The organism is Aquiflexum sp. TKW24L (genome assembly GCF_023502205.1).
In the GTDB taxonomy this organism is placed as follows: Bacteria; Bacteroidota; Bacteroidia; order Cytophagales; family Cyclobacteriaceae; genus Cognataquiflexum.
Genome location: NZ_JAMFLG010000002.1, coordinates 1 through 57,671, shown reverse-complemented (window position 1 = coordinate 57,671; position 57,671 = coordinate 1). Strand labels below are relative to the sequence as shown.

Genomic DNA, 57,671 nt, shown 5'->3' with positions numbered 1-57,671 from the left:
CCATCAGTGCGGTATGTTTGATGTTTTTGCGGTAATAATCAATGGAGGTATTAATCAAGATCCTTCTCAGCCAACCTTTAAATGAGTTTTGTGGATCATAATGATCCAACTTTTCAAAAACTTTCATGAAGCTGTCATTGATGATTTCGCATGCTTCCTCTCTTGAATTGGAATACCTCAGGGCAACACTCATGGCATACCCATAGAATTGCTTGTAAAGCAGCTCAATGGACTTTTTGTCTCCAGTCTTTGCTTTTTGGATGAGGTGTTTTTCCAAAGATTATGCTTTTAATAAGCCTTCCTTTTCAGGACGGCATTTAATGGTTTAATGCGACATCAGTCAAAAAAAGTTATTTCTTTAAATACAATCCCAACTTCACCTTTTTCAATTACGGAAAGGATGAGTAGGTTGTTTTTAAATGCAATGGCAAAGATAAAATTAAAAAATCCGTGCACCTTGCTGTGAAAATATGGATTTAGACTTGCCTTCTTTTTCGTCACTCTAAGTTTTTTTCTTTTTTTTAGAATGAAAGGATGAATTTTTCGTCAAAAGATTTCTTTGCGGCAGATTTTTTATCATTGTCCTAAACCCTTACTTTTATATTTTGTTAAAAACATACTGTAGAACTCTCCGTTTAATGGTTAACCAATTTATAATGAGAAGAATCGTCTATATTTCTATTTTCCTTCTTTTCCTTTCGGCTACGTTCTCTTATGCCCAAAGAGAGGATATGGGAAATTATGAATATGACAGAGAAGTCCTTTTTGGGGTTAACAAAAATACCAATGGCGGATTGATAGGGGGGTTTGTTTTGAAATTGGGATACCGGATTGATGAAAGCCAGTTTCAGTTTTTTGGATTGGACCTTGTCAATGTCAAAAATCCAAAGGAAGTCAGATACAATACAGTTCTGGGCAATTCCTATATTTTCGGAAAATCAAATTACCTGTACTCCATCAGGCCATATTATGGACGGGAGCTGATAGTGTTCAAGAAAGCACCACAGCAAGGTGTTCAGGTATCTCTTTTGGGAGCTATCGGTCCATCGATTGGTATAATTGCCCCCTATTACATTGAATATGCGCCCAATAGATTGGAAACGGTCAGAGAGCAGTATGATCCTGAAAGGCATCAAAGCAGGTACAATATCCTAGGACCGGGAAGAATTTTTGAGGGATTGGGACAATCTGATATTGCTTTTGGAGGGAACGCAAAGGCAGCTGTACTTTTTGAGTTTGGAGTATTCAAATCAAATGTGACTGGTTTGGAACTAGGATACCAATTGGAAGGTTTTACCAAAGAAATTCCGCTGATGCCCACTGTAGAAAACCGACAAGTATTCCAATCAGTGTACTTCACGTTTTTCTATGGTTTTAGAAAATAACCCAAATGTTGGGTCAGCTCTTTCCTAATAATAATTTCGCATTTCTAATCTTTAGATCATGATCGAACTACCTATAATTTCCCAAGAAGCAACAAAAAGAAAAAAACCTGATTGGTTGAGGGTGAAGTTGCCAATCGGGAAGGAATATGCCAAAGTTAGAAAGCTTGTCGATGAGCATAAGCTTCATACGATCTGCGAAAGTGGCAATTGCCCAAACATGGGCGAATGTTGGGGTGCCGGGACGGCGACATTCATGATATTGGGAAATGTCTGCACCCGATCGTGCTCTTTCTGTGCAGTAGCAACAGGGAGACCACCCGAATATGATACCGATGAGCCAAGAAGAGTAGCTGAGGCCATCAAACTGATGGGAGTGAAGCATGCTGTGATCACTTCTGTAAACAGAGACGAGCTAAAGGATAAAGGATCCGAGATTTGGTATCAGACCGTGGTCGAGACAAAAAGACTATCTCCACAAACTACCATTGAAACCCTTATCCCAGATGTTAAGTCAAATTGGGAGGCTTTGTATAGAATGATCAGTGGAGGTCAAGAAGTTGTTTCCCACAATATGGAAACCGTTGAGACTCTTTATAGAAGGGTGAGGCCGCAGGCAAAATATAGCCGATCTTTGGAACAAATTAAATTGACCAAAGAATATGGCAAAAGAACCAAAACCGGAATCATGCTTGGACTTGGTGAGACAAAAGAAGAGGTCTACAAAGCAATGGATGATCTTGCTGCCAATGGATGTGACATTCTGACACTTGGTCAATATCTTCAGCCTACCAAAATGCATATCGAAGTGGCAGAGTTTATCCATCCGGATTTATTTGCCCATTATAAAGAGGAAGGATTGAATAGAGGAATAAAATATGTCGAATCGGGACCTTTGGTGAGATCCTCTTACCATGCCGAGAGACATGTGAATGTCTAAAAATAAAAAAAGAGGATGAGGTTATCACCCATCCTCCTTCTTTTAAGATTGATTTTTTTATCTGAGATATGCAGAAAGCATCCACACAGTTTTTTCTTTGGCTGTGATATAATCGCTCATCAATGAAACTGTTCCTTCATCGCCTTGTTCCGTAGCCGCTTCCAAAGCATCTCTTTCAAGGTTCAAAAGAGTATTTAGGTTGTCTCTGACGATTTCTACCATGGTTTTGGAATCTTGGATTTTTTTAGCCTCCTTGATTTCTGAATTTTCTATGTAATCTTGGTAAGAAGAAAATGGCCTTTCTCCCAAAGTCAGGATTCTTTCTGCTGTTTCGTCCACACCAAGGTTTGCTACATTGTAAAGTTCCTCAAACTTGGCGTGAAGTTCGAAAAAATTAGGTCCCGAGACATTCCAATGGAAGTTTCTCAGGTTCTGATAATATACCTGATAATTGGCCAATAGGATATTCAGTTTCTTGACCAAAACCTTGCTTTCTTTTATTTCTAATCCAATATCGTTTGTGCTCATAATATTTATATTTATGGTTAGTTATACCAGTAGCTGTACAAAAATGAAGCCACAGAAGGTGGATAAGTAATTTTGTCAGATTGATAATATCTATGGCAAAATCGAGTTTTCTATTACAACACCTTTTGACCAATAATAAATACACCCAATGAGGAATACACTGCAGGATATAGGGATTTTAGATTTTTACCAAAATAAAAACCGGATCAAATGGCTCATTTTCATAAGTTCTGTAGTAATCAGTTTTGGTTCTATATACTATACCAATATCTTGGTGGAAGAGCTGAAGGAGAGAGAAAAGCGTCAGATCGAACTTTTAGCAAGGGCACTCGAATATGCTTCAAGTGCATCCATTGATACGGATAACCTCAGTTTCATTACCCAAGAAATCATCCAACAAAATAATTCCATACCTGTAATTGTTGTCAATGCCGATGGTGATCCGATAGACCATAAAAACATCAAGTTCAAAAAAGATGCAAATGAGGAGGATATGGATAAGGTGTTAAGGGCAGAGCTGGTTAAAATGAAGGCAGAGTATGAGCCTATTAGGAGTGAAGATTCCCTTATTTATTACCGTAATTCAGAGCTCTTAACATCTCTTAAATATTACCCTTATGTGCAGCTATCGGTGATTTTGGTTTTTGGGGTATTGGCTTTCGCAGTTTTTAACCAATCTAAGGTCGCTGAACAAAACCGTGTCTGGGCAGGCCTGACCAAAGAAACCGCCCATCAATTAGGAACTCCTATTGCTTCATTGATGGCTTGGATGGATTACCTCAAAAATTCTCCCATTTGGGAAGAAAACAAAGAAGTTATCCATGAAATGGATAAGGATGTGGTCAAATTAAGAATGGTCACAGAGAGATTCAGTTCGATTGGCAGCAAACCATCGATCCAACTGGAAAACGTGTTTTTAGTAGTGGATGAGGCTATAACCTACCTGCGTCCAAGGATTTCTACCAAAGTGGATATTCAAGTCAACGGCTATGCTGATAATATTGAGGCGATGTTGAACAAATCACTTTTTGAATGGGTGATCGAAAATATTGTCAAAAATGCCGTGGATGCCATGAAAGGCCAAGGTAGTATCTCGATAGATATCGTTAAGGAAAGTGAGAAATTTGTCTTTATAGACATTACCGACAATGGCAAAGGCATGGATAAAGGAATGTACAAAAAGGTTTTTAATCCTGGTTTCACGACAAGAAAAAGAGGCTGGGGACTTGGATTAACACTAGCTAAAAGGATAATAGAAGGATATCATAAAGGAAAAGTCTATGTCAAGCATTCCGAAATTGGTGTTGGCACTACTTTTCGAATCATCCTCCATGGAAGCAAAGATGGAATTCAGGGATTCAAACAAGAGGATTTTTTGGGTCAAAAGGTATCCTGATATGCGATTATTCTCCTCCTGGATTTTGATCAATCAACTTTTAAACTTTCCATCCTTCCAACCTTAGAATTAAAAGTCTACCTTTGCAGGCTGAAAAATTACAGAATCAGGACTTTACATGAGTTTGACTAAGGAAATACAAAAGAGAAGAACGTTTGCCATCATTGCCCACCCGGATGCAGGAAAGACCACTTTGACCGAAAAGCTCTTGCTATTTGGCGGCGCAATCCAGACAGCAGGCGCGGTGAAATCCAACAAAATCGACACCGCTACCAAATCCGATTGGATGGAAATAGAGAAACAAAGAGGTATCTCTGTGGCCACTTCGGTGATGGGTTTTGAATATCAAGGTGTCAAAATCAACCTGTTGGATACCCCGGGTCACCAGGATTTTGCGGAAGATACCTATCGGACTTTGACTGCTGTCGATTCGGTCATCATGGTCATAGATTGTGTGAAGGGAGTTGAAATCCAGACCGAAAAACTTATGGAAGTCTGTAGGATGAGAAATACGCCTGTGATCTGTTTTATCAACAAACTCGACCGTGAAGGTAGAGACCCTTACGAGTTGTTGGATGAGGTGGAGGAGAAATTGAACATTCAGGTCAGACCGCTTTCTTGGCCTATCGGAATGGGAAAGGGATTCAAGGGAGTCTATAATCTGTATGACAAAAAGCTGAACCTTTTCACTCCAAGTCAGCGGAAACTGAGCGATGCCAGAGAGACAATCCAAAACCTTGATGATACCAAACTGGATGAATTGATTGGGGGGAATAATGCTAAGCAACTACGGGAAGATGTGGAATTGATTGAAGGAGTTTACCCTGATTTTGATCCCAAAGAATACCTTGAAGGTAAAGTCGCTCCGGTATTTTTCGGCTCAGCCGTAAATAATTTTGGAGTGAATGAGATGCTTGACACCTTTATCCGGATTGCACCTTCTCCCAAAAGCAGATTTACTGAGGAGAGGGAAGTCAAACCGGAGGAATCCAAATTCTCTGGATTTGTGTTTAAAATCCACGCCAACATGGATCCCAACCATAGGAATAGGATTGCATTTTTGAGGATAGTTTCTGGGAAATTTGAAAGAAACAAACCTTACAACCATGTCCGTGGACCTAAGCCGCTGCGGTTTTCTAATGTGACCCAATTTATGGCGCAGGACAGAGAAATCGTAGATGAGGCATTTCCAGGTGACATTGTCGGTTTATTTGATACCGGTAATCTAAAAATCGGAGATACCATGACTGATGGAGAAAACATGACTTTCAAAGGTATCCCAAGCTTTTCTCCCGAAATCTTCAAAGAAGTCATCAACAAAGACGCCATGAAGACCAAGCAATTGGAAAAGGGCTTGAAGCAGCTGATGGAAGAGGGAGTTGCCCAATATTTCACTTACGAAATGGGAAACCGTAAAGTAGTGGGTACCGTGGGTCAGCTTCAGTTTGAGGTGATTCAGTTCAGGCTTAAAAATGAATACAACGCTTCGGTTGAATTTGCGCCAATGAACTTATACAAAGCCTGTTGGATCAGCAGCAAAGACAAAAAGCAATTGGATGAATTTATCAGGTCCAAGAGCAGACACATTGCGTATGACAAAGACGGGAAAGTGGTCTTTATGGCCGAATCAAGGGCGTGGCTTCAGATGGTGCAGGACAACTATCCAGAAATAGAATTCCATTTCACCTCCGAATTCTAAAGAAATATGTTTCCCGCAAAGACGCTAAAACGCCAAGGATTTTAGTCTTTGCGATTTTGCAGCTTTGCGGGATTTTTTAAACTTGTAAAACTTATCAATATGAAGAAGAAACCATTTTCAGTAGTCTATGAAGACAATCACCTCCTGATAGTCAACAAGGCTGCGGGTGTGCTCGTGCAGGGAGACAAGACCAAGGACAAAACGCTGACAGATTACTGCAGGGAATATATAGCCAAGAAATACAACAAGCCCGGAGATGTTTTTTTACATCCTGTTCACCGTCTTGACAGGCCTGTCAGTGGATTGGTGGTTTTTGCCAGGACTTCCAAAGGACTTGAGCGCATGATGGAGCTTTTCCGCAAGCGGGATATCCATAAAGTGTATTGGGCAATAGTCAAAAACAGGCCAAAGGAAGAAACCGGGAAACTGACCCATTATCTGGTGAAGGACGAGGTTAAAAACTTCGTAACCGCTCACGAAAAGGAAGTCGAAGGATCGCAAAAAGCGGAACTCAATTACAAGACTTTGGGAAAATTGAATGACCATTGGTTGTTGGAGGTACGCCCGGTTTCTGGAAGACCGCATCAGATCAGGGTGCAATTAGCCTCAATGAATTGCCCGATCAGGGGGGATTTGAAATATGGTTTTCATAAACCCAATCCAGATGCGAGTATCAACCTCCATGCATTCCACCTGGTATTTGTCCACCCAATCAAAAAGGAAAAGATCTTCCTCAGAGCAGCTTTGCCGGAAGAAGCTTTTTGGGAGCAATATTTGGAATTTGAACCGGTTAGGGGCAAAGACCAGCAACTGGAAAATACTTTTAGTGGGTAATTTTATTTCCGAATTGTTTTTTGCTTGCCACTGTTTTCAGAATAGTTATTAAATTGATGTTTCAAAGCCTGAATTTATGAAAACAATACAAGTCAAAGTAAGTGAAAAGGATTTAGAGAAGTATAATCTGGACAGTGACCCAATCATTGATTTCAAGCTCCTTGTTGAAAAAATAAACCTCGATTTTGCAAGGAAAGCACTAGAAGAATGTCAAAATATTGCAAAAGAGGTAGGATTATCAGAATTGACATTGGAAGAAATTGATGCGGAGATCAAGGCGGTAAGGAATGAAAGTCATTCTTGATACAAATTGGTTATACTTTTTTTTGCTCAAAAAAATTCAAATAATTGAAATGAAAAGTCTTTTCACCCTCTTGATAGTTTCATTTTTGTTGCTCGCTTGTTCTCCCAAGCAGGAGCCAAAGACCATTTACATTGTCCGCCATTCAGAGAAAATCCTACAAGGCGATGACCCCGGGCTGAGCGTGGCCGGAACAGCCAGGTCCAAAAAACTAGGGCAAATCCTTGAACAAAAAGAAATCCAACACATCTTCAGCACCAATACCATCCGGACCAAATCCACAGCACAACCTTTGGCGGATGCGATAAGCATTACTATAGAAATATACGATGCCAAAAACCATGATGCTCTAGTCAAGGAGCTGAGGGAAAGAACAGGTAACATCCTTGTGGTCGGACACAGTAATACTGTCAATCAGTTGGCCAATTATTTTGTAGGCTCAGGTGATAAATACGCCGAACTTCAAGACATCGAGTATGATTTTATATTCGAAGTTTCTCTAAAGGAAGATGGCAGTTCAGTAGAAAGGAAAGTTTTTAAGGATTTTTGATTTTTTTCACCACAGAATAATTTTTTAAATACTATTCAGGCTGACTTAAATCATCTTTTAAACATTTGCCTGAATTTTAATTTCCTTATTTTTTCTATTAACTTGGAAAGAAAAATTTTTCGTTATGAACAGGTCAGCCAACCTCAGTAAAATCAAAGACAATCAGGAAAAAGTTTGGGACATTGCGGTCATTGGAGGAGGTTCTTCCGGTTTTGGAGTCGCTTTGGATGCGCTTTCGAGAGGGCTTTCGGTGGTTTTGTTAGAAAAATCGGATTTCGCCAAAGGCACTTCCAGTCGCAGTACCAAACTACTTCATGGCGGCGTCCGCTACCTTGCCCAAGGAGATGTGTTGTTGGTTTTGGAAGCTTTAAAAGAAAGGGGAAGACTTTTGGAAAATGCCCCACATCTCACCTACAACCAGCCATTTATCATTCCCATTTACACTTGGTTTGACAAGTTGCAATATTCTGTCGGTCTCAAACTATACGACCTGATGGCTGGCAAATGGAGGTTGGGTAAATCCAAATTTATCAGCAAAAAGGAAACTGTCAGCCGCATGCCCCAGATCAAGCAGGAAGGACTGAAAGGCGGGGTGGTCTATCATGACGGTCAGTTTGATGACGCTAGGATGATCATAGCTTTGGCCCAGACCTGCGATGAGCTCGGTGGTTGTGTGTTGAATTATTCCAAAGTAGAATCCCTGACCAAAGATACCCACGGTAAGGTCGACGGCCTGAATTTTATAGACCAATTGAATGGAAGCCATCTACAGATCAAGGCAAGGATGGTGGTCAATGCCACGGGTGTTTTTGCTGACAAGATTTTAAGGATGGATAATCCTGATGCGAGAAAGAGCATTCAGCCAAGTCAAGGCATACATTTGGTTTTTGACCAGTCTTTTTTGGGAGGCAAGGATGCGTTGATGATTCCCAAAACTTCTGACGGCAGGGTGTTGTTTGCCGTGCCTTGGCATGGAAAGCTAGTCGTCGGGACCACAGATACCTTGAAGGACAAACCCCAATTGGAACCGGAAGCTTTGGAAAAGGAAATAGATTTTGTGTTGGAAACTGCCCAAGCATACCTGACCAAAAAACCTACAAAGGCTGATATACTTTCTGTTTTTGCGGGATTGAGGCCATTGGCTGCGCCAAAAGAAGATGGAGCCAAAACCAAGGAGATTTCCCGTACACATAAAGTGATTCTTTCAGATTCTAAGTTGGTCACCCTGACAGGGGGCAAATGGACCACTTTCAGAAAAATGGGTGAGGATACTGTAGAATATTACCCTAGAGTGACTGGTAAATCCATGTCTGAAAGCAAATCTGTCTCACAAAAACTTCATGGATTCACCATCAAGCCGGATGAAGGGCATATGGCCATCTATGGATCTGACGCTTTTCAGATCAGGTTTATGCTCAAAGACCACCCCGAGTGGAGAGAAAAACTACATCCAAAATATCCTTATACCATTGCCGAGGTGATTTGGATCATTAGGAATGAAATGGCCGTCAAACTGGAAGATGTGCTCTCAAGGAGGTTCAGGATTCTTTTGCTTGATGCCAGGACTGCCATGGAGATGGCGCCAAAAGTGGTGGAGATCATGGCCAAAGAACTTGGAATGGATCAAAATTGGATAGAGGATGAATTGAAGGAATTTAAAAAGACTGCCAATAAATACATCATAAAACCCTAAGCAATGACCCAAAATACCCAGTACATCATGTCTTTGGACCAAGGAACGACAAGTTCACGGTCCATCATTTTTAACAAACAGGGCGAAATAGTATGTGTTGCCCAAAGAGCTTTCAAACAACATTTTCCAAAATCAGGGTGGGTAGAACATGACCCTATGGAGATTTGGTCCACCCAATCTTCGGTTTTGGCAGAGTCCATGGCCAAAGGTGGTATCAAAGCCAAAAATATTGCTGCCATCGGAATCACCAACCAAAGGGAAACCACTATTATTTGGGATAGGAAAACAGGAAAACCCATCTACAATGCCATCGTGTGGCAGGATCGCAGGACTTCCACCTATGTTGACCAACTCAAAGCAGAAGGCAAAGAAGAAATGGTCGCCTCCAAAACCGGTTTGGTGTTGGATGCCTATTTTTCAGCCACCAAGATCAAATGGTTGCTTGACAATGTCGAGGGAGCAAGAGAAAAAGCTGATAACGGAGAATTGGCTTTTGGCACAGTAGATACATGGCTAGTTTGGAACCTGACCCAAAAGCAGGTGCACGTCACGGACGTTTCTAATGCCAGCCGTACCATGCTATTCAACATTTTTGAAAAAAAATGGGATACCAAACTCTTGTCACTTTTTGATATTCCAATGTCCTTATTGCCCGAAGTGAAGTCAAGTTCTGAGGTGTATGGACATACTTCCGAATCGTTGTTTCCTGTGCCGATACCCATTTCCGGGATCGCAGGTGACCAACAGGCAGCACTTTTTGGACAGTTGTGTACCCATCCCGGAATGGCAAAAACCACTTACGGGACCGGTTGTTTTCTCATGATGAATACTGGCGAACAACCAGTTAAGTCAAACAACAAATTGCTGACGACTATTGCTTGGGAAATCAATGGAAAAGTCAACTACGCTTTGGAAGGCTCTGTGTTTATTGGCGGCGCAGCTATCCAATGGCTCAGAGATGGAATTGAGCTTTTTGGTCATGCCAAAGAAAGTGAAGTATTGGCCCAAAGCTTAAAAGACAATGACGGGGTTTATTTTGTGCCGGCTATGGCAGGACTTGGAGCACCGCATTGGGACCAAAATGCTAGAGGTGCTTTTTTTGGAATTACCCGTGGGACAACAATCGCCCACATGACTCGGGCAGCTTTGGAAGCCATAGCCTATCAAGTCCGGGATGTATTGGATGCGATGCAGAAAGACAGTGGTGCACCTATCAAAGAACTTCGGGTCGACGGTGGCGCTACTGCAAATAATTTCCTGATGCAGTTCCAGTCGGATATTTTGCAGACCAAAATCAAAAGGCCCAAAATCATCGAAACCACTGCAATTGGAGCGGCGTTTTTGGCTGGCTTGGCGGTAGGTTTTTGGGAATCTGAAGAAGAATTACAGGCCCTATGGGAATCAGACAAGGATTTTGATCCAAAAATGGATGTTGAGAAAGTTGATTACTTTCTTCATTTTTGGCACAAGGCAGTTGAACGTTCTAAAAACTGGGTAGAATAATGAATACACTTGTTGCAGAATTTATAGGAACATCACTTCTGTTGGCCATGGGTTCGGGGGTGGTGGCCAATGTGGTTTTGAACAAAACCAAAGGGCAGAATTCAGGTTGGATGGTGATCACCACCGCTTGGGCATTGGGAGTTTTTATTGGGGTTGTGGTGGCAGGTCCGCACAGCGGTGCGCATCTCAATCCCGCTGTAAGTATCGGTTTGGCTATTGCGGGACTTTTTGACTGGGCGATGGTTCCCGGATATATTTTCGCTCAGATTTTGGGAGCCATGTTTGGGTCAGGGATTGCCTGGCTGATTTACAAAGATCACTTTGATGCTACTCCAGATCCAGGTCTCAAGTTTGCACCATTCGGGACGGCACCTGCCATCCGAAACTTGTCTTCCAACCTGTTTTCAGAAATCATCGGAACATCCGTTTTGATCATCGTGATCCTGTATTCTACCAGTCCTGTGATTACCTATATAGATGGGAAGGAAATTCCAATAGGACTTGGAGCGCTTGGGGCTTTGCCAGTGGCGTTTTTGGTTTGGGTGATAGGATTGGCTTTAGGAGGTACTACAGGCTATGCCATCAATCCTGCAAGGGATTTTGGACCAAGATTGATGCATCAATTGCTTCCGATCAAAGGAAAAGGAACAAGTGATTGGGCCTATTCTTGGGTTCCGGTAGTAGGTCCGATTCTAGGTGCAGGAATTGCTGCTGGAATTTTCCTTTTGTTGGGTGAAGGGAACTTGGTTTAAAATAGAATATATAAGTATTAACCCTCCAAGGATTTTTATGCCTTGGAGGGTTTGATTTTTTCCTATCTCAGTACTTCCCTCGCAATCACAATCTTTTGGATCTCCGAAGTGCCTTCTCCAATGGTACAAAGTTTGGAATCTCTGTAGTATTTCTCCACCGGATAATCTTTGGTAAATCCATAGCCGCCAAAAATCTGAACTGCTTCATTGGAAACAGATACCGCGACCTCAGATGCATATAACTTTGCCTGCGCACCTTCCAAAGTCACTTTTTGGCCTTTGTTTTTCAAGGCTGCTGCTTTGAAAGTCAATAGCTTTGCTGCTTCTATTTGAGTGGCCATGTCTGCCAATTTGAAAGAAATTCCCTGAAAACTGTTGATCGGTTTGTTGAATTGGTGACGTTCCTTGGAATATTGGATGGACGCTTCCAAGGCACCTTCAGCAATACCCAACGAAAGTGCGGCAATAGAGATTCTTCCCCCATCCAGAACTTTCATCGATTGGATAAACCCATCCCCAACTTCTCCCAAAATCTGACTTTCATGTACCCTGCAATCTTCAAAAATCAGTTCCGCAGTTTCAGATGCACGCATGCCGAGTTTATCTTCTTTTCTCCCGCCTTTGAATCCTGGAGTTCCTTTTTCTATCACAAATGCAGTCATCCCATGGGAATCCCCCACTTCTCCTGTCCTTGCGATGACCACAGCTACATCACCGGAAATTCCATGCGTAATGAAATTTTTGGCACCATTGAGAACATAATGCTCGCCATCTTTGATCGCGACAGTTCGCATGTTGCCGGCATCAGAACCGGTATTCGGCTCGGTCAATCCCCAAGCTCCGAGCAATTCGCAGGTGGCTAATTTGGGTATGTATTTTTGCTTTTGGGCTTCATTGCCAAACATCAGGATGTGGTTGGTGCAAAGTGAATTGTGCGCCGCCATCGATAGACCTACTGATGGATCTAATTTGGATAATTCCACAATCGCAGTCACGTATTCGAAGTAGCCAAAACCTGAACCTCCATATTCTGTTGGCACAAGGACCCCCATCAAACCAAGATGTCCAAGTTTTTTGAAAAGTTCAACAGGAAAAATCTGCTTGTCATCCCACTCTTTTCTGAATGGGGTAATCTCCTTTGCTCCAAAGTCCCGAATCATCTTGGCGATCATCGCCTGATTTTCATTGAGCTCAAAATTCATCATAATTCTATTTTATTAATTGGGTTTATCTGTACTAAGATACAAACTCCAAGTTCATGGGGAAGGTTTGTCTTAAATCTGGGATTTCAGTCTTTGCCCCTGCAACATGACAAACGGAGCAACTTCCGATTTTGAGTCAAAGGTTCTGTGGTATTTTTAGGAGTAAATTTAGAAAATCACAAAATTTAATTTTGATTAATATCTTAAAAATATTTATACAACTGGTTGGAAGCTAGGATAGAAACACGTCAACAAACTCAAACCGCTGTCCGTCAAACAATCCTCTGTCGCTGAGTTTGAGGTCCGGGATGACCAATAGTGCCATGAAACTCAATGTCATGAAGGGTGATTTGAGAGCTGAACCCATGTCCTTTGCCATTTTGTCGATGTTGGTGTAGGCTTCCGCCACTTCATAGCCATCGTTCGGTGACATAATTCCTCCAACTGGCAAAGCCAATACCATTTCCTCGGTTCCGTTCACCGCGGAAATGCCGCCTTTTTCTTGGATCAATAAATTAACCGCCCGGCAAATGGACGCATCATCCACGCCGACTGCAATGATATTGTGTGAATCATGGCCTACAGAAGAAGCGATTGCTCCGGATTTCAATCCAAAATTTTTGATAAAAGCAATGGAAGGCGGTGCATCTTGGTAACGGTTGACTACCGTCAATTTTAGAATATCAGATTCGGGGTTTGATTCGGCAAAGCCATTCTTTAGAAGGATTTCTCCTTGGATTTCTGACGTAATAAGTTGTCCGTCCAATGCGCTGATTACCCTGACTTTATTTCCTTTTGCCAATACCTGATAATCCGTAATCGTTTTTATTCCTGTATTGAAGTTGTTGATAATCGGATTTTGGATTCGGTTGATCAATGTTTTTCCCTTTTCCGCTACCAATTGTCCATCGATATAAGTCTCAAGAACTTCGAAATCCATGAGGTCTTTGACGATAATAAAATCTGCGGGATCACCGATTTGCATTTGCCCGACATCCATCCGATAGTGTTCGACAGGCGTGATGCATGCTGCCTTTAAAACATCAAATACGTCCTTTCCTTTTGCCACCGCCCTGATCACAAGTTCATTGATATGGCTGAAAGCCAGGTTATCAGGATGCTTGTCATCCGAGCAAAACATCACCATATCAGGATAGTCATCGATGATATCGATCAATGCATCAAAGTTTTTGGCTGCGCTCCCTTCACGGATGGAGATTTTCATTCCCAACTTCACTTTGTCCAAAGCCTCTTCCAAAGTAAAACATTCGTGGTCGGTGGTAATGCCCGCTGAGGCGTATTGGGCAGCAATTTCCCCTCTCAATCCTGGCGCATGCCCATCGACAGGTTTACCGTATTTCTTAGCAAGGGCAATTTTTTCCATGACGATTGGGTCTCTGTTGACAGTTCCCGGCCAATTCATCATCTCTGCGAGGTAGCTGATTTCTTTTCTTTCCAATAAATCATGGATATCCCGTACACTGATTTCCGCACCGGCAGTTTCAAAAGGAGTAGCGGGAACGCAGGAAGGAGCACCAAAATAAAACTTGAAGGGAACCTGATTTCCATTCTCAATCATGTAATTGATTCCCTCCATGCCGCATACATTAGCGATTTCGTGCGGATCAGAAACGGTCGCAACAGTTCCATGGACTACGGCCAACCTTGCGAACTCGGAAGGAACGAGCATGGAAGATTCAATATGGACATGTGCATCAATGAAACCTGGGAGAAGATATGGAAGGGTTTTGTCTTCGACAGTTTTTCTGATAGACACAATCCTACCTTTTTCTACAGAAACCTCCGCTGAAAAAATCTCACGGTTGGAAATATCAACTAGCTGTCCGAAGACAATAAAATGCGCCATTACAAAAAGATTTTGAAGGATTGAAAATAAATGTTTACAGTAGCATGGTATAGCCTTACCAAGTTATGGATTACATACATATTGGAAAGGAAATAGATTTAAAACTACTATATTTGCGCCTGAAATTAAAAAAAGCCAAGGCTACTTTTCATTTGATGCAAAAAATTGTAATTGCAATTGACGGATATTCTGGGTGTGGCAAAAGTTCTACTGCTAAAGCGGTGGCTCAAAATCTAGGTTATACCTACATCGATTCAGGGGCAATGTACAGGGCAGCCACATTGCATTTTTTGAATAATCATGTCGTACTTTCCAACGTCAAGGAAGTAATTAAAAATCTTGAATCACTCGAAATCACGTTTCACCCAAATCCTGACAGCGGAAGACAAGAAACCTACCTGAATGGGCTCAATGTGGAGGATGAAATCAGGTCCATGAGGGTGTCGGATTATGTGAGTGAAGTAAGTAAGCTCAAAGAAGTGAGACATGAACTCGTCGCCCAGCAGCAAAAGATGGGAAAGAAAAAAGGAGTAGTCATGGATGGAAGGGATATCGGGACAGTGGTATTTCCTTCAGCAGAATTAAAGGTTTTTATGTCAGCGGATTTGAACATCCGTGCAGAGCGAAGACAAAGGGAACTTCTCGAAAGGGGGGAGTTGGTAACATTGGATAAGATTATCCAAAATCTAGCAGAAAGGGATCAGGTAGATACTACAAGGAAAGAGAGTCCCCTTAGAAAGGCAGATGATGCCTTGGAGTTGGATACTAGTTTGTTGGAATTTGATGATCAGGTAAATAAGATTGTATCATTTGCCAAAGAAAAAATCGGCAATTAAAATTTTGACTATGGAAGTTACCATTGACAAAAATTCTGGGTATTGTTTTGGGGTAGAGTTTGCCATCAAAATGGCAGAAGACGAAATGGAATCGTCCGAAAAACTATACTGCCTTGGAGACATTGTCCATAATGACATGGAAGTAAAGCGTCTCAGCGAAAAGGGTCTGGTAGTGATAGATAGGGAGCAGCTTCAGGAATTGACCGATTGTAAAGTCTTGATCAGGGCACATGGTGAACCGCCCGAAACATATAGAACAGCAATTGAGAATAATATAGAATTGATAGATGCCTCTTGTCCGGTGGTTTTAAAGCTTCAGCACAGGGTGAAAACTGCCTTTGATAAAATGGAACGCGAGCAAGGACAGATTGTCATCTATGGAAAAAAAGGTCATGCAGAGGTAATCGGTCTTACGGGGCAGACATTGGAAAAAGCAATTGTGGTCATGGAAGACCAAGATCTGGATAAAATTGATTTTTCCCGTCCGGTTACCTTGTTCAGTCAGACAACCAAAAGCACAAAGGGTTTTTACGAATTGAAAACCAAAATCGAAGACAGAATAAAATCAGAGAAAGGGCAACTTTCTGAGGTTGATTTCAATGCAAATGATTCCATCTGCAGGCAAGTTTCCAATAGGGAACCACAGCTTCAGAGATTTTCCATAGAAAGTGATGTCATCATCTTTGTTTCGGGCAAAAAAAGCTCAAATGGAAAAGCCTTATTTCAGGTCTGTCTTGCTGAAAACAGTAAAAGTTATTTTGTTGAAAACGAAACCGAAATAGATCCAATGTGGTTTAGCGCTGAGGACAAAATCGGCATTTGTGGCGCAACATCGACACCTATGTGGCTGATGGAGCGAGTGATGCATCACATTCAGTCACTTGAAGCAGGGATGGTTTTGGAAAATTGACCTTTGTCCCGTTTAGATAAAACCTTTGATATCTGTGTCGAAACTCACAAATATTACCAGAATTATCTTCTAATAACTGATGTATTTTATTAGATTTGAGGCGTTTTTAAAAAGACCAAACAGTTCATAAATCATATGTCTAAAACAATAAAGCTTAAGAAAGGATTTGATATTAAGCTCGCCGGAAAAGCTGAAAAACAGCTCGGAGATTTCCAACGGGCCCAAACCTTTGCAATCAAACCTGCTGATTTTATTGGAATGCAAAGACCCAAGGTCACTGTAAATGAAGGAGATTCGGTTAAGGCCGGTACGCCTATTTTGTTTGACAAGGCCATGGACAGTGTTCAATTTGTTTCCCCTGTTTCAGGAGAGATAGTTGAAATCAAAAGAGGAGACAAAAGGAAGTTGCTGGAAATTAAAATCCTCGCAGATGAAGTTGTCAGCTATGAATCTTTTGAAAAATTCACAGAATCTTCTTTGAAAACCATCGGCAAAGAGACTGCAATAGCCCAACTTTGCAAAAGTGGTGTTTGGCCACAGTTGATTCAAAGACCCTTTGGAATCATCGCAAACCCGCAAGATTCACCCAAATCGATATTTATTTCCGGTTTTGACACTAATCCTCTTGCACCCGACTATGCTTTTGCATTGAAAGGAGAGGAAAAATATTTTAAGGCGGGAATTCTGGTACTTCAAAAACTGACTTCAGGTAAGGTTCATTTAGGACTAGAGCTTGATGCCGAGATTGCACCCGTTTTTGCCAACGTGCAGGGAGTACAGATCAATAAATTTTCAGGCCCCCACCCGGCAGGCAATGTAGGCATTCATATTCACCATATCGATCCGATCAACAAGGGTGAAATTGTCTGGACTATTAGCCCGTTTGGAGTTATTCAGATGGGTAAGCTTTTCCTTGAGGGAAAATATGATGCTTCCAAAGTGATCGCTGTTACAGGATCTGAGGCTAAAAAGGCTGTTTATGCCAAAACTTATCTTGGAGCCTGTGTGGATACTTTAGTCAAAGGTAATCTTAAGCAGGATCATATCAGAGTTGTCTCCGGAAATGTATTGACAGGTGAAAAGATAAACACAGATGGGTATTTGGGTTATTACGCCAATCAGATTACTTTACTTCCTGAAGGAGACTATTATGAGTTTTTAGGTTGGATGAAGCCAACTTCAGATAAGTTAAGCTACCATAGGGCTCTAGGTTTGCTTTCTTTTCTTACTCCAAACAAAGAATATGTTTTGGATACCAATGTAAGGGGAGAAGAAAGGGCCTTCGTTCAGACTGGGGTTTTTGAAAGTGTAACTCCAATGGATATTCTTCCGGTTTATTTGTTAAAAGCTATTTTAGCAGAAGATTTTGACGAAATGGAAGAGCTTGGAATCTATGAAGTGGTGGAGGAAGATTTGGCTTTGTGTGAATTTGTAGATGTATCCAAACATCCCGTGCAGGAAATTATCAGAAAAGGAATAGATTTAATTCAATACAGTTAAGTAATATGAAGTTTCTAAGAGATCTGTTAGATAAGCAGAAACCGCTTTTTCATAAAGGCGGAAAGTTGGAGAACTTATTTTACCTCTATGAGGCAGGTGAGACATTTTTGTTTTCCCCAAATCATACCAATGGTATAAAGGGTGCTCAAGTAAAAGATGCCATTGACCTTAAGAGGATGATGATCACCGTGGTGATTGCCATGATTCCATGTCTTCTTTTCGGTATTTATAATACCGGTCATCAGCATTTCCTTGCCACAGGTCAAACTGCCGGATTGTGGGATGATTTCGGTCCAAAATCCCTCTTGGGATTGCAGCTTGTGCTGCCGATAGTTATAGTGGCTTATGCTGCTGGCGGTTTGGTTGAAGCTGGTTTTGCAGTTGTCAGAAAACACCCTATCAATGAAGGCTTCCTTGTAACGGGAATGTTGATTCCATTAATTGTGCCCGCGACGCTTCCATTATGGCAGGTTGCATTAGGTACCATTTTCGCAGTTATTATTGCAAAAGAGGTATTTGGCGGAACAGGGATGAATATCTTAAACGTAGCGATGACAGCAAGAGCATTTTTGTATTTTGCTTATCCTGCGCAAATATCAGGTGATCAAGTTTGGACTTACTTGGGCGACAAGGCACCTGTAGATGGCTTCTCAGGCGCTACAGCCTTGGCTGTAGCATACAATGCAGGAGTTGATGAGCAACCGGTCACCCAAGCACTTGCGGAACACAATTCAGTTCTGGGAGATGGGTTATTCAGTTTCTACAACATGTTTATGGGTTGGATTCCGGGTTCTATCGGAGAAACCTCCACCTTGATGGCATTGGTTGGAGCATTGATTTTGGTGGCAACAGGTGTAGCAAGTTGGAAAATCATAGTAAGTGGGTTTGCCGGGGCATATCTTATGGGCTTGGTGATGAATCTCTTTGCTGTCAATGAATACATGGCTATGTCTCCAGAGTATCATTGGGTGGTAGGTGGCCTCGCTTTTGGAATTGTTTTTATGGCTACTGATCCTGTATCAGCAGCCCAAACCGAAACTGGAAAATGGATTTATGGTTTGTTGATTGGTATTTTGACCGTTATCATTAGAGTGACTAATCCGGCTTATCCGGAAGGCATTATGCTAGCCGTTCTTTTCATGAACGTGTTTGCGCCATTGATTGATTATTATGTAGTTAAAGCAAATAAAAACAGGAGGTTACAACGTGCAACAGTCTAACACATATATTATCACATTTTCCATAATACTGACTGTAGTATTGGGTCTGCTGCTTTCGGGCACATCGCAGGTATTGGGTCCATTGCAACGGAAAGCAGAAGATTTGGATAACAAAAAGCAAATTTTAGGAGCTGTATTGGAAAGTGATCAATTGAGAGCTATGAAGCCTGAAGAAGTACTGAGCTTTTATGAAACTAGAATTGCTTCCCGGGTAGTTGATATCGAAGGAAAAGAAGTAACACAAAATCCCGATGGAAGTCCAATCGTTGCCGAAAAAGTAAATGTCGGCAAAAATTACAAAATGGCTCCTGAAAGAAGAATGTATCCAATATTTATTTATCATGCCGAAGGAAATCCCGAATCAGTGGAATCTTATATTCTTCCGGTATATGGGGCTGGCCTATGGGATGAAATCTGGGGATATGTTGCTTTGCAGACTGATCTCACTACCATCGAAGGTGTGACTTTTTCCCATAAAGGTGAAACTCCAGGTCTAGGTGCAAGAATCACTTCTCGTGATGTGCAGGAACGTTATCAAGGGAAAGAAATTTATGATGAATCAGGCAATCTTCAATCTGTTTACATGCAAAAAGGTGAAGGGAAGGATTATTCAGGAGAATCTCATAAAGTTGATGGGCTTTCCGGAGCTACCATTACTGCGAATGGTGTAAATAACATGATGAAAAATTACCTTCAGTACTATAGTTCGTTTTTGAATAGTCAAAAATCAGGACAACAAACTGAAGCTGTTGCCGCAAATTAAATCTTGAACGTTTCAAACTATAAATAAATGAGTACAGAAACCACAGTGACAGAAGTAAAAAAGCCCGCTGAAGCGCTTTTGTCAAAGAGAAGAAAGAAGTTGATTTCAGATCCCTTGGTGGATAGCAATCCTGTTACCATTCAGGTTTTGGGAATTTGTTCCGCTTTAGCTGTCACCACCCAAATGCAGCCAACCTTGATCATGGCTATTTCGGTTATTTTCGTTATTGTCATGTCAAACTTTGTCATTTCCTTGATGAGAAATACTATTCCATCCAGAGTGAGGATCATAGTTCAATTGGCAGTGGTGGCGACCTTGGTGACCTTGGTAAGTGAATTGCTCAGAGCTTTTGCCTACGATATGTACAAGGAGCTATCAGTTTTTGTTGGCTTGATCATCACTAATTGTATTGTAATGGGGAGACTTGAAGCTTTTGCTCTGGGAAATAAACCCTACGATTCTATTCTTGATGGTTTTGGTTCTGCGTTGGGTTATTCTTGGATAATCTTAGCGGTGGCCTTTTTCAGGGAGTTGTTAGGGTCAGGCAGTTTTTTTGGAATTCCTATTTATGATTCAATTTCAGGAATTTTCGGTGATAATTTCAGCTTGGCTACCAATGGCTTGATGGTTTCACCGGTGGGTGCTTTCATCATATTGGGATTGATCATTTGGGTACAGCGTACCAAAACAGGTTATGTTGAACATTAATTAAAGACACGAGACATGGAATTATTTAGCTTGGCCATTCGGTCAATTTTTATTGAGAATATGGTTTTCGCTTACTTTTTGGGAATGTGCTCTTTCTTGGCAGTTTCCAAAAAGGTGAGTACGGCTATCGGGCTTGGTGCCGCAGTTATTTTCGTTTTGACTGTGACCACTCCAGCCAATTGGCTCTTGAATGAATATGTTTTGAAAGAAGGTGCATTGACTTGGGCAGGTGATACCTTTGCCACGATTGACCTTTCCTTTTTGAGATTTATCATGTTCATCGCCATTATTGCTGCCATCGTTCAGCTTGTAGAAATGATAGTTGAAAAATTTGCACCTGCACTTTACGGTGCTTTAGGTATTTTTCTTCCTTTAATTGCTGTTAACTGCGCCATTTTGGGTGGGTCCTTATTCATGGCACAAAGGGATTATACTTTAGCTGAAGCCACCGTTTATGGTTTTGGATCTGGGACGGGATTTTTTTTAGCTATCATTGCTTTGGCAGCTATTAGAGAAAAACTAAAATATTCCAATGTGCCAAATGGTTTGAAAGGACTCGGAATTACCATGCTTTTGACGGGCCTGATGGGGATTGCATTTATGTCATTTATGGGAATAGATCTTTAGTAGATTTTCCTCCTAAATATTGAAACCCCGGAACTCTCATTTCGGGGTTTTTTATTGCCTTTTGCGAACTGGATCTGGATAAAATGTTTTTATCGATTAATTCCTTCCAAAAAGCATTCTTTTCCTTATTTTTATTTCAAATGTTTCGATATGTCTTTCACTTATAAAAGAATGATTACCTACTTTTTTAGAGGATTACTTTTTGTAATTCCAATTACACTTACCATCTACGTCATCTATCTCATTATCCAATTTTTGGATGGGATTTTACCAATTCCTATTCCCGGACTTGGGATATTGATCATGTTGGCTTTCATCACTTTTGTTGGTTTTTTGGCAAGTATATTTATTACCAAACCATTGTTTGACATCTTTGAAAAGTGGATTTTTAAAATTCCTTTGATCAATATTTTATATACAAGTATCAAGGATTTGATGTCGGCTTTTGTCGGGGACAAAAAGAAATTTAATATTCCTGTTATTGTAAAATTGTCGGAAGGGATGTCCCGGCTTGGCTTTATTACACAGGATGATTTGACGATTTTGGAGGAGGATAATTTGGTAGCCATCTATTTTCCCCATAGCTACAATTTTTCTGGGAACCTTTATTTAGTTCCTAGAGACAATGTACGGATTTTGAGAAATGTGAAAAGCGCTGACATTATGAAATTGATTGTGTCTGGAGGGGTTTCTTCCATGCATGAATGATTGTTCCGGGTATTTACCAACCATATAGATTATGGCAGATCAATCAATTTTTCCATAATAGTCAATATTATTTTTGTTATATTTCCTCATAACCATCTTCCAAAATACCATGAAAAAACTACTTGTAATCCTTATCCTGTTTTCCGTTTCCTCCTTTTCTTTTGCTCAAAAAGATGGGTGGATTTCCTTGTTCAATGGCAAAAATATGGACGGATGGAAGATTTCAGAGAATCCATCTTCATTTGCGGTTGTAGATGGAGAGATCAAAATTGATGGACCACGAGCCCATGCATTTTATGTTGGTGAAGTCAATAATGGGGAGTTCACAGATTTTGAATTTTCCGCTGAAGTAAAAACCATGCCTAAAGCTAATTCGGGTATTTTTTTCCATACCAAGTATCAAGAAACAGGATGGCCTGACAAAGGGTATGAAGTGCAGGTAAACCAATCTCACAGTGACTGGAGAAAGACTGGCAGTTTATATTCATTCAATGATGTGAAAGAAGTCCATGTCAAAGATGGAGAATGGTACACCGAACACATCATCGTCAAAGGCGATCATGTTACCGTAAAAATCAATGGCAAAACTGTGATGGAATATGTGGAGTCAGAAGATAAAAACAGGCCTGCCAATGCCGGTGAAAAGAAAATCGATAAGGGAACATTTGCACTTCAGGCGCATGACCCCGAAAGCGTGATTTATTATAGAAACATCAAGGTGAAAATCTTAGATTAAATAACTTTTACTTTACTGGCTGATTGGGAATTAAACTCCCCGATCAGCCATGCTTTTTGTTGGTGTTGTTCCAGAATCGACTCAAAAGCTTTTTGAAATGTAGGGTTGATCGCCACCATCAATCCTCCGTTGGTCTGCGGATCGCAGAATTTGACCAACTCCATGCCGATGATTCCTTCGGATTTGCCACTGTAGGCATTCCAATTCCTGTAGGTATTGTCAGGAAAAATAAATTGGTTGATATATTCAGTCACACCTTCGATCAGCGGAAGGCTAATTCCTTGAATGACAGCCGTCAGACCTGCTCCTTCTGCCATTTCCACTAAATGCCCCAATATTCCAAATCCTGTCACATCGGTCATTGCGTGGACATAATCCAATAGTCCAAAATCTTTTCCAATCGAGTTGATTTGGGTAGCATAGAGGATCATATTGGCATAATCCTCCTCTTTGATTTTGTCCCTTTTCAGTGCAGTAGCCAAAACCCCGATACCCAATGGCTTGGTGATGTAAATCAAATCTCCTTCCTGTGCCCCTTTGTTGGTTTTGATATTTTTTGGGTGAACAACTCCATTCACAGAAAGGCCAAAAATTGGATCTTTAGCCGCAATGCTATGTCCTCCTGCCAAAGGAATTCCTACCAAATGGCACATCTCACGACCTCCTTCCAATACTTCACTTGCTAGAAGTGGATCTATTTTTTCCACCGGCCAACTTAAAATAGCATTGGCAAAAAGTGGTTTTCCTCCCATTGCATACACATCCGATAGGGCATTTGCTGCGGCAATCCTCCCAAAATCGTAAGCGTCATCCACAATCGGCGTGAAGAAATCAACTGTATTGATCATCGCTAAGTCATCGCTGAGTTGATATACTGCAGCATCGTCCTTGGAAGAGTTTCCTACTAATAGCATTGGGTCTTCCAAATCCACAGATTTTCTATTTCCAAGAATACTGTCCAAAACAGCAGGAGCGATTTTGCAGCCACAGCCTGAACCTTCACTGAATTGGGTTAATCTGATAGTTGGGTTTTCCATTTGATTTTATTTTTTAGTGCTAAAAGTTGTTGAAGAGATTTTTCCAAATCCGTATTGCTCAAGTCAAGTTGAAAGTTTTGTTCCCTTTGATGGCTGTCAAGTTCATAGCCGTATGTTTTGTCATAATAGACGAGCATGTTTGCAATCCAAGATTCATGACGATGTTCCATGATATCATTCATTGCCTCTGATGTTCTTTTTCCACCCAATTTTTTTTGAAGTCTTTTAACTGCTTCAAGGAGTTCACTTTGAGGTAAAGCAGCATATTCATTTGTAATATGGTTAATCCTTTCAATATCGGATTTTGTGATTTCTATTAAGGGAGATTGGATGATGTTGGCGTACAATTCATCGGCAATATTTACTTTTCCTATTCTCCGGCTTTCATTTTCTATCCATATTTTCTCAGTGTGCCCAATTTTGAATAGTTGTTCAGCGAGCAAATTTTCAAAATGCTCGATGCTTGGTTGGGGAGGTTGACCGATTCCGCCAAAGGAAGAACCTTTGTGTTGGGCAAGATTTTCAAGGTCAATGACGGATTCACCTCTTTTTGCTAGTTCATGGAGCAAAACGGTTTTACCAACTCCGGTTTTTCCACCCAGAATGATGAAATCCCTTTTTGCCCGGACGGTTTCATAGGTAAGTGTCCGGTATGTTTTGTAGCCACCCTTCAACCGTAAGATTTCGAACCCTGCCACGCTGAGTAGCCAAGACATGATTTCACTACGCATACCTCCACGCCAACAATAAGTCATGATTTTTTTGTCTGGAAAAAGCCGCAAAGCATCTTGAATGATAGCATGGAACCGAGGTCCGACGAGGTCGAACCCCTTCATGATGGCTTCCTGATTCCCTTGTTGCTTGTAGATCGTTCCGACAATTTTCCTTTCCTCGTTATTCAGGATTGGTAGATTGGTGGCACCTGGAATATGTCCCTGCTCAAATTCCCCTTCACTACGCGAATCCAAAATTGGGATGCTTCCCCGTAGTTCCAAAAATTGCTCAAGTTCAATCAGGGTTTCTTTCATGAATTCATTTTACTTAAAAATAAAAATAGCCACAAAGATTTGATCTTTGTGGCTATAATTTTAAATTCTATATGAATTAAAGTTGTGCGTCTAGTTTTTGGGCTAAAACTGCTTTTGGAACTGCACCAACTTGCTTGTCTACTATTTTGCCATCTTTGAAAAAAAGAAGGGTTGGGATACTTCTGATTCCAAACTGAGAGGCGACCATCGGATTGGAATCGACATCTACTTTTCCAATCACTGCTTTACCTGCATAATCACCGGCCAATTCTTCTACGATCGGGCCGATCATTTTACATGGTCCACACCATTCTGCCCAAAAATCCACTAGAACAGGATGTTCTGAATTAATTATTTCTTGGAAGTTTACGTCAGTAATCTCTATTGCTTTTGCCATTGTATAATATTTTTGGATGTTTCTAATTTTTCAAATATACTTCTAAAGCACTTTACTCGTGAATAAGTTCCGACTTGATATAAAATTATTAGACCTGATTTTTAAAGAATTCAGGACGAAATATGGTGAGATTCAAAACGCTTAAAGTTGAAGGAAGGGGTTAAGTTTCCGAGTGACCTTAGTTCTGATCGGTTTCCAAAGTTATAATATCTGATACATCACTTCAGGAATCTGACCTAAAGCCTTGATCATTTCATTGGAAGGATCTACTGAATATCTCTTGGACATGAGGTCCAACGTGATGTTTTCCCTGCTGTCGATGATATTGATATACAGTTTTGCATCTCCTTTATATTTTTGGGTTATGATCTCCAGCTTTTCCATTAATTCAAAATTCAAATCATCCAAGTCAATATTGACCCGTAAACCTTTGACCATTTTTGCACGGACTTCACTCAAGAGCATCATGGAGTTGATTTTGAACTCATATTCATTCTCCTTCCATTTGTTGAGGTGTGTGGAACCTGTCAAATAAATAAACCACCCATTCATGAAATACTCTTTGAACCGGATATAATCTTCTCCAAAAATAAAGAAGGTATGTGCCCCGTGATAATCCTCCATAGTAAGCGTCCCAAATGGTTTCCCAGTTTTGGTAGTCCTATGGGCAAATGAGGTCACGGCACCGGCGGATTTGATATCGCCTTTTTTTCGCAAAGTATCGATATCGTTAAATTCTGTCAAAGGAGTATTGGTAAATGATTCAATCTCTACCCTGAACTGATCCAATGGATGCCCTGAGATATAAAGTCCCACCACTTCCTTCTCAATGTTCAATTGCTGAAGCTGACTGAAAGGCTCCATCGGAGGGATGCTTGGCAATGGAACTTCCATTCCGATACCTCCGCCAAAGAGACTCACCTGTGAACTGTCTGCTTCCTGCTGCACTTTTTGTGCATATTTAGTGGCTTTTTCCAATACTGTCACATCACCATCCAAGGCTTCGAGATACTGTCGTCGGTGGTGTTCTTTGAAGCAATCAAAGCCACCTGCCATTGCCAACGCTTCCAAAGTTTTCTTATTTACTGCTCGGGAATTGACTCTTTTGCAGAACTCAAAGATATTTTTGTAAGGTCCCGATTTTTCTCTTTCTGCAATAATCATATCCACGGCAGCACTTCCTGCACCTTTGATGGCAGCAAGACCAAATCGGATCTGACCTTCCTTATTTACTGTAAACCCATTATTCGATTCATTGATATCCGGTCCCAAAACTGCCATGCCTCCACGTTTACATTCTTCCATAAAGAATGTCACCTGCGTGATATCGTTCATGTTGTTGCTGAGAACCGAGGCCATGTACTCTGCCGGATAATGTGCTTTCAAGTATGCCGTCTGGTAAGCGATCCAGGCATAACAGGTAGAGTGGGATTTGTTAAAGGCGTAGGAGGCAAAGGCTTCCCAATCTTTCCAAATCTTCTCTAGTTTTTTAGGGTCGTGTCCTTTTGTGGAAGCTTGTTCCACAAATTTGGGTTTCATTTTATCCAAGACATCCTTTTGCTTTTTACCCATCGCCTTTCGCAGAACGTCGGCTTCACCTTTAGTAAATCCTGCCAGTTTCTGAGACAGCAGCATGACCTGTTCTTGATAGACCGTAATACCATAAGTTTCCTCCAGATATTCTTTCATGTCATCGAGGTCATAGCTGATGGGTTCTGTGCCATGCTTCCTTCGGATAAAACTCGGGATATATTCCAATGGCCCCGGTCTGTAAAGCGCATTCATCGCAATCAAATCAGCAAAAACTGTCGGTTTCAATTCCCGCATATACTTCTGCATCCCCGCAGATTCATATTGGAAGATCCCGACAGTTTCTCCTCTTTGAAAGAGCTCATAAGTCTTCACGTCGTCAATCGGAAACTCATCAGGATCGAGGTCTATGCCATGTCTTTCCTTGACGATTTTGACAGCGTCTTTGATCAAGGTGAGGGTTTTCAAACCCAAAAAGTCCATTTTCAACAAACCGGCGCTTTCCACGACGGAGTTGTCAAACTGCGTACAGACCATGTCCGAATCTTTGGCCAAAGCCACAGGGACGTAATTGGTAATGTCTCCCGGTGTGATGATCACCCCACATGCGTGGATGCCGAGGTTTCGTACAGATCCTTCCAAAACCGTTGCCTGCTTGATCGTGCGGGACAATTCATCCTGACCCTTATAAATACGGATCAGTTCATCAGCTTTGCCGATATCCTCTCCGTTGTTTTTGAGCTTATCTGCCAGTTTTGCCCTGTCATTGGAAAGGTCAAAAAGTGCCTTTAACTTTATGTCCGGCACTAGCTTAGCCAATTTATCCGCCTCTGCCAAAGGCAGGTTCAAAACCCTTGCGGTGTCCCGAATCGCTGATTTGGCAGCCATGGTACCGTAAGTGATGATCTGCGCGACTTGGTTGGAACCGTATTTGTTGATCACATAATCGATGACTTTCTGACGGCCTTCATCGTCAAAGTCAATGTCAATATCGGGAAGGGACACCCTGTCCGGATTGAGGAATCTCTCGAAGAGTAGGTCATAAGCGATAGGATCCACATTGGTAATACCCGTACAGTATGCTACTGCCGAACCCGCTGCCGAACCCCGACCAGGCCCCACTGATACACCCATCTTTCTCGCTGCCCCTGTAAAATCCTGTACGATCAAGAAGTAACCCGGGTAACCTGTTTTTTCAATTGTCGCCAATTCAAATTCCAGTCTTTCTCTGATTTCGTCAGTGAGAAGGGGATAACGTTTCTTTGCGCCTTCGTAGGTCAGGAATTTCAAATAAGTGTTTTCTCCTCTTTTGCCGCCATCTTCTTCATCCAAGGAATTTTTGAATTCCTCAGGAATCTGGAAATTGGGAAGCAAGACATCCCGTTGGAGTTTGTAGGTTTCTATTTTTTCGACAATCTCATTGGTGCAGGCAATGGCTTCAGGAAGGTCTGCAAAGAGCTTTTTCATCTCTTCGGGACTTTTCAAATAGAATTCGTCATTGGGAAATCCATATCGGAATTCACGACCACGCTTGCCGATATATTTCTTCGGCTTCTCTACCAATTCCCCATCCTTGACACAAAGCAAAATATCATGCGCTTTGGCGTCATTTTTATGGTTGTAATAAGTATTGTTGGCGGCAAAGTATTTAACCCCATACTTGTGGGCAAAATGTAACAAAACCTCATTCACTTTTTCTTCTTCGGGAATCCCGTGACGGTTGAGCTCTACATAAAAGTCTTCTCCAAATTGCTCCTTCCACCAGACAAATGCCTCTTCTGCTTGCGTGTCACCCACATTCAAAATCAGGTAAGGAACCTCTCCCCAAAGTCCGCCTGTGGTAGCAATGAGGTCTGATTTGTATTCCACCATAACATCCCTGTCGATCCTTGGGAGATAATAATACCCTTGGATATTGGCATAGGAGGAGAGTTTGGCGAGGTTATGGTATCCTTTTTTATTTTTTGCCAATAAGACAGTCTGGAAACCGTCGTCCTTTTGACTTTTGTTATTTCTGTCTTTGGTCAGGTTAAATTCACAACCGATGACGGGTTTGATATCTTTTGCGAGGGCTTCTTTGACAAAATTGAAAGCCGCCATCATATTGCCATGGTCAGTCATGGCAATGGCGGGCATCTTCATTTCTTTAGCCAAGGCAATCATAGCCGGAATCTCTGAAGTCGCCTGAAGAACTGAATATTGGGTATGGACATGGAGGTGTGAAAAAGGCATGTCTGTCATGACCGAGATATCAGCCGTTCCGGCAGCTTTCAGGACATCTTTTGCCGCAGTTTTTTGAGTGTCTTTTGCATTGGCAAAGTTGGCAACATCCAAAATAGGTGCCTCATATATTACCTCGGAAACTTGGATACCATTGGCAGGAGCAATTACTTTTTGGGTAATCAGCCCAAAAAAACATTTGGCAGTAGCCGCCACGTCATAAGCTGCATCGTGGGCATCCTGAAACCCATTGCCAAAAAGTTTGTGGTGTAATTCGGTCAGCGTCGGCCATTTATATTTTCCGCCTTTTCCACCCGGTAGCGCACAAAAATCAGTGGAAAGGTCCTTGGTATCCATTTCTTTCATAGACTGCAGCTTCATGGGGATTTGCTTTCGCAAAAACTCAGAACCCACCACATTGATGTCAAAACCGATGTTATGGCCTACGAGAAACGTAGCCTTTTCTACATCCTCATGAAAAATTGAGAGAACTTTATCCAAAGCATGACCTTCTCTAGTCGCACGCGCTGTGGAGATGCCGTGCACTTTTTCGGCATTGTAAGGTATGGTGAAGCCTTCCGGTTTGACGATGTAATTATGATTGGAAAGGAGCTTGCCTGTGGCGTCGTGAAGTTGCCATGCCACCTGAACCAGCCGTGGCCAATTGTCATCATTAGACATAGGGGCATTATAACTTCTTGGTAATCCGGTGGTTTCGGTATCGAAAATAATATACATAAGTGCTACTCAAAATTGGATGGTCTAAAATAAGACATATCCTCGGGAGCTGCTATTTGAGTGGCGGAAATTGTCGGGATTTAATTTTAGATTTTCACATTAACCAATTTGAAATGGATAAGCTTTTTTGCTAAACTTAACCCATGAAAAAATACAAGGCAAAAAAGGGAATAGGCATAAAAATGCTTTTGGCTTTTTCAATACTTTTTCCTGCTGTTGTTTATATTTCTGATAGGCAATCGCTTTTCAATTTTTTCGGGCTTTTTTTGCTTCTTTTGATTCCGCTTTTAATGCTGGGTTGGGTTTACTTAAGCACCGCTTATTGGATTGATAATCAAAAACTTTATTATAAATCAGCATTCTTAAAAGGTGATTTAGACATCCTTCAAATTACCGGAATTACTAAAAATAAAACCATGTGGACAGGGGTCAAACCTGCGATGGCAGGCAAAGGACTTATCATAAAAATGAAATATGATGAAATTTATGTAGCACCTGAAGACAATGAGGAAATGATCAAAGATTTATCGAGGATAAATCCAAGGATTGAAATTATAGGATGATTTTACCGAGATGAAGACCAAAAATAGACCATAATTCATTTTTAGAAAATGAGTTTCCTTTTTAAAGTTAATTTCTAAGCATTTTTCACCTTTTGGAAATGATTTTCCTTTTTAGACAAAGTTAGATCCTAGATTCTATCACCATTTTTTTTCTACTGAACCCACTTTTTTTATTTCAAACCCTCAATGCAAAATCCTATGAAGATAATAGCGGGATAATTGGATAATCCTAAAAATCATATTTATCGATGATTCAGATTCCTTTTCCTTTTGCGCCTGTATTTATTAATATTATGTATTTGCACTCGTTTTTCTTGTGTTGCGCCTATTTATTTTTTACTTTGCTCCTATTATAAATTCAATATGGCAAAAAGCGCTCATTTTTCATTTTCCGCAGCTATTTTTCAAGGAAAGCAATTACCTGAACATGGGACTGTAGTAGGTTATGCGTCGATCATTCAAGGCTTGATGCTTGAAATACCTGTTCCGAGCACAATTTCTATTATCAGCAATCAGAATAGAAAGTATCAGCAGGAGGGGTGGTTGGTCTTTCCCAAGATATATCAGCCTAATGATTCCTTTGCAGTATCTGAATTAGAGGCATTGTTTATGCAATTGGTCTTTGCGTTAAAATATGAGGGTGTCAATTTATTGGTTTTTAAAAAATTGACTGAATATTATTCTATAGATCAGCTCCATGAACTTTCCAATTTAGAACCGACTGGTCAGTATAGCAGACGGATTTGGTTTTTGATTGAGTGGTTGGGAGGGTTCCAATTGTCACGTAAGAAAGATCTTGAAAAAAAAGGATATATAAAGTTGGTGAATGATACTATCCAATACACAATTGAAGGTATAAAATCCCCGCGCCACCGTGTCATCAACAACCTCCCCGGGACAGTGGAGTTTTGCCCGTTAATTTCAAAAACTGAAAAATTAGAGCAATACGTCCATGCCAATTTAGCAGACAAACAAACAAAGTACTTGAAGGACTTCAGCAAGGATATACTTCAAAGAGCATCTTCATTTTTATTATTGAAAGATTCGAAGGCTTCCTTTTCTATTGAGGGAGAAAGTCCAAAAAGCAAAAGAGCGGTTCGCTGGGGACAAGCAATAGGACAAGCGGGGTTGCGAGATCTGTCAAAGGAAGAATTGCTAAGGTTACAACAGTTGGTCATTGAAAATCCGCGATTTCTGGAATTGGGATTTCGGACCAAAGGTGGTTTTGTTGGAGAACATGACCGAAGCACTGGGGAACCTATTCCTGATCATATTTCAGCAAAATGGGAAGACCTTGATAGGTTGATAAGTGGATTTCTGGAAACAGAAAAGCTTTTATGGAAAAGCGAAATGAATCCGGTTTTGGTTGCCACTGCCATAGCTTTTGGGTTTGTTTTTATACATCCGTTTGAAGATGGAAATGGGCGGATCCACAGGTACCTCATCCACCACATTCTCAGTAAAATGAATTTTTCTCAACAGGGAATCATTTTTCCTGTTTCTGCTGCAATTTTGGATAAAATCCATGAATACAGAAAAGTTCTGGAATCCTACTCTTTGCCCATACTGGATTTTATCCAATGGGAGGAGACTAAAGACCATAATGTAAAGGTTCTCAACCAAACTGCAGATTATTACAGTTACTTTGATGCCACAAAACATGCCGAGTTCCTTTTTGAATGTGTGGAAGATACGATCTTGGAAATCATTCCAAGAGAAGTCGAATATTTAACGAAATACGATGCATTTAAGCGATCTATGGAGGATGAATACGAGATGCCGGATAAACTGATATCCTTGTTGGTAAATTTTTTGGAACAGAACAATGGTATTTTGTCAAAAAGAGCAAGAGAAAATGAATTTGCCAATCTGAATGATAAAGAAGTTCAAGAAATAGAAAATGAATTTAGGAGGGTTTTTAGCGATGTATAATAAACCCAATACCCGAACAATTGTACCTTCAACAATACAATTTCTATTGAGAATTGTATCTTGAAAAATACACTTTAAGACCAGCCATGAAAAGTATTCTCATTATATCCTTGTTATTCCTCAGTTTTGGGACTTTTGCCCAAACTGTAAACCTTCAGGTCGAAGCCAATGAATTCATTTTTGGAGACGACAGGCCATTTGCGCAGTGCCATGCTTCCTCGATCGAGAAATTGGGAAATGGGCAATATATGATGGTGTGGTTTGCAGGGTCTCATGAGAAAAACGACGATGTCGGGATTTGGATGTCCAAAGGCCAACCGGGAACCTGGAAAGCGCCACAGATGTTGGTCAAAGTCAGAAATGATCCTCATTGGAATCCTGTGCTGTTCAATGCCCCGGATGGAAAATTATACCTCTATTTCAAAGTAGGAAAGGATATCGACGATTGGGAGACTTGGGTGCAGTATTCGGAAGATGGTGGAGAAACTTGGTCAGAGGCGAAAGAACTGATAGAAGGAGATCGTGGGGGCAGGGGTCCTGTCCGTAACCATATCTTGGTTTTATCTGACAGCACTTGGTTGGCTCCTGCTTCTTTGGAAAAAAATAAAGTTTGGAATGCCTTTGTGGACAGGTCCGAAGATGGGGGGAAAACTTGGCTCAATACAGAAACATTGATCTTGGATAGGAATTTGGTGCAAGGAGAAGGTGTCATCCAACCGGCTCTTTGGGAGTCCAAACCAAATCTGGTACACATGCTACTTCGTACATCTTCAGGAAAAATCGGAAGGAGCGATTCCAAAGACAATGGATTTACTTGGTCGGCTGTGGAATTGACAGACTTGCCCAATAATAACAGCGGCATAGACCTAGTCAAAATCAAGGATGAAACCATCGCTTTGGTCTTTAATCCGGTCGGCGAAAATTGGGGTAAACGCTATCCGATGCAGTTGGGGATTTCGTTTGACAATGGGCTGACCTGGCCAATCAAGGAAGTAATCGAAGCAGGGGAGGGGAAAAATGAGTTTTCTTATCCCTCGATCATTTATGATGAAGGTTATTTGGTATTTTGCTACACTTGGAATAGGGAAAAGATCAAATTTGTGAAGGTTGAGGTTGGATTCTGATAGGTTAGATGATCCATTTCCTTGGTTCAATTCAGAGGTAAGATTAATTCAGAGGATAGCCAACTGGCTTAGAAGCTTTTTCATTTATACCCTTTTTAATAAGTTCTTCCCCATCAATTCATTTTTTGCTTTTGGTGGCAGGAAAGTACAATCCACACAAATCTCTACTTGGGCCCTATTGCATCCCAAAGTATAATCATCTGAAGAACTAACATTTGTGTAGATAATGATTCATATCCAAGAAAACAAAAGTTAAAGCCAGGTTAAGCAAAAAACAATAATTATTAAAGAATCACTTAAGATGTTATAATAAATAAAAATTGAAAATGTTAAAATTTGTGAAGTTAATATTACAAAAACATGAATAATCAAATTTCCAGTTATCTAAAAATAAGTTTATTGTTTTAAGGTCTCGATTCATAGAAAAATGATGGGGAAATATTCACGATAGTCAGATTACTTAATTTCTTGGAAACTAAAAACAAATAAAATATGAAAAGTCTCGTAACATTAATTATTCTAATGGCTACTGTAGGAAGTGCCTTTGCTCAAAGTTCTTTTAAACCTGGTGTTGGTTTAAATTCCCAAGTATTTCAGGAACACTGGATGATGTCAATGGTAAGATGGGCTGGCAAGCAGGTGCTTCCGTTGAGTTAGGTAACAAATTTTATGTTGAACCCGGGATATTCTATACGACTCGAAATGCTGAATCAACCACCATCAACAATGGTGTATCCTCATTATCTGATGCGCAATTTCGTGGTTTTAGAATCCCTGTGGCAGTAGGCTATAATATTCTGGGCAATACAAATTCCTCTTTTGCTTTCCGTGTTTTTGGAGGAGGATCGGCCTTTATTTTATCGAGTGTGTCTGATGGATATGCCATAAGTGATTTTAACAACCCTGAATGGGGAGTATTTGCAGGGGTAGGTGCCGATATTTCCATTATCTTCATTGATTTGAGTTACCAATGGTCCGTAACCGACGTTCAAAAGAATATTTCTGATGTTGATTTTGGAAGAACAAACGGAGTGTTTTTGACGGCAGGGTTTAGATTTTAATAGAATTTTTATCGATATCTGAATTATAGGGTTTACTGGAGTTTCTTCGGTAAACCTTTTTCGATTTAGTAAACATCTACATAAAAAATGAATTTTATGGACTCTGCCCCTCCTCGAAAAAAATCTCCCCTGGTAGGTAGGTCAAGGCGAAGTTGTTTCTCACCCCTTACCTTGGAATCCCAAATACTTCGTACTTAGTGTCATCGTACTTCGTACTTCTCCCTCCCAACTTCCAACCTTCCCACTTCCATCCTTCCAAACTTCCTTCCCACCTCCCACCGCCACTATCTTTTCCCTTCCCAAGGCACGTAAACCACTTTCTTGGTTTCAAAAAATTCCTCTTTGAAATAGTCATCCAAGTGGTAAGACACATAGCTGACTTCTCTTTCTTCCATTTCCTCATCGACTTCACCGCCTTTCAAGAGCAGCAGGCCGTTCTGGAGTTCGTTGAAGTCTTCTTTCTTGAATTTATTTTTGACCCAAGGAAGGATATTGGCAAATCGGGTAACCGCTCGGCTTAGGATAAAGTCGTATTTCCGTACCAAATCCTCTGCACGAACTTGTTGGGCTTCAACATTGGATAGCTTCAGTTGCTTGGCAACGTCCTTGACAACATTGATCTTTTTACCGATTGAATCTACCAAATGAAAGTGTGTTTCCGGAAACAAAATTGCCAAAGGTATCCCCGGAAATCCCCCTCCGGTACCGATATCCAATATTTTTGTTCCAGGTTCAAATTGGATCACTTTTGCAATTCCCAATGAATGGAGGACATGCTTTTCATAGAAATGTTCCATATCCTTTCTGCTGATGACATTGATTTTTTCATTCCAATCAGCGTACAAAGGGCCTAGTTTGGCGAGTTTCTCTATTTGGGATTCGGTAAGGTCAGGAAAATATTTGAGGATAAGGTCCATAAAATCATTCGGGGTTAAGGTTCAAAATTAAGGTATTCGATCAGGTAAATTATCCTTGATGCGGAATAAAAAATAGAAAAGGGGCAAATGATCGTTCACTTGCCCCTTTTTTAGAAAACGGATGTCCTATTTTATTGAATTGTCGGCAACAGGAGCGAATGCTGTAGATTTGGTTTTTATATTTTCAATCAAATGGTTTCCTACATTTTTTCCTTTTATAGAGCCATTAACAATCGCCGGCATATAATGGATACCACCATATAGTCTGCTGATGGCAGCTTCGTCCGCAGCCATTCTAAACGAGTCAAACTCTCTGATAGGAAGACCGTAGGCCACTTCAGTAGAATCTACAAAATGGAAAGGTTCACCAAATAAACTGGTCAGAGCCTCAGCGGCTGCATTGGAGGCCACACTGTGTCCACTGGTATATTCTGGAAATGGAGGGGTCTGCAAAAGCGGTAACCAATCTTCATCAATGTACCTGTTGATATAAGTTTCAGGTCTGATGAGCGGACTTTTGTATTTTTCGTCCCAACAAGCTATAAATGCATCAAAAATCGCAATACTTGTGAAAACTAATGTTTCGGAGGTTCCTTTCCAGTCTTGTCCGACTGTTTTGGAAGAAATAGCTGCTATTCCCATCCAATGTCCACCGGGAGTGATTTTTTTCTCAGCAAACATCACGTGACCTTTCACATTGACTTTGTAAGGATTGCAATCCCAAAACATCGCAATGTCTTTTTGGTCTTCATCTAAGGCATTGACTATTTTGAATACCTCCTCGGCTTCTTTGTAAAACTGACTTGAAGGATCGGTGCTAAAAGGTGTACCTCCTTCGGTTAAAAATTGGGATGCCGAATCGAGCACAAAGGGCCTGATTTTGTTCCAATGAGGTTCGATCCCTTCCATGTATGCAGGTGGCGTAGGCTGCCATGTCGACGGGTCATTGCTGACTGTATATTTTTCAAAAGAGCGGCTTTCATGGTAATTGTCTTTCTTGTAATAGGCGATCACATGTGCTCCTACATCATCACCTAGTTTGACTGACCTTTCAAATACTTCTTCCGGAATTCCTTTCTCTCTGAGTTCTGCATAAGCTTTATCCCTGTGCTCGGTCATCAGATTTTCTGAGAAAATCAATGCAGTTGCCACTTTGTAATAAGCCGCCAATGAAGCCAATGGATAGTAGATTTGACCTGTTGTGTCAAACTGGGCTTTTTCAAAACCTTTGATCTGACCCATTAAAGATTGGTAGTTGGCATCTGATAGCACCGAGACCTCATAGGCTGCAAGTGATGAATAAGCATAAATCCTACTTGCTACAGGGGGTGAAAAAATATCATTGATGATTACATTGGTGAGTTTGTCTTGGGCAGCAATCTGGTAAGAACCATCGGTGATGGCATTCTGATAATCTTTATTTTCCTGACATCCAAAACCCATAAATGCGGTGATGGCAATAATCAGTAATTTATTGAATAAACTTTTCATGTGTTGTATTGGCTATTTCCCGGTAATGTATGGTTCACATATGGGTTTACGGAACTTTTTTGTTGTGGGTTTGGAGCCTCAAAGCTAAATATAAATCCTTTAAATCCATCGATTTTTAAAACCAAATCAACTGATTTTAAGCATGTTTTAAGGATTGATCTTCAAAAAGACAGGAGTATTGTTGTTCCTCACAGCCACCAAAATATCCTCTTTGCCGACTTTAATTTTGGACATGTTTCTGAATTCCCCCCAAAATTCCATAGCTGCCAATCCAACCGGTATACTCCTCCAAGCCCCATTTTCAAACTGCATCAAAACCATAGGTTGGGCGTCGGCTTTGCCATAATCGCTTCGAAACCCATGGAAGTTTCCGATTCCAAGTAGGTATTGTTTGCCTTTCTGTGTCTGAAAAGTGGCAAAACCGTGTAAGGGGCTAAACTGCGCTTCCACAGGAAATGGACTGAATTGGAATCCATTTTCTCCCTTGTTCCAAAGAATTCCCGAGCCGAGTTCTGTAATCTGGTATTTCGAAGCTTTACCTAATTGTGTTTCAGTAAAAATATCTTCTGGAGATTGGATTTTGGCAAAATCAACATATTTACTATGCTTGCCTTTGATCGAGGGAATCTGTTTGATCAGGTCATCACGAGTTGCAAAAGGGACCAAATGTCCTTCCATGTAGTGAAATATCAAAGGGTCTTTCTGCCCGTTTTCATCAAAATCTCCATGGTAAAGCCAAACCGGTTTTTCAGGATTTGCTTTCAGCTTAGAATTCAATCCCAAGTTTCCCAAAATGATATCTTCCTTCCCGTTTCGGTCAATATCCATCACTTCCAATCCAAAATACCAACCTGAGATTTGTAGGGATTCCTCTTTGGATAAAGAAAATTTGCCTGATTTATCCTGACTGTATACCTGCACAGCCATCCATTCCCCAACTAAAATAAGTTCTTTGATCCCATCATTGTTGAGGTCTGCCCATTTGGCTTTTTTGACCATTCCAGGTTGGAAATCGGCTCCAAAATAAGCGGTTGTTGCTTCTGTGAATCTTCCTTTTCCGTCGTTGAGTAAGAAATAGCTTTTTGGGATTTCACCATAATTTCCGGTGACGACGGATGCTCCTACAAAGATATCAGGAGCGCCATCTCCATTGATATCATGGATGGCAAGTGTGGAGGTATTCTCAGAGATGGGAGGGAGGGAATTCATGGAAAAGAAGAAATTCCCTTTGCCATCATTTAGGAAAAGCCTGTCAAAATTGAAAAATTCCTTTCTTGTAGATTCATTTCCACCGCTGCCGATATAAAGGTCAAGCGTACCATCTTGGTTGAAATCTTCCAAAACAGCCACGACATCTTCTGCCATTTTCAGTTGCTCAAAGACGGGATGATTACCTTTTATAAATTTGCCATCTGCTTGTTGAAGATAGAAGACCCCGGCCTGACCTTTGGCACCACCGAAGAATATATCTTCCAATCCATCGCCGTTAATATCCCCGACAGCCAAGGCAGGACCTTCAGTAGAATACTTTCTTGGGATTAAATATTCTCTTCTGAAATCATCAAAATCAATATTTTCTTCATGGGTCCAATCAATACCAAAATCCCTGATTTCCAAAATTGAAGTGGAGACAGGAATCGAAATTGAAGATTTCCTCCCTTTTCCTTTTTCCAATAGATGTCTTTTATTGATCGGAATATTTCTGAAAACTTCGGTATCTGTGGCATTCCAGACAACTTTAACAGAATCGACAACTGAAATTGCGCCCAAACCAAAAGTCAAAGTTGTTGACGTTCCCGATTGGAATCCCCGAGATGTACTCAAAGTTTGATGCATGATTTTATCGCCACTGTGGACGATAACCTGTGCCCCGATTCCAAAGAAATTCAGGGTTTCACCTTTTAGGTCAAATTGGATAAAATGGTTTTTGAGTTTGGTGGCAGTTTGGTTTTGGTATAGAAATGCTTCCTGATCAATATTGTTGATTACCAAATCCAAGTCACCGTCATTGTCGAGATCAGCATAAGCGGATCCGTTAGAATAGGAGAGTTGGTCTAAACCCCATTCTTTGGCTGTGTTGGTAAATTTCAGACCTCCTTCATTCCTGAAAGAAAAATTGGAAAGCTTGACCGTGGGCAACATGTCAATCTGTTTCTTTTGGATTTCCTTTTCAGACAAACCCGGACTCGGTTCCTGACTGTATTGAACAAAATCAAGGTCATTTGGACGCTTTACTATGCCATTGGTGATGTGTATGTCTTTTTGCCCGTCATTGTCCATGTCAAAAATCAAAGGCGACCAACTCCAATCTGTGGCGAAGGTATTGGTCAAGAGACCGATCTCGCTAAATCTTCCATCGCCCCGATTCAGTTGAAGGTGATTCCTTACATATTGATCCTTGTAGCCAAGCCGCTTTTTGACATCAAATACTTCCTGTTTGTCTTCACCGATGGACTTCATCCAGATTTGGGGATCGGAAGGAAGCATGTCGGTCGTGAAAATATCGGTTAAACCATCGTTATTGATGTCGCCCAAATCATTGCCCATGCTATACCGGCTGGTATTGGAGATGTATTCTTGTAATGATTCTTTGAAAGTTCCGTCTGCCTGATTGATATAGAGGTAATCATCTTCTGTAAAATCATTGGAAACATACAAGTCCATCCAACCATCCCCGTTGATGTCAGCGATGCCGACTCCCAAGCCGAAACCCAAACTGCTTGAAAGGATTCCTGCTTCTTCGGTAACTTCAACCATCCTGTTTTCCCCTTCTGCCAAAAGATTTTTGAAAAGCTTGTCTCCGCCTTTTTCATCTTGATTGGTGAATTTGGTGTCTGCATTGGCAAAGACCTCGGGCTTTTTGATGGAATGGTTGAGCAAATAGAGGTCTAAATCTCCATCTTGGTCATAATCAAAAAACAGGGAATGGGTAGAAAAACCCACAAAATCAACTCCGTATGCTGCGCCTTTTTCGGAGAAAGTCAAATCACCGTTGTTGATGTAGAGTTTGTTTTTTCCGGTCAAGCCTTTGTAATCCCCCACTTGGGTGACGTAAATATCTAGGAATCCGTCCCCATTAACATCTGCCATCGTGACTCCGGTCGACCATCCGCCATCTCCTGTTACTGCGGCGCTAGTGGTGATATCTTCAAATTTGAAATTCCCTTTGTTCAGGTACAATTTGTTTTCACCTTGGTTGGAAGTAAAGTAGATATCCACTAACCCATCATTGTTGATGTCTCCAGTGGCCACACCTCCGCCATTATAGAAGTATAGGTATTCAAGAATATTCATCTCTTCAGAAGATACGAGGTCATTTCTGAATTCGATACCTGTTTCCTTTGGGTCTAAAAGTTTGAAAAGTGTTTCCTCTTTGGGTTTGGAACAAGATAAAAATCCAAATACAATGAAGAAAAACATTCCTATTTTTAAAAAGGGAGATGAGTTCAAATCAAGATTTCCGAACTTTAAATCTTTGCGCCTTTGCGTCTTTGCGGGACCAACTTTCATTTCTTTATCTCCCAAAACTCTACCGGTTCATTGTTTTTGACCACCATCAAGACCTTTTTCCCTTTTAGCTCCAAGATTTTCATATCCCTGATTTCCCCATCGAGTTTCAACCCATGATCGCTGTTTTGCCAATAGTCAAATGTGCCGTTACCTTTTCCTATCAGCACTTCTCCATAACTTCCGTCATATTGCCCGACTTCAGGTTTGGCGCCACGGAGATTTCCTCCCATGATTAAATCCTGATTGCCGTCCCCATTAATATCTGCGACCAAGATCGAGTACATCCATGAACGCTGAGCGAATCTCGGTAAAGGTTTCATCTCAAATTTGCCATTGCCCTGATTGAGCATCACTGCTGATGCTAGGAAATTTACTTCCTTCATGACTGAACTTGCCAATTGCTCGGGGGTAAATATATCTTCCAAGGTTTGGTTATTGAAGGAGCTATATTTGAGGTATTTCTTTTTGATGCCTGGTAATTGTCCTTCCAATTGGTGCTTTAAAGTGAATGGTATGTGCTTTTCTCCCTGCTTTTTGACATAAACATGTTCCACTGATCCATTTTGATCAAAGTCATTGACATACATTCTGATCGGGCTTTCTTCTGAGGCTTTGAATCTGGTATTTAATCCATGATTGGCCAAAGCAAAATCCGGTTTGCCGTCATTGTTGAAATCACCAACCACAATCGACTGGTACCAACCTTTATACTTATCCATTTCCGGCATTTCGATTTTCTCCAATTTGTTGCCAGTATTCCTGAAAAATGTAGGTGCCATCCATTCTCCTACAAGTACCAAGTCTTGCTTTCCATCTCCATCATAGTCGATTACAGCCGCATCGGTTACCATTCCAATCTCTTTCAGTTGGGGAGCATATTGGGCAGTTCCATCAGTGAAGTTTCCTTTTCCGTCATTGATCAAAATGGAAGAATTGGGATTGACTCCATAGACAAACGGTACCAATCTCGAGCCTGCAAAGAGGTCCAAGGCGCCGTCGCCATTGATGTCCAATGCTCTGATCACAGCCGTACTATTGGTCAGAAACTGGAGTCCGCTGTTTTCTGATTTGGTAAAATTCCCCTTTCCATCATTCAGGTACAATCTATCCGCCAGATCCGGCGAACCGAATCCTGATTCATTGCCGCCTGATGCCACCACCAAATCAAGGTTTCCATCTCCATTGGCATCGAAGAATATCCCGTTTCTATCTTCAGAAAATTTATCAGCCTCAAATACCTTTTGGTCTGTTGGCCTGAAATTTCCATTTGCATTTTGGATAAAAAGCTTTCCTGCATAGCCTTTAGCACCACCAATAAATAAATCTTCCAAACCATCCCCATTGACATCTCCCCAAATCGCTTTTGGACCTTCGGTAGAGAGCATATGGTAAGTCAGTCTGTCCCTGTCAAAATCAACCATGAGATTTTCCTGATGCTTGAAATCCAAAATGGTATTCGGATCGATTTTGGAGAAAATTTGGCCGGTAGGTTTTTCGAAGAAGTTAAAGCCTTCTTCTGCATCTTTTGCATCTTCCCATTTCAATACCAAAACTGTATCGGTGACCACATCTTGGAGCAAAGTAATTTTGCCATCCGGCCACCTGACCTGAACCTGATCGAGTTTGTCTATTCCACCCAATCCAAAATTAAGCCTTGGATCTACCGAAGATTGAAACCCTCGGTTTGGCATCTGCTCTTGATAAAAAATCTGTTCTCCCGCCACCAACCTCACTTGGGTGCCGATGGCTGCGGTATTTTTGCCTTTTCCAATGAGCTGGATTTTAAGGAAATGATTTTCAGGTGCAAGTTCCTTAGATCTGTTTTTATAAATCAGGACTTCATTGTTGACATTGTTGATGACTAGATCTAATGTTCCATCATTGTTGAGATCGCCATAAGCTGAACCATTGGAATGGATGGGATCGCCCATACCCCATTCGTGGATGACATTTTCAAAAACCAGGTCACCTTTGTTTTTGAAAGCATAATTGGAGACAGGATTGATGGGCATCGGATCAACCAAGGCTTTGTAATCCACTCCCGCTTTGCTGATGATTTTCCTCTTGGTTTCATCATTGTCGATAAAATTGAGGTAATCCAAGTCTGTCAGGTCTTTATAGATACCGTTAGCTACGAAGATATCCTTCAAGCCGTCATTATCCATGTCAAACATCAATGCCGCCCAACTCCAATCTGTCGCTTCCACATTGGCCAACCTTCCCATATCTGTAAAGGACCCATCACCATTGTTGATGTGGAACATATTTCTCGTGTATTGGTAATGGTAATCATGCTGGACGTTGAACTGAAACTTGTCGTAGCTTTCAAAAGTTGTGATCTGTTTGAGACGTTCTGAGGGCTCGGGGAGCATTTCAGTGACGAAGATATCCAAATGGCCGTCATTGTTGATATCCGCGATATCCGCACCCATGGAAGCTGCTGAGATGGCGCGCATGTAAGTCGTCAGGCTTTCAGTAAAAGTCCCATCCTGATTGTTGATATAGAGATAGTCCCTTTCAAAGAAATCATTGGAAATGAAAATGTCCATCCAACCGTCCTGATTGACATCTCCGATGGTGATTCCCAATCCAAAACCGATTGTGCTTCCATATATTCCTGCTTCTTCTGATACGTCTGTGAATTTTTCCCCGTCGTTTCTGAATAGTTTGTCGCCGCCGACAGGATCTCTTTTAGGCCTTTCATTTTGCATCTTGTTGAAGCTGCCGATAGATTGATAGCTGTTGTTGAGCAGATAGACGTCAAGGTCTCCATCATTGTCATAGTCAAAAAACACGGCGTGGGTGGAATATCCCTGATCGGCTAAGCCATATGCTTCGGCTTTTTCAGTAAAAGTGCCATCTCCATTGTTGATAAAAAGCTCATTCTGCTTGTAATCTCCTGCGATATCTCCGGAGTTGCAGACGTAAATATCCAAAAACCCATCTCCGTTGACATCTGCCATCGCCACACCTGTACTCCAAGCCCGTGTGCCTGCGACTCCGGCAGTTGCTGTCACATCTTTGAACTTGAAATCACCCTCATTCAGGTAGAGTTTATTTTCTCCCAAGTTGGAAGTCAGGTACAAATCAATGAGTCCATCGTTGTTGATATCGCCCAAGGCCACGCCACCGCCATTGTAGAAATTACGGTAGGTGAATATGTTGAACTTCTCATCAAAAGGAAGGTCATTTCTGAAGGTCACGCCTGAAGCGGAAGAATCTATTTTTTCAAACAGGGTTTCCTTTTTTTCAAGTTCGGGTGATTTGCAGGAAGCAATGGCCACAGCAATCAAAAAGGGAACAAAGAGGGGTTTTTTAAGATGCATCTTCTACTTTTTTTATCATTTCGGTGATATCCTTGACACGCAGATCGAGGATTTCAACTCGGACAGTATTGATATTTTTTTTAAAAACTCTTATCAAACGGTTTCCATCTATTTTGACCATTGCGCTGATGGATTTGTCTTTGTTGGCTACTTCAAAGAAGCCTTCACCATACCAAGATTCCATCAGGTCAACGACATCTATGGTCAGATTTTCATTTGAAAGTTCCTCATTTCCCGGAAACCATTGCGTATAGCCAAACTCCATCGGCATGAAAAACAGTTTATCATTTTCAAAATCAGGGTAAAAGTTCATCTGTACACTTTTGCCTGAGGCCAATTTTGGAATGTACTGAATCTGAAGGTAATGGTCGCCATTGACCAAAACTCCATTTTTATTGTGTTCCCAACAGGTGCCAAAAAACTCCTTTCTTCCCATCCCAAACTTGATATCCAGAAAAAGGTCTTCCACAACCTTTCCGGAGGCAAGTTCCCTTTCTTTTACCAAATCATATTCTGATTTAGTTTGGCATGAAACCACCAAACCCAAAGCGAATAGCAACATGAATACTCTAATCATTTCTTTCAATTTTTTTTTATGCTTCAATCCCTGTAAATATTTCTCCTCCGTCGAAATGACAAGGAGAAGTTATCTTGTAATTTTGAAAGTCTTCCAAGACAACCTCTTCATCCTTCCCAACTTCCTACTTCCCACTTCCCACCAAATCCCAAACCACCGGCACATCATTATTTCTACTCACAACAATCCGAATTCCTTTGGAAGTTTTGATGCTTTTGATATCCCTGATTTCTCCTCTGACGAAGAATCCCGATTGGTTGGCAGGAATCACACGAAGGTCTTTTTCTGTGGTCCCGGTTAGATGCCATCCGAAACTGCCCATGTTGATTCCCAACTCAGGTTTGATCCGGCTTTGGTTTCCCCCGAAGAGTAGATTGATTTTTCCCAACTCATCCTTGAAAGAATGAATGGCATAGACAGGGCTACTTTGCACGGGAAAGGGCAGTTTGGCTTTTGCAAATGTACCATTTCCCTGATTGATAAACAGGCACGTTTCCAAGGTATGTACATCCATGACCATATTTCGGGACAAAATTTCCTGCGGAAATAGATCTTCCAGTCTTTTGTTTTTATAAGAATCATAAGTCAATAATTGCTTCCGTAAAGCCGGTAATTGCTTGATCAGCGTGGATTTCAAAACCAAGGGATAAGTGATGTCTCCTTCATATTGTGTCAGGATTTGTTCGATGCTTCCGTTTTGGTCAAAGTCGTTGACGTGCATTTGAAGTGGTTTTTCAGCGGTGGCTTGAAGTCTTGTATTCAATCCCGAGTTTCCTGCCAGAATATCCGGAAATCCATCTCCATTCACATCTACTACGTGGAGGGTATTCCACAGCCCTCCGGTGTTGTCAAATCCAAAGGCAGCGGAAACATCGGCATATTTTCCATTGGTTTTTTTAAAGACTTTAAGAGGCATCCATTCACCGGCAATCAAAATTTCGGATATCCCGTCTCCATCCAAATCGCCTATCCAGGCATCTCTTGTCATTCCAATATTCTTGAATTCAGGAGCCAACTCCATTGTTTTATCCACAAACACTGCATTGCCCTGATTTTCCAACAAGGTCACATCACCCGGTACACCATAGGCAAAAGGTACTGTCCTTGCTCCAATCAAAAGGTCCATTTTCCCATCTCCATTATGGTCAAAAGCCTTGGCGAAAGAAGTGCTTTGAAAAACCATTGGAAGTCTTTCCCCCATCTTGGCGAAATTACCACGTCCGTCATTGAGGTAAAGCCTATCGAGGTAATTCATATTATAGGCACTGAATTCCAAGCTTCCACTTACCACATAGAGGTCCAAGTCTCCATCTCCATCAGCATCAAAAAACAATCCGTCAACATCTTCAGCGATTGAATCGGCCTCAAATGTTTGGTGGATTTGAAAGTCTCCCGAAGCCCTTTGGATAAATATAGCGGAGGCCTGTCCTTTTGCACCGGGAAGAAAAAGGTCATCGAGCCCATCTTCATTGATGTCTCCGACAGTCATTTTTGGGCCTTCATTAGAGATCATGTGAAACCGCAGCCTATCCCTGTCAAAATCTATGTAATCACTTTCCTGATGTTTCCAGGGAAGTTTGACAGAGGAAGGTTGGAGAGTTCTTGTGAATTCCGGTTGGATAGATTTCCGATCTTCAGTGGCCGAGGATGGATCCAAGGAAAGCAACTGATCTGGTAAAACATCGGTTAATTTTGTTGTTTTCCCATTTGGCCAAAGGACGATTACAGAATCTAATTTTGTCACTTGTCCAAGACCAAAATGTAGTCTATGGTCCACTGAAGACATGTATCCTTTGACAGGATTGTGCTCTGCAAAAAACATTTGATTTCCTGCATAAACTGTCACTTGGGTTCCAAATTGGCCTTTTAGGTCCAATTGGAGGTAATGGTTTTTGTTGATCTCACGGCTGTTGTTTTTAAAGACTGACACCTCGCCGTTTAGGTTATTGACCACAAGATCTAAATCGCCATCATTGTCCAAGTCAGCATAGGCCGCACCTGTCGAAAAAGTCAATTGCTCCATCCCTGATTCTGCAGCTATATTTTTAAACTTAAAATCACCCTCATTATGAAACAGAAAATTCATCTGAGGGTTGGAAGGAAACTCGTCAATCATCTTTGTCAAGAGGATACTATCACGCTTGAATTGGGAGATCAGGTCTTGGTTGTTGACATAATAATCCACATAATCAAAATCAGTCAGGTCTTTGACAATGCCATTCGCTACAAAAATATCTTTGAGTCCGTCATTGTCTGTGTCAAAAATCAAAGCTCCCCAACTCCAATCTGTCGCATGCACGCCGGATTGTCTTGCAACTTCAGAAAAATGGATCTGTTTGCTGTTGGGTAGGTAACCCAAATTTCTTTGCAGTGTGTTCCTGGTAAATTGATGGAAATAACCACCTGCGACATTGGCTTGGTACTTGTCCCATTCTTCAAAAGGGGTTTTCGTCTTTACCCTTGCCATGGTAGCAGGAAGCATCTCGGTGACAAATACATCCTGCCAACCGTCATTGTCGAGGTCTGCGATGTCCGCACCCATGGATCCCATGCTGATTTCGGTCATCATGCTTTCAAGGTATTCGGTAAATGTACCGTCACCGTTGTTGATATAGAGGTAATCTTTTTCAAAAAAATCATTGGAGACATACAAGTCCGGCCAACCATCCTTATTGAGGTCAGCCACTGTCACACCCAACCCATAGCCGATGGCTGAACCATAAATTCCTGCCGATTCGCTGACATCGGTATATTTTCCATTGTCATTTCGGTAAAGCTTATTTCCTCCAAAAGGATCCCTAATGTCCCTTTGTCCGATTCGGAGATCGTTTATACCGATTGACCTGGCGGAATTGTTGAGCAGGTACATATCTAGATCACCGTCTTTGTCATAATCAAAAAACACAGCGTGCTGTGAAAGTCCTTCATCGGCGATGCCGTATTCTTTTGCTTTTTCGGTAAAAGTCAAGTCACCATTATTAATGAAAAGCTCATTGTATCGCTGAGATCCGCCCAAGGGCCCGGATTTGCAGACGTAAATATCCAGCCAACCGTCACCATTGATATCCGCCATGCTTACACCTGTGGACCAGATTCCCGGAACAGCCAATCCTGCTTTGTCCGTAATATCTTCAAACTGAAAATTTCCTTTGTTGAGGTAAAGTTTGTTAGGATGTTGGTTGCCTGACAAAAAAATATCGACCAAACCGTCGTTGTTGATATCGCCTAATGCTACACCCGCGCCATTGTAAAAATTCCTGAAAAGGTATGGGTTGAATTTTTCATTGTAGTCCAGGTTATTGTTGAAGTCGATTCCTGTCCTATCTTCTCCCATCAACTCAAAAAGTTTCAATGTCTCTTCCTCTTTTTTGGAACAGGAAAACAACAAAAGCAGCGTGGGAATGAAAAGGAAGAAGCGGCTGATTACCAATGACATTAGGAAAGGATTAATTTGGGATACTGGTTTTTTCACAAATTCGAAGGTATCCATTAAATCAAAAAGAAGTGCACGGACGTGCACTTCTTTTATCATTCTGATATCAAAATATCGGGATTAATATCCTGGGTTTTGTTTCAAGTTAGGATTAGACTGAAGCTGGTTTTGAGGAATCGGAAAAATTGCTCTGAATGCCTGAGAAGTTGGCTTCTCCCACCATGCAGCAGTATATCTTCCAAATCTGATCAAATCTGATCTTCTTTGACCTTCGGCAAAGAACTCTCTTCCTCTTTCTGCCAATAGGATATCAGCATTTAAAGTTGTCAAAGCAGGAGCAGAAGATCTTGACCTGATCTGATTGACTAAAGCAATGGCATCACCAGTTCTTCCAAGTTTCCAAGCACATTCTGCTTTCATTAGGATGACATCGCCATACCTGAAGATGGGGAAATCATTGCTCAAGTTAGGGGCAGATCCTAAAGGAATTTCGAATTTGTTGATTCTTGTTCCCGCCTGTCTGAATGCATTTGGTGCCAATTGATTGATATTTGGAGTGAAATTTAAAACAGGACCATCAGGATCATTTGCCTCCGCAGCAGCATCGGTAAGAATAACTCCTGTAGAAGATCTTTGTATACCCTCTCTCAATGAACCAATCCTTTGGTCACCAGCTTCGAAACTGTTGTAAAATTCCTCCAATGCGGTATAACCATTCCAAGGCTGATCTACTAAGTTAAATGTAGCTTGACTTGAATAGTGGAAAGTCATTTGGTGAATATTGAACCCACCGGCATTGTTTGCATCGTAAGGAAGGGTAAACATGTTCTCAGATGAATTTGCATTCGTCGCTGAGAAATTTTGAAAGAAGTTTGGTGTCAAACTGTACTGACCTGAATTGATAATTACATTCAAAGCAGCTTCAGCGTCAGCCCATCTTCCTTTAGAAGGATCCAAGACACCTGGAGTAGCGCTCAAATACACTTCTGCATTAAGGTATAACTTGGCCAAAATCATGTGTGCAGTCCAATAATTCAAATTGGTCTTCACATTGGTCCTAGGAAGTAATTCCACATTGTCTTTGATACTGCTTTCGATGAAAGCGAAAACTTCAGCCCTTGTTTTCTGAGCAGGGTTTCCACCTCTATCTGTTTCCACAATAATGGGTACATTTCCGAAGTTGTCGATCAACCATAGGTAAGCCAATGCTCTTAGAATCCTCAATTCAGCTCCTAAAGCCTCTACATCAGGATATTGCTGCAACAATAAGTTGGACTCACCCACGATTCTAAAGCAGTATTGCCAAGCACCGTTGTAGGCACCATCACCCACAGCCCAAGTATGTCTGTGGTTCCTAAGCCAGATGCCTCCATCTTCCCAGTCAGCTCCTTTTTGAGGAATGGCCAATTGGTCAGAAGAAACTTCATTGATACTCCACATACCTCCGTGACCTCCCCAGTTGCCAACTACTGCAGCATAGGCAGATTGCTTTAGTACTTCAATCAACTCAGGACGGGTGCTGTTTGCCAAATCGTCTTGAGTTATCCCTGTCAGAACTTCTTGTTCCAACTCCCAGCACGATCCCATGGTAATTGCCATAAGACCTCCAACAAATAATGATTTTATTGATCGTAACATATTTATTTTGAGTTTATGTTATTTTAAAGTAAACGTTAAGCCTGCAGTCCAAGTTCTAGGGACGAAATAGGTATTTCTTCTTTCGATGCCTGGCGCCAAAGGATTTCCACCATCTGTCCATCTTACCTCAGGATCCACACCAGAAAACTGTGTGATCGTGAAAAGGTTTTGTACACCTGCATACAATCTAAAATTACTGATTGAAGCAGATCTAACAGGAAGGTTATAACCCAATTGTAAGTTGTCTAACCGGATGAAATCTCCTCTTTCCAGATAAAGGTCAGAGAATGTTGGTGTGGAGGTCACAAGTGGGTTGGTTGGGGTATTTTTGGTAATGACTGAGTTCCAAGTGTTAGAAGAAGCATCTGCATTTTCATAGAACCCTCTGAATGAGTTATAGATCAAGTGACCTACACTTCCTCTTAACAAGAAATTCAAATCCCAATTTTTGTACATGAATGAGTTTGAGAAACCAAAGTCAGCAGTCGGAAGACCGTTTCCTAAGTTTTCAAATTCTTCAGGTCTCTCTGTGCTTAGGATATACTCTCCGTTTGCTGTCAAGCCCAAGAATTTGGGACCGTAGAAGTTACCTATTTCTTCACCTACCCTGTTCCAAACGATTTCGTTGTTGTTTTGTCCCGGAGAACCAGGTGTTGCCTGACGGATTTCAGGTAAGCTGATGGATCCTACACCAATCCTATCAATAGTAGTTCTTTTGTAGATTGTGAAGTTTGCAGAAGGATTCCAAGTCACTACACCCAATTTCACATTGTTGACATTCAAAAGGAATTCAAAACCTGCACTCGACAAATCAGCAATGTTTGCCCAAATAGAGTTAGCGGTGTAGAAGTTTCCCGGATCGAATTCATTTGGTGCACCCACAGGAACTTGCGTATTGAACAACAAGTCAGAAATATTCCTAGTCCAATAATCCATGGTACCGGTGATTTTTCCATTCAACAAAGCATAGTCCAAACCAAAGTTGAGTTCTTGCATCGTTTCCCACTTCAACTGAGGATTAGGATTTTGCAATTGATTCACCCCAACAAAAACCGAGTTGATAGGTTCTGCCAAGTTCAATGGAATCCTGTTTCCATTTCCAAAAATACCCAAAGCCAAAGTTGGGGAAGGAGGCAATTGACCCGTTACTCCAAAAGAAGCCCTAGGCTTGAACTGACTAAACGGACCCATATCCAAAACCTGGGTCAAGTCTGCACCTGCGGTTACAGCAGGGAATACCCCTGTTTGGTTGTCTTTACCGAATCCTGAGAAAGTTTCAGCTCTCACAGAAGCGGAGAAGAAGTAAGTGTTGTTATAATTGAAGTTTGCTCTACCAAACAATGAGTTCAATACTGATCTCACAGCATAAGAACCCATGTCTGTTCCCGGTCCGAATCTCAAACCGCCCGCGCCAAGGTTATTTGCACCTTGATCAAAAAGGTATCTTGCTGAAGAGGCATTAAATCCGTTAGCATTGAAAATCTGTGTTTCGGCACCTCCTAACAAAGTGAAATCCATTTTGTCAAAAATCTCATCTTGAAATCTGATGGTACCGTTCCATATACTAGTTGTGTTATTGAACAGATTTTGTCCCGCAGAACCGCTACGTCCAAATCCTGAATTGAAATCCTGGTAAGAGAAAAACTGGGTAGAATTCACCGTCAATCTGTCTTCAGAGAATTGAGTAGCAATAACAAACTTATCACTCAGGTCATATTCCAATCTGTAAGAGTAGATAGCACTCTTGATGTCATTTGTGAATTGTTGCTGATTGATGAGTGCAACGGGATTGAAATAATCAAACAACGGTCTTTGGAAATAACCACCAAAATCCCTGTTTGCATTTGCTAACCTGGTTTCCTTTGCAGCTGCGGTTTCTTCTGCAGGATTGAAATCTCTTTCAAAGATTGGAGCAGTTGGGTTGTAAATTGTAGCATATCTTACTGCTTCACCATTTACGTCTTTGGTGCTTGTTTGGGTATATGCTAAACTCATGTTCATTCTCAACCTGTTTTGCAAAAGACCATGGTTCAAGTTGAAACGTGTGTTCAATGTTTCTCTATTGGTGCCTTTTACAATACCGTCGTTATTACGGTAGTTGACAGAAGCAAGATAATTGGTGTTGTCAAATCCGCCTGTTACAGAAGCATTGACAGTTCCGTTCAATGCAGTCTGGGTCACTTGGTCTCTCCAATCGGTCCTTGAACCATAATCTAATCCGCCTCTAGCCACAAATTCTTCCGGAGAAAGGATAGGGATTAGGTTGGTGGGAACTTCAACAGCTCCGAAAGTATTGATGGTGACATTGGCACCTCCTTTTTTGGAAGAACCTTTTTTGGTAGTGATCAAAATCACACCTGCAGATCCTCTTGTACCATAGATAGCGGAAGCAGATGCATCTTTCAATACGTCAAATGATTCGATGTCATTGGGATCGACAGCATCTATAGAAGCGCCAATTACTCCATCCAATACAATAAGGGGAGACTGATTCGCACCAAATGAGGAAATACCTCTCAACCTCAAAGTTGGCTGTGAGTTGGGGTTACCACCTGCCCTTGTTACGGATAGACCGGCTACTTTACCTTGTAGCAATTGGGTTGGGCTAGGGAAGTTACCACGGTTAAATTGCTCGGATCCGACGCTTGTCACAGCAGAAGTGATTTCCTTCTTGTCCTGTGTACCGTAACCGATGACGACAGCTTCCTGTAAGCTTTGGATATCCTCAGCCAATTCGATGTTGATTACACTTTGGTTTCCGATTACGATCTCTTGGGCATCAAAGCCTACGAAGGAGAAAATCAATGCGGCGTCTCCCGGCTGTATTTCTAATTTAAATTTTCCGTCCAAGTCAGTAGTGGTACCACGAGTGGTGCCTTTGACTAGAACAGTTACTCCCGGAAGGGGATCTCTAAGAGTGGCATCCAGGACCGTTCCTGTTACCTCCCTGCCCTGGGCAAATGCCGAGGCAATACCGATCAACATCAGTACTGAAACCAGGGCGAACGCCTTTAGTTTTTGTAAATAATTTCTCATAGGGTTTGTTGTTTTGAAAAAAACGGAATTGTTTTTAAAGTTGATTTCTGTTCCAAATTGAAGGTTTAAATTATATTTTGCAATTTTTAACATTTGAGAAAGAAGGCTTTTGAACTAGTTCCTGTTAATAGAATAATGATATTTTTTACTAATTGTTAATGAAATCAATAAAAATAGATTGAATCCGCAACCGAAAACGTTTGAATTTTTCGAATACTTAAAATTTTTCAATTTTATTAAAAATGTGAAAATTGATCCAAAAATTATTTTTTTAGGTTGTTAAATCGCAAAACATACCAAATTACCATGCAGTAAGCTTTTTTTTGCCTTTTTGTTTAAAGTGAGATAAAACTTCAATAATCGTGAATTCAGACTCTCATATTTGTCTGTCCTTCGGAAGACAAATATGCTTAAAAAGGAACTGTTTTTCGGGCGTTATTCTGACATGAAGCATACTTTTCGCTTGTCCAACTATTTAGAAATTTCTCTCTTTTAGACTTGACTAAACAAATTACTAGGATTGCGAATACCCGCATTTCTGAAATCTGTTCAATTGGACTTCAAGGTTATAATTGATATTTTTTCTCTAACAGATGCAAATATTTATCTTAAACTGTATCTTAGTATTATGAAACTTTTTGATAAAAAGAAAAGAGACCATGAACGGAAAAAATGGGCAATTGTCTTCCTGATTTGTATTGGGACAGGGATTTTTTACTCCCATCAATCTGCAAAAAACACCATGGCTTACCAATTTTTCAATCCTTTTTATGCTTGGAGTAATGCTGATGAAAACCCCATCCGCAATATTGTCACCAAATTTATCCCCCAATCAATACCCGATAGACTTAAAGAGTGGAGATAAGTTGCAACATACCTTTGGTTAGAATTAAGTAATATTCAGAGGTTGATAGGCTATTTATTTAGAAATATTTCCCCAATCAATTCTTTCAAAATCAGGTTTAAAAGATTAAAATCGAAGCATGATGTATTTACAGGACATTTATATTTATCCAATTAAGTCACTTGGGGGGATTAGGTTACAGGAATCCATTCTGGAGGAAAGAGGCTTGCAATATGACAGGAGATGGATGTTGGTGGACAAGGAGGGGATGTTTTTGACACAAAGAACATTTCCCGAAATGGCTTTGCTTCAGGTTGAGGTGGGTGAATCAGGTCTTTTGGTTTTTCACAAAAATGATAGAAATATCTTCATCCATATTCCTTTTCAAGCCCAATCCGATAATTTTTTATGGGTAAGGATTTGGGATGATGCCGTCATTGGGCAGATAGTGGATCAGAAAGTCAGCATATGGTTTTCAGAAATCCTAGGAAGGGCTTGTGACTTGGTTGTCATGCCGGAATCTACAGCCAGAAAATTGCCGTCAAAATATGCGGTCAATAATGAATCTGTAAGTTTTGCGGATGCCATGCCTTACTTGCTTATCGGTCAGGCTTCTTTGGATGGCCTCAATTCTAAATTGGAGCATCCTGTGACTATGAATAGATTCAGGCCAAACCTGGTATTTGCAGGAGGTAGTCCATTTGAGGATGATGGATGGGACAAAGTTCAGGTCGGTGATGCGGTATTCAAAATCACCAAACCCTGTGCCCGCTGTTTGATGACCACCGTTAATCAGGAAACTGCCGAAAAAGGCAAAGAACCCTTGAAAACTTTGGCTACTTTCAGGACTTTTGACCACAAGGTGATGTTTGGCCAAAATATGCTTTTGCTTCAAGGAGAAAAAATCAGTGCGGGGGATGAAGTCGTTCCTTTCTTCAAATAGGAATTGAAATCAAAGGAAAAAATATACCTCACGCGGAGACGCAGAGGAAAAGGAGAGAAATTAAGGGTATCGGCGGTGACCGACCACGTAGCGGTCAAATATCGGCAGCCCCGAGTGAGGAACATAACTCGGGGTAAAAAACGAGAACAGCGATTCCGGTTTTTGGCCGAGGATGTTTAAATAGAGAATTAAGGTTTCCGCCAAAAACATAGAAGTTCAAAATCCTTAACGCCCCTTTGCGAAACCATTGAGTCCTTTTCAGTAAAAGCAAGATTATTATAAATCAATTTCTTTCGCCCTTTCAGGGCTTTTATGAAACCATTCCTCATGATAACGATGGGCTTCACCCATCGCTTGGGTATTCCGCACTTTCAGTGCTTATTTTTCAAATTCGGCAGCCTCCACAAGTCGTATCTCCACTTTGCGACCCTTGAGAAACCTTTGTGTCCATTGCGGTAAATAAAATCTCCTTATAATTAGGAATAATTTTTAACCGTTTGAATAAACACCTTTACCATTTCAGGATCGATATCGGGATAGACACCATGCCCGAGGTTTGCGATGTGCCTAATTCCCTTGAATTGACCCATCATCTCTCTCGTAGCGGCCTCGACTTCCTTGGCGCTGCCATATAAAGCAGCAGGATCCAAATTTCCCTGCAAGGTTTTATTGGGCCCGATCATTTCCCTTGATTCAGCTATTCCCATATTCCAATCCAAACCGATTGTGTTGCAATTCAACAAAGACATTTCTTTTCTCGCAAAAAAAGCACCCTTCGCAAAAACCGTGGTCGGTACATTTTGGATGGCATTGCAGATTTGGGAGATATAAGGAAGGGAGAATTCAAGGTAATGGTTTGGTGGTAAGATTCCTGCCCAACTATCAAACAATTGTACCAGATTGGCTCCGGCTGCGATTTGCGCTTTCAGGTAATTGATCGTGCTGTCAGTAATCATCTGGAGCAGCTTATGCGAAAACTCCGGTTGGGTATAGAGCATGGCCCTAGACTTCGAGAAAGTCTTGCTGCCTGACCCTTCGACCATATAGGCAAAAATGGTCCACGGTGCTCCTGCAAATCCAATTAATGGAACCCTACCATTAAGGGCTTTTTTGGTGATTTTAATGGCTTCAATTACATAGCTGAGGTCATCAACTCCATTTGCAATTCTCAATTTTTTCAAATCAGAGACATCCTTTACTGTTTCAGGGAACCAGGGTCCTCGTTTTTCCTGCATTTCATAAGGCAATCCCATTGCTTCAGGAATCACCAAAATGTCCGAAAAAATAATTGCTGCATCGACATCCAAGATATCCACGGGCTGTATTGTCACCTCAGCAGCCAATTCTGGAGTTTGTGCCAGTTCAATAAATCCACTCACACTATTCCGGACCGCACGGTATTCCGGGAGAATCCTTCCAGCCTGACGCATCAGCCATACAGGTGTTCTTTCTACTTTTTCGCCTTTTGCGGCACGGATCAATAAATCATTCTTCAATTGCATGCTGCAAATATAGAATCCGAATTTGAATTAGGAGGTAAGGAATTGAAAACTTCGGTAGTCTTTTGCTCAGGAACTTTTATTCAATATGTTTTTGAAATAAAAGTTTCAAATTGCTAGAGGTATTTGTTTCTGATTCCCTAATTACGTTCTGTTGGGAGTGTTGGATTTTTGAGTAAAAAAAAGCCTCCATGGCGGAGGCTTTTAAATTTTATTTTTTCGGTTCAAGATTTACAAAATCCTCCTCGCTGAGACCAAGCATTTTGACCACGGCCTCATAATCAGTGTAATCGATCCTTGAACTCAAATCTGCAGGCACGATTACAACTCGGAACCTTTGGTTTCTAGTAAAACTTGGGGAAAGAATTCCTGGATCAAAAGAGGATTCTAGAAAAACACTGAAATCAATTCTACTGAAATCGTAATTATACACAAGGACACCTTCTTCAAGGAATACAGTCTGCGGCATTGCCCTCCAAATGGCATTGCCATTAAAGATTTCCCATCTAATAAAAATTAACAAAACATCCCCTTCAACAAGCGCAGGATTTAATGGAAATTCTACTAAATATTGGTTTTGGGGAGTAAAATTCACATCTATTTGAAAAGCTTCGGCAACAATATTTATCCCCGGTTGACCTTGTTGTCCCTGTGGTCCGGGAATTCCTGGAGGTCCTACAGGTCCCATACAGGCGGAAATGGTAGCCAAAGCTCCCAATAGCAATAAAGAAAGTAATTTTCTCATAAGGATTCTGATTTAAATTTTTGGATTAAAAACTAAGACGGAGACTATTTTATTTGGTTGTTTAGAATTTCACTGCCAAGAAAAGTTTTTGGTCAATCTGACTTTTTGCTTGTTATTCCGATGACTTTGACCTCATCAAGTCCGATAATCTGATCTATGAATATGTCAGGTTCGGGCAAGCCATTTTGTTGCGCAAAATCGATGATTTTGTTTTTGATTTTTAAAGGACTCGGCATCACAAAACGGTGGGCTTTGATACTAGCGACAATTGCTTTTTCTCCTGAGTAGGAGACCTGATCAAAATCGATTTTTTTATCCATCCATTGGGATTCCAGACCAACAAAAACCTCCATTGTATCCAATTTACCGGCAGGTTCTGCAAAATAAATGGTATGCAACGTTGACCCCGGAGTGGCATTTTTGATTTTCTCCATTTCTTGAAAGGCCTTCCCAAGCTTTTCATCCTGAGGGATTCCTTTAAAATGTCTGCCCAATAAATCAATTTTATCAGTGTCAATAACTTCCAACTGCACTTCGTTAAAACCTCCCATCCCATTGAATAAAATCAAACCTGCTGCTGCCAACAATATGATGGAAATGAGAATAATCTTTTTTTTCATATGTGGGTGTATCCTTTTGCAAAATTACCTGATTTCCAAAAACCTCTTCATGTCAATAAGAAAGTAATCAAAACAAATACCTTACCCCAATGGCTCCCTGCAATCTGAAGTGGCCGAATCGGTCTAATAATTCCATGAAGAAACCTATTTCTCCAAAAACACTGATCGGAGCTTCATCAAAATAATACTCAGCACCAGTGAAGACTTCAGGGCCGAAATCCATGTTTCTTCTCGTTTCACGAAGGGCTATAGGAGAAATGGAAGTATCGGTATAAGCGTAATCGACCAATATGGACCGGAGTTGAACACCTGCTCCTACATAACCTAACAGGTAACCTGCTCCTATATTAAAATCTGAAGTGAAATCTTCATGATAAGCTCCCCTGAAATTGATTGACCAAGAGTTGGAGGTGCTGTGTCCCAAATAAAAAGCATTTGGGCTTGGCCTGTTGTTGTCAAAATCCCGCTGATAGTATTGGCCGCTGTTGGGACCGCCTCTTCCTATCATGCCTTCCAGAGAAATATTATCATCTATAAAGGTTTTGTATGTGATTGAAAAGGGTTCCCCTAGCCTTAATCCTATGCCTCCTTCTTGGGCAAATGCAAACAATGGAAATATGGCAAATGCCAAAACAAGTAACTTTTTCACTGTATTTTATTTTTGGTTTAGTTTTTTTATTTAGATATGAGATGTGAGACATGAGATTTGAGACCCAAGACATAAGATTCAAGACTTAAGACATTCCCAATTTTCCCCACTACCCCAAAGCATCCGTCATCGGTCATTATTTCACTTCCAAACCTCTA

At 41.1% G+C, this 57,671-nt stretch carries 45 protein-coding genes (1 of these 45 running past the window's edge); 25 read left to right on the top strand and 20 right to left on the bottom strand.

All coding sequences use genetic code 11. From position 1 onward, the window contains the following. A protein-coding gene (locus M3O96_RS01625; RefSeq protein WP_249718130.1) for an RNA polymerase sigma factor crosses the window boundary here: on the bottom strand, positions 1 to 277 show its 5' portion. Its footprint begins 272 nt before the window's first position; the window shows 277 of its 549 coding nt (coding positions 1–277); it begins with the start codon at positions 275 to 277; its stop codon lies beyond the left edge, outside the window. Between the two features lie 379 nt (positions 278 to 656). Here M3O96_RS01625 and M3O96_RS01620 point away from each other — a divergent pair, with 379 nt between their 5' ends. After that, positions 657 to 1,385: a hypothetical protein gene (locus tag M3O96_RS01620; protein ID WP_249718128.1), complete on the top strand. Its 729-nt coding sequence runs from the start codon at positions 657 to 659 to the stop codon at positions 1,383 to 1,385. A gap of 58 nt (positions 1,386 to 1,443) precedes the next feature. Then, positions 1,444 to 2,322: a lipoyl synthase gene (gene lipA, locus M3O96_RS01615; RefSeq protein WP_249718124.1), complete on the top strand. Its 879-nt coding sequence runs from the start codon at positions 1,444 to 1,446 to the stop codon at positions 2,320 to 2,322. Positions 2,323 to 2,379: 57 nt separating this feature from the next. Here the strand turns inward: lipA and M3O96_RS01610 are convergent, their stop codons facing one another. Beyond that, positions 2,380 to 2,850, bottom strand: a complete 471-nt coding sequence (locus M3O96_RS01610; protein ID WP_249718122.1) for a Dps family protein — start codon at positions 2,848 to 2,850, stop codon at positions 2,380 to 2,382. Positions 2,851 to 2,998: 148 nt separating this feature from the next. On the opposite strand from M3O96_RS01610, the gene M3O96_RS01605 reads away from it, so the two are divergent. From M3O96_RS01605 to M3O96_RS01570, 8 genes are all read left to right on the top strand, one after another. After that, positions 2,999 to 4,246, top strand: coding sequence for a sensor histidine kinase (locus M3O96_RS01605; protein WP_249718121.1), 1,248 nt, complete (start codon positions 2,999 to 3,001; stop codon positions 4,244 to 4,246). A 118-nt stretch (positions 4,247 to 4,364) separates the two neighbouring features. After that, complete coding sequence (locus M3O96_RS01600; RefSeq protein WP_249718119.1) at positions 4,365 to 5,945, top strand: peptide chain release factor 3; 1,581 nt, start codon at positions 4,365 to 4,367, stop codon at positions 5,943 to 5,945. A 99-nt stretch (positions 5,946 to 6,044) separates the two neighbouring features. Beyond that, positions 6,045 to 6,779, top strand: coding sequence for an RluA family pseudouridine synthase (locus M3O96_RS01595; RefSeq protein WP_241141871.1), 735 nt, complete (start codon positions 6,045 to 6,047; stop codon positions 6,777 to 6,779). Between the two features lie 76 nt (positions 6,780 to 6,855). Further along, a complete protein-coding gene (locus M3O96_RS01590) occupies positions 6,856 to 7,083 on the top strand; it encodes a hypothetical protein (RefSeq protein WP_249718117.1) in 228 nt (75 codons plus the stop codon). 49 nt (positions 7,084 to 7,132) lie between these two features. Continuing rightward, positions 7,133 to 7,630, top strand: a complete 498-nt coding sequence (locus M3O96_RS01585; protein WP_249718115.1) for a SixA phosphatase family protein — start codon at positions 7,133 to 7,135, stop codon at positions 7,628 to 7,630. 124 nt (positions 7,631 to 7,754) lie between these two features. Continuing rightward, positions 7,755 to 9,323 carry a glycerol-3-phosphate dehydrogenase/oxidase gene (locus M3O96_RS01580; RefSeq protein ID WP_249718114.1) on the top strand — a complete coding sequence of 523 codons (1,569 nt, stop codon included), beginning with the start codon at positions 7,755 to 7,757 and terminating at the stop codon, positions 9,321 to 9,323. A gap of 3 nt (positions 9,324 to 9,326) precedes the next feature. Continuing rightward, on the top strand, positions 9,327 to 10,826 hold the full coding sequence (glpK, locus tag M3O96_RS01575) for a glycerol kinase GlpK (protein WP_249718112.1): 1,500 nt from the start codon (positions 9,327 to 9,329) through the stop codon (positions 10,824 to 10,826). Then, the gene (locus M3O96_RS01570) at positions 10,826 to 11,578 is read left to right on the top strand and encodes an MIP/aquaporin family protein (RefSeq protein WP_249718110.1); all 753 of its coding nucleotides are present in this window, start codon (positions 10,826 to 10,828) and stop codon (positions 11,576 to 11,578) included. The genes glpK and M3O96_RS01570 overlap by 1 nt, the downstream gene beginning before the upstream one ends. A 62-nt stretch (positions 11,579 to 11,640) precedes the next feature. Here the strand turns inward: M3O96_RS01570 and M3O96_RS01565 are convergent, their stop codons facing one another. Continuing rightward, complete coding sequence (locus M3O96_RS01565) at positions 11,641 to 12,780, bottom strand: acyl-CoA dehydrogenase family protein (RefSeq protein WP_249718594.1); 1,140 nt, start codon at positions 12,778 to 12,780, stop codon at positions 11,641 to 11,643. Between the two features lie 232 nt (positions 12,781 to 13,012). After that, positions 13,013 to 14,647: an adenine deaminase gene (gene ade, locus M3O96_RS01560; protein ID WP_249718109.1), complete on the bottom strand. Its 1,635-nt coding sequence runs from the start codon at positions 14,645 to 14,647 to the stop codon at positions 13,013 to 13,015. Between the two features lie 155 nt (positions 14,648 to 14,802). On the opposite strand from ade, the gene cmk reads away from it, so the two are divergent. The 9 genes from cmk to M3O96_RS01515 all read left to right on the top strand — a co-directional run bounded on the left by cmk (position 14,803) and on the right by M3O96_RS01515 (position 22,655). Further along, on the top strand, positions 14,803 to 15,483 hold the full coding sequence (gene cmk / locus M3O96_RS01555; RefSeq protein ID WP_249718591.1) for a (d)CMP kinase: 681 nt from the start codon (positions 14,803 to 14,805) through the stop codon (positions 15,481 to 15,483). Between the two features lie 10 nt (positions 15,484 to 15,493). Beyond that, positions 15,494 to 16,393 (top strand): 4-hydroxy-3-methylbut-2-enyl diphosphate reductase, encoded by a 900-nt coding sequence (locus M3O96_RS01550; protein ID WP_249718106.1) that lies wholly within the window; start codon positions 15,494 to 15,496, stop codon positions 16,391 to 16,393. Between the two features lie 135 nt (positions 16,394 to 16,528). Then, complete coding sequence (locus M3O96_RS01545; RefSeq protein WP_249718104.1) at positions 16,529 to 17,893, top strand: Na(+)-translocating NADH-quinone reductase subunit A; 1,365 nt, start codon at positions 16,529 to 16,531, stop codon at positions 17,891 to 17,893. 5 nt (positions 17,894 to 17,898) lie between these two features. Next, positions 17,899 to 19,113: an NADH:ubiquinone reductase (Na(+)-transporting) subunit B gene (locus tag M3O96_RS01540; RefSeq protein WP_249718102.1), complete on the top strand. Its 1,215-nt coding sequence runs from the start codon at positions 17,899 to 17,901 to the stop codon at positions 19,111 to 19,113. After that, on the top strand, positions 19,100 to 19,876 hold the full coding sequence (gene nqrC, locus M3O96_RS01535) for an NADH:ubiquinone reductase (Na(+)-transporting) subunit C (protein ID WP_249718101.1): 777 nt from the start codon (positions 19,100 to 19,102) through the stop codon (positions 19,874 to 19,876). The genes M3O96_RS01540 and nqrC overlap by 14 nt, the downstream gene beginning before the upstream one ends. A gap of 27 nt (positions 19,877 to 19,903) precedes the next feature. Further along, positions 19,904 to 20,584 carry an NADH:ubiquinone reductase (Na(+)-transporting) subunit D gene (locus M3O96_RS01530; RefSeq protein ID WP_249718099.1) on the top strand — a complete coding sequence of 227 codons (681 nt, stop codon included), beginning with the start codon at positions 19,904 to 19,906 and terminating at the stop codon, positions 20,582 to 20,584. Positions 20,585 to 20,599: 15 nt separating this feature from the next. Beyond that, the gene (gene nqrE, locus M3O96_RS01525; RefSeq protein WP_249718096.1) at positions 20,600 to 21,211 is read left to right on the top strand and encodes an NADH:ubiquinone reductase (Na(+)-transporting) subunit E; all 612 of its coding nucleotides are present in this window, start codon (positions 20,600 to 20,602) and stop codon (positions 21,209 to 21,211) included. A 150-nt stretch (positions 21,212 to 21,361) separates the two neighbouring features. Beyond that, positions 21,362 to 21,919, top strand: coding sequence for a DUF502 domain-containing protein (locus M3O96_RS01520; RefSeq protein WP_249718094.1), 558 nt, complete (start codon positions 21,362 to 21,364; stop codon positions 21,917 to 21,919). Between the two features lie 109 nt (positions 21,920 to 22,028). Then, a complete protein-coding gene (locus M3O96_RS01515) occupies positions 22,029 to 22,655 on the top strand; it encodes a 3-keto-disaccharide hydrolase (RefSeq protein ID WP_249718091.1) in 627 nt (208 codons plus the stop codon). Here the strand turns inward: M3O96_RS01515 and selD are convergent. The 4 genes from selD to dnaE form a co-directional block, all read right to left on the bottom strand. Then, a complete protein-coding gene (gene selD / locus M3O96_RS01510; RefSeq protein ID WP_249718089.1) occupies positions 22,652 to 23,692 on the bottom strand; it encodes a selenide, water dikinase SelD in 1,041 nt (346 codons plus the stop codon). The genes M3O96_RS01515 and selD overlap by 4 nt on opposite strands. After that, positions 23,668 to 24,720, bottom strand: coding sequence for a tRNA 2-selenouridine(34) synthase MnmH (gene mnmH / locus M3O96_RS01505; RefSeq protein ID WP_249718087.1), 1,053 nt, complete (start codon positions 24,718 to 24,720; stop codon positions 23,668 to 23,670). Before mnmH ends, selD begins: the two co-directional genes overlap by 25 nt. Before the next feature lie 76 nt (positions 24,721 to 24,796). Beyond that, positions 24,797 to 25,117 carry a thioredoxin gene (gene trxA, locus M3O96_RS01500; protein WP_249718085.1) on the bottom strand — a complete coding sequence of 107 codons (321 nt, stop codon included), beginning with the start codon at positions 25,115 to 25,117 and terminating at the stop codon, positions 24,797 to 24,799. 201 nt (positions 25,118 to 25,318) lie between these two features. Continuing rightward, positions 25,319 to 29,605 carry a DNA polymerase III subunit alpha gene (gene dnaE / locus M3O96_RS01495; protein ID WP_249718083.1) on the bottom strand — a complete coding sequence of 1,429 codons (4,287 nt, stop codon included), beginning with the start codon at positions 29,603 to 29,605 and terminating at the stop codon, positions 25,319 to 25,321. A gap of 143 nt (positions 29,606 to 29,748) precedes the next feature. Here dnaE and M3O96_RS01490 point away from each other — a divergent pair, with 143 nt between their 5' ends. The 4 genes from M3O96_RS01490 (at position 29,749) to M3O96_RS01475 (ending at position 34,285) form a co-directional block, all read left to right on the top strand. Next, positions 29,749 to 30,168 carry a PH domain-containing protein gene (locus tag M3O96_RS01490; protein ID WP_249718081.1) on the top strand — a complete coding sequence of 140 codons (420 nt, stop codon included), beginning with the start codon at positions 29,749 to 29,751 and terminating at the stop codon, positions 30,166 to 30,168. Between the two features lie 363 nt (positions 30,169 to 30,531). Continuing rightward, positions 30,532 to 32,100 carry a Fic family protein gene (locus M3O96_RS01485; protein ID WP_249718079.1) on the top strand — a complete coding sequence of 523 codons (1,569 nt, stop codon included), beginning with the start codon at positions 30,532 to 30,534 and terminating at the stop codon, positions 32,098 to 32,100. Between the two features lie 86 nt (positions 32,101 to 32,186). Further along, complete coding sequence (locus M3O96_RS01480; protein WP_249718077.1) at positions 32,187 to 33,224, top strand: sialidase family protein; 1,038 nt, start codon at positions 32,187 to 32,189, stop codon at positions 33,222 to 33,224. A 623-nt stretch (positions 33,225 to 33,847) separates the two neighbouring features. Then, positions 33,848 to 34,285, top strand: a complete 438-nt coding sequence (locus M3O96_RS01475; RefSeq protein ID WP_249718075.1) for an outer membrane beta-barrel protein — start codon at positions 33,848 to 33,850, stop codon at positions 34,283 to 34,285. 284 nt (positions 34,286 to 34,569) lie between these two features. Here the strand turns inward: M3O96_RS01475 and rsmG are convergent, their stop codons facing one another. The 8 genes from rsmG to M3O96_RS01435 all read right to left on the bottom strand — a co-directional run bounded on the left by rsmG (position 34,570) and on the right by M3O96_RS01435 (position 52,213). Then, the gene (gene rsmG / locus M3O96_RS01470) at positions 34,570 to 35,202 is read right to left on the bottom strand and encodes a 16S rRNA (guanine(527)-N(7))-methyltransferase RsmG (protein ID WP_249718074.1); all 633 of its coding nucleotides are present in this window, start codon (positions 35,200 to 35,202) and stop codon (positions 34,570 to 34,572) included. A gap of 126 nt (positions 35,203 to 35,328) precedes the next feature. Then, entirely contained in the window at positions 35,329 to 36,693 is a 1,365-nt protein-coding gene (locus M3O96_RS01465) for a vanadium-dependent haloperoxidase (RefSeq protein ID WP_249718072.1), read from the bottom strand. 147 nt (positions 36,694 to 36,840) lie between these two features. Then, entirely contained in the window at positions 36,841 to 40,113 is a 3,273-nt protein-coding gene (locus tag M3O96_RS01460) for a VCBS repeat-containing protein (RefSeq protein ID WP_249718070.1), read from the bottom strand. 86 nt (positions 40,114 to 40,199) lie between these two features. Beyond that, the gene (locus M3O96_RS01455; RefSeq protein ID WP_249718068.1) at positions 40,200 to 43,529 is read right to left on the bottom strand and encodes a VCBS repeat-containing protein; all 3,330 of its coding nucleotides are present in this window, start codon (positions 43,527 to 43,529) and stop codon (positions 40,200 to 40,202) included. Next, positions 43,519 to 44,106, bottom strand: coding sequence for a hypothetical protein (locus M3O96_RS01450; RefSeq protein ID WP_249718066.1), 588 nt, complete (start codon positions 44,104 to 44,106; stop codon positions 43,519 to 43,521). The genes M3O96_RS01455 and M3O96_RS01450 overlap by 11 nt, the downstream gene beginning before the upstream one ends. Positions 44,107 to 44,230: 124 nt before the next feature. Next, on the bottom strand, positions 44,231 to 47,542 hold the full coding sequence (locus M3O96_RS01445; protein WP_249718065.1) for a VCBS repeat-containing protein: 3,312 nt from the start codon (positions 47,540 to 47,542) through the stop codon (positions 44,231 to 44,233). Positions 47,543 to 47,659: 117 nt separating this feature from the next. Further along, positions 47,660 to 49,177 (bottom strand): RagB/SusD family nutrient uptake outer membrane protein, encoded by a 1,518-nt coding sequence (locus tag M3O96_RS01440; protein ID WP_249718063.1) that lies wholly within the window; start codon positions 49,175 to 49,177, stop codon positions 47,660 to 47,662. 18 nt (positions 49,178 to 49,195) lie between these two features. Beyond that, positions 49,196 to 52,213 (bottom strand): SusC/RagA family TonB-linked outer membrane protein, encoded by a 3,018-nt coding sequence (locus M3O96_RS01435; RefSeq protein ID WP_249718061.1) that lies wholly within the window; start codon positions 52,211 to 52,213, stop codon positions 49,196 to 49,198. A gap of 628 nt (positions 52,214 to 52,841) precedes the next feature. Here M3O96_RS01435 and M3O96_RS01430 point away from each other — a divergent pair. Together M3O96_RS01430 and M3O96_RS01425 are read left to right on the top strand one after the other, a co-directional pair. After that, positions 52,842 to 53,078, top strand: coding sequence for a hypothetical protein (locus M3O96_RS01430; RefSeq protein WP_249718060.1), 237 nt, complete (start codon positions 52,842 to 52,844; stop codon positions 53,076 to 53,078). 121 nt (positions 53,079 to 53,199) lie between these two features. Next, entirely contained in the window at positions 53,200 to 54,000 is an 801-nt protein-coding gene (locus M3O96_RS01425; RefSeq protein ID WP_249718590.1) for an MOSC domain-containing protein, read from the top strand. Positions 54,001 to 54,476: 476 nt separating this feature from the next. Here the strand turns inward: M3O96_RS01425 and hemE are convergent, their stop codons facing one another. The 4 genes from hemE to M3O96_RS01405 form a co-directional block, all read right to left on the bottom strand. After that, entirely contained in the window at positions 54,477 to 55,502 is a 1,026-nt protein-coding gene (gene hemE / locus M3O96_RS01420) for a uroporphyrinogen decarboxylase (RefSeq protein ID WP_249718058.1), read from the bottom strand. 208 nt (positions 55,503 to 55,710) lie between these two features. Continuing rightward, the gene (locus tag M3O96_RS01415) at positions 55,711 to 56,244 is read right to left on the bottom strand and encodes a hypothetical protein (RefSeq protein ID WP_249718057.1); all 534 of its coding nucleotides are present in this window, start codon (positions 56,242 to 56,244) and stop codon (positions 55,711 to 55,713) included. A 92-nt stretch (positions 56,245 to 56,336) separates the two neighbouring features. Then, a complete protein-coding gene (locus M3O96_RS01410) occupies positions 56,337 to 56,864 on the bottom strand; it encodes a hypothetical protein (protein ID WP_249718055.1) in 528 nt (175 codons plus the stop codon). A 67-nt stretch (positions 56,865 to 56,931) separates the two neighbouring features. After that, positions 56,932 to 57,513: a hypothetical protein gene (locus tag M3O96_RS01405; protein WP_249718054.1), complete on the bottom strand. Its 582-nt coding sequence runs from the start codon at positions 57,511 to 57,513 to the stop codon at positions 56,932 to 56,934. Positions 57,514 to 57,671: the final 158 nt, after the last annotated feature.

Bases quoted from the DNA above. Each gene is read 5' to 3' on its own strand.
- dnaE (WP_249718083.1), bottom strand. From the start codon at position 29,605: ATGTATATTATTTTCGATACCGAAACCACCGGATTACCAAGAAGTTAT.
- M3O96_RS01450 (WP_249718066.1), bottom strand. From the start codon at position 44,106: ATGATTAGAGTATTCATGTTGCTATTCGCTTTGGGTTTGGTGGTTTCA.
- M3O96_RS01435 (WP_249718061.1), bottom strand. From the start codon at position 52,213: ATGAGAAATTATTTACAAAAACTAAAGGCGTTCGCCCTGGTTTCAGTA.
- hemE (WP_249718058.1), bottom strand. From the start codon at position 55,502: ATGCAATTGAAGAATGATTTATTGATCCGTGCCGCAAAAGGCGAAAAA.
- cmk (WP_249718591.1), top strand. From the start codon at position 14,803: ATGCAAAAAATTGTAATTGCAATTGACGGATATTCTGGGTGTGGCAAA.
- M3O96_RS01415 (WP_249718057.1), bottom strand. From the start codon at position 56,244: ATGAGAAAATTACTTTCTTTATTGCTATTGGGAGCTTTGGCTACCATT.
- M3O96_RS01520 (WP_249718094.1), top strand. From the start codon at position 21,362: ATGTCTTTCACTTATAAAAGAATGATTACCTACTTTTTTAGAGGATTA.
- M3O96_RS01540 (WP_249718102.1), top strand. From the start codon at position 17,899: ATGAAGTTTCTAAGAGATCTGTTAGATAAGCAGAAACCGCTTTTTCAT.
- selD (WP_249718089.1), bottom strand. From the start codon at position 23,692: ATGGAAAACCCAACTATCAGATTAACCCAATTCAGTGAAGGTTCAGGC.
- M3O96_RS01485 (WP_249718079.1), top strand. From the start codon at position 30,532: ATGGCAAAAAGCGCTCATTTTTCATTTTCCGCAGCTATTTTTCAAGGA.
- M3O96_RS01490 (WP_249718081.1), top strand. From the start codon at position 29,749: ATGAAAAAATACAAGGCAAAAAAGGGAATAGGCATAAAAATGCTTTTG.
- M3O96_RS01595 (WP_241141871.1), top strand. From the start codon at position 6,045: ATGAAGAAGAAACCATTTTCAGTAGTCTATGAAGACAATCACCTCCTG.
- glpK (WP_249718112.1), top strand. From the start codon at position 9,327: ATGACCCAAAATACCCAGTACATCATGTCTTTGGACCAAGGAACGACA.
- M3O96_RS01530 (WP_249718099.1), top strand. From the start codon at position 19,904: ATGAGTACAGAAACCACAGTGACAGAAGTAAAAAAGCCCGCTGAAGCG.
- M3O96_RS01550 (WP_249718106.1), top strand. From the start codon at position 15,494: ATGGAAGTTACCATTGACAAAAATTCTGGGTATTGTTTTGGGGTAGAG.
- M3O96_RS01410 (WP_249718055.1), bottom strand. From the start codon at position 56,864: ATGAAAAAAAAGATTATTCTCATTTCCATCATATTGTTGGCAGCAGCA.
- M3O96_RS01590 (WP_249718117.1), top strand. From the start codon at position 6,856: ATGAAAACAATACAAGTCAAAGTAAGTGAAAAGGATTTAGAGAAGTAT.
- M3O96_RS01455 (WP_249718068.1), bottom strand. From the start codon at position 43,529: ATGCATCTTAAAAAACCCCTCTTTGTTCCCTTTTTGATTGCTGTGGCC.
- M3O96_RS01425 (WP_249718590.1), top strand. From the start codon at position 53,200: ATGTATTTACAGGACATTTATATTTATCCAATTAAGTCACTTGGGGGG.
- M3O96_RS01445 (WP_249718065.1), bottom strand. From the start codon at position 47,542: ATGTCATTGGTAATCAGCCGCTTCTTCCTTTTCATTCCCACGCTGCTT.
- M3O96_RS01460 (WP_249718070.1), bottom strand. From the start codon at position 40,113: ATGTTTTTCTTCATTGTATTTGGATTTTTATCTTGTTCCAAACCCAAA.
- M3O96_RS01580 (WP_249718114.1), top strand. From the start codon at position 7,755: ATGAACAGGTCAGCCAACCTCAGTAAAATCAAAGACAATCAGGAAAAA.
- M3O96_RS01585 (WP_249718115.1), top strand. From the start codon at position 7,133: ATGAAAAGTCTTTTCACCCTCTTGATAGTTTCATTTTTGTTGCTCGCT.
- lipA (WP_249718124.1), top strand. From the start codon at position 1,444: ATGATCGAACTACCTATAATTTCCCAAGAAGCAACAAAAAGAAAAAAA.
- M3O96_RS01545 (WP_249718104.1), top strand. From the start codon at position 16,529: ATGTCTAAAACAATAAAGCTTAAGAAAGGATTTGATATTAAGCTCGCC.
- M3O96_RS01480 (WP_249718077.1), top strand. From the start codon at position 32,187: ATGAAAAGTATTCTCATTATATCCTTGTTATTCCTCAGTTTTGGGACT.
- M3O96_RS01565 (WP_249718594.1), bottom strand. From the start codon at position 12,780: ATGAATTTTGAGCTCAATGAAAATCAGGCGATGATCGCCAAGATGATT.
- ade (WP_249718109.1), bottom strand. From the start codon at position 14,647: ATGGCGCATTTTATTGTCTTCGGACAGCTAGTTGATATTTCCAACCGT.
- M3O96_RS01465 (WP_249718072.1), bottom strand. From the start codon at position 36,693: ATGAAAAGTTTATTCAATAAATTACTGATTATTGCCATCACCGCATTT.
- M3O96_RS01570 (WP_249718110.1), top strand. From the start codon at position 10,826: ATGAATACACTTGTTGCAGAATTTATAGGAACATCACTTCTGTTGGCC.
- mnmH (WP_249718087.1), bottom strand. From the start codon at position 24,720: ATGAAAGAAACCCTGATTGAACTTGAGCAATTTTTGGAACTACGGGGA.
- rsmG (WP_249718074.1), bottom strand. From the start codon at position 35,202: ATGGACCTTATCCTCAAATATTTTCCTGACCTTACCGAATCCCAAATA.
- M3O96_RS01620 (WP_249718128.1), top strand. From the start codon at position 657: ATGAGAAGAATCGTCTATATTTCTATTTTCCTTCTTTTCCTTTCGGCT.
- M3O96_RS01430 (WP_249718060.1), top strand. From the start codon at position 52,842: ATGAAACTTTTTGATAAAAAGAAAAGAGACCATGAACGGAAAAAATGG.
- M3O96_RS01475 (WP_249718075.1), top strand. From the start codon at position 33,848: ATGGGCTGGCAAGCAGGTGCTTCCGTTGAGTTAGGTAACAAATTTTAT.
- M3O96_RS01605 (WP_249718121.1), top strand. From the start codon at position 2,999: ATGAGGAATACACTGCAGGATATAGGGATTTTAGATTTTTACCAAAAT.
- M3O96_RS01440 (WP_249718063.1), bottom strand. From the start codon at position 49,177: ATGTTACGATCAATAAAATCATTATTTGTTGGAGGTCTTATGGCAATT.
- M3O96_RS01600 (WP_249718119.1), top strand. From the start codon at position 4,365: ATGAGTTTGACTAAGGAAATACAAAAGAGAAGAACGTTTGCCATCATT.
- nqrE (WP_249718096.1), top strand. From the start codon at position 20,600: ATGGAATTATTTAGCTTGGCCATTCGGTCAATTTTTATTGAGAATATG.
- trxA (WP_249718085.1), bottom strand. From the start codon at position 25,117: ATGGCAAAAGCAATAGAGATTACTGACGTAAACTTCCAAGAAATAATT.
- M3O96_RS01610 (WP_249718122.1), bottom strand. From the start codon at position 2,850: ATGAGCACAAACGATATTGGATTAGAAATAAAAGAAAGCAAGGTTTTG.
- M3O96_RS01515 (WP_249718091.1), top strand. From the start codon at position 22,029: ATGAAAAAACTACTTGTAATCCTTATCCTGTTTTCCGTTTCCTCCTTT.